We start from the raw sequence: 56,151 nt of genomic DNA on the forward strand, positions 1-56,151 counted from the left end.
GCCGGTGCTGGCCGGCAAGACCGTGCAGGTCACCGTCAAGGTCACCGAGGTCTCCGAGCCGGTCGTGCCGGCGGTCGACGAAGCCTTCATCAAGAGCTTCGGCGTGAAGGGCGGCGATGTGGAGCAGTTCCGCAGCGACATCCGCGCCAACCTGGAGCGCGAGCTGAAGGGTGCGTTGATGAACCGCCTGCGCCGTGAAGTGGGCGAGCAGCTGATCGCGGCCTACTCGTCGGTGGAAATGCCGCCGCGCCTTGTCGAGAACGAAGCCCGCGCCATGCTGGCCCAGCAGGTCGAGCAGCTGCGCCGCAACGGCCAGAACGTCGGCGAGATCCCGGCCGATGCCCACGAAGGCTTCAAGGACGCTGCCGCCAAGCGCGTGCTGGTCGGCCTGCTGGTCGGTGAAGTGGCCCGCATCAACGACCTGCGCCTGGAAGCCAAGCGCCTGAATGAAACGATGCGTCTGATCGCTTCGACCTACGAAGAGCCGGAGCAGGTCATTGAGATGTACCGCAACGACCCCCAGTTGATGTCTGGCCTGCAGAACCGTGTGATGGAAGAGCAGGTGATCGACTGGATCGCCGAGCGTGCCCAGCACACCGAAGAGAAGCTGTCGTTCCAGGACGCGATCCGCCAGTAAGCCCGGGCGGATCACCGGATGCCCCGCGCCTTTGTCGGCGCGGGGTTGTTGCCCCCCAAGATAGGTACCTCACGTAATGGACAACCGAACCAAAGCCCTGAACCTGGTTCCGATGGTGGTCGAGCAGACCAGCCGCGGCGAGCGTGCCTACGACATCTATTCGCGCCTGTTGAAGGAGCGCCTGATCTTCCTCGTGGGCCCGATCGACGATCACATGGCCAACGTGGTGGTGGCGCAGTTGCTGTTCCTGGAATCGGAAAACCCGGAGAAGGACATCAACATCTACATCAACTCGCCGGGTGGCGTGGTCACCGCCGGCATGGCGATCTACGACACCATGCAGTACATCAAGCCGAATGTGAGCACCACCTGCATCGGCCAGGCCGCCTCGATGGGCGCCCTGCTGCTGGCCGCGGGCGAAGCCGGCAAGCGCTATGCGCTGCCGAACTCGCGCGTGATGATCCATCAGCCGCTGGGTGGCTACCAGGGCCAGGCCACCGACATCGACATCCACGCGCGCGAGATCCTGACCCTGCGTTCGCGCCTGAACGAGGTGCTGGCCAAGCACACCGGCCAGTCGCTGGAGACGATCGCCCGTGACACCGAGCGCGACAACTTCAAGAGCGCCTTCGAGGCGCAGGCCTACGGTCTGGTCGACCAGGTCCTGGAGCGTCGTCCGGATGAGTCGATCCAGGCCGGTTGACCGGCCTTCACGGGGCCAGGGAGGCCTCGTTCCTGCAGGGTCGGGTGGGACTGGTGTCCCCTCGGCCCTGTGCTATTCTCGAATCGAACCCCCGTTCAGCGGGTGGGGTAACTGGGTAAGCGAAGCATGAGCGAAGACCGCCAAGGTCGTTCCACGGACACCGGCAAGATCCTCTACTGCTCTTTCTGCGGCAAGAGCCAGCATGAAGTGCGCAAGCTGATTGCGGGTCCGAGCGTGTTCATCTGCGATGAGTGCGTGGAGCTGTGCAACGACATCATCCGTGAGGAACTTGAGGAAAAGGCGCAGTCGGCGCGCAGTTCGCTGCCCAAGCCGCGCGAGATCCTCGAGGTCCTCGACCAGTACGTGATCGGCCAGAACCGTGCCAAGCGCACGCTGGCAGTGGCCGTGTACAACCACTACAAGCGCATCGAGAGCCGGCAGAAGAACGACGACGTCGAACTGGCGAAGTCGAACATCCTGCTGGTCGGCCCGACCGGTTCGGGCAAGACGCTGCTGGCCGAGACCCTGGCCCGCCTGCTCAACGTGCCGTTCACCATGGCCGACGCCACCACGCTGACCGAAGCCGGTTACGTGGGCGAGGACGTGGAGAACATCATCCAGAAGCTGCTGCAGAAGTGCGACTACGACGTCGAGAAGGCGCAGCAGGGCATCGTCTACATCGATGAAATCGACAAGATCTCGCGCAAGAGCGAGAACCCGTCGATTACCCGCGATGTGTCCGGCGAAGGCGTGCAGCAGGCCCTGCTGAAGCTGATCGAAGGTACCGTGGCCAGCGTTCCGCCGCAGGGCGGCCGCAAGCACCCGCAGCAGGAATTCCTGCAGGTGGACACCAAGAACATCCTGTTCATCTGCGGCGGCGCGTTCGCCGGGCTGGACAAGGTGATCCAGGCGCGTTCCACCGACGTCGGCAGCATCGGCTTCGGTGCCAAGGTGAAGAGCAGCGAGCGCAAGCAGGAAGTGGGCAAGGTGCTGGCGGAAGTCGAGCCGGAAGACCTGATCAAGTTCGGCCTGATTCCCGAGTTCGTCGGCCGCCTGCCGGTGGTCGCGACCCTGGAGGAGCTGGACGAGCCGGCCCTGATCAAGATCCTGACCGAGCCGAAGAACGCTATCACCAAGCAGTTCAAGAAGCTGTTCGAGATGGAAAACGTGGAGCTGGAGTTCCGTCCGGACGCGTTGTCGGCCATCGCCAGGAAGGCGCTCAAGCGCAAGACCGGCGCCCGTGGCCTGCGCACCATCGTCGAATCGGTCCTGCTGGACACCATGTACGACCTGCCGTCGCAGGAGAACGTCAGCAAGGTGGTCGTGGACGAATCGGTGATCGAGCACAAGTCCGAGCCGTACCTGATCTACCAGACCCCGGCGGCCCCTGAACAGAAGGCCGCAGGCGCCGAGTGATCCTTCCAGGTTGTTGATTGGAAAGGATTTTCAAGGAATGCCTTGCATCTGAAAGCCGATGGCCCCATAACGGGGCCATCGGCTTTTTTTGTCTCCGGAAGATGCCCTCCCGGAGGCGGTTTTCCCCCTTCCCTGGAGCCCCCATGGCCCGTTCCCCAAGTGAAACCCTCGACCTGCCGGTCCTGCCGCTGCGCGACGTAGTGGTGTTCCCGCACATGGTCATCCCGCTGTTCGTCGGCCGTGACAAGTCCATGCACGCGCTCGAACAGGCAATGGAGGCGGACAAGCGCATCCTGCTGCTGGCGCAGAAGTCGGCCGAAACCGACGACCCGCATGCGGCCGACCTCTACCAGGTCGGTACGCTGGCGCAGGTGCTGCAGCTGCTGAAGCTGCCCGACGGCACCATCAAGGTGCTGGTTGAAGGCCTGTCGCGCGTGCAGGTCACCCACGTCGACGAGCGCGACGGCTCGCTGCATGGCCAGGCCGTGGAGATCGACGCCACCGACGAGCGCGAGGCGCGCGAGGTCGAGGCGATTGCCCGCTCGCTGATGTCGCTGTTCGAGCAGTACGTGAAGACCAACCGCAAGCTGCCGCCGGAGCTGCTGCAGACGCTGTCGGGCATCGATGAGCCGGCGCGCCTGGCCGACACCATCGCTGCGCACATCAGCGTGCGCCTGGCCGACAAGCAGCGCCTGCTGGAAACGCTGGCCGTCGGTGATCGCCTGGAGATGCTGGTCGGGCTGGTCGACGGCGAGATCGACGTGCAGCAGATGGAGAAGCGCATCCGCGGCCGCGTGAAGTCGCAGATGGAGAAGAGCCAGCGCGAGTATTACCTCAACGAACAGATGAAGGCCATCCAGAAGGAACTGGGTGACCTGGACGACGCGCCGGGCGAGCTGGAAGAACTGGCCCGCAAGATTGCCGAGGCCGGCATGCCGAAGGCGGTTGAAGCCAAGGCGCGCAATGAACTGAACAAGCTCAAGCAGATGTCGCCGATGTCGGCCGAAGCCGCCGTCGTGCGCAACTACCTGGAGTGGCTGCTGGGCGTGCCGTGGAAGAAGCGCAGCAAGGTGCGCAAGGACCTGAAGGTCGCGCAGGATACGCTCGATGCCGACCACTACGGCCTGGAGAAGGTCAAGGAGCGCATTCTTGAATACCTAGCGGTGCAGTCGCGCGTGAAGCAGATGAAGGGCCCGATCCTGTGCCTGGTCGGGCCGCCGGGCGTGGGCAAGACCTCGCTGGGCCAGTCGATTGCCAAGGCCACCAACCGCAAGTTCGTGCGCATGTCGCTGGGCGGCGTGCGCGACGAGGCCGAAATCCGTGGCCACCGTCGTACCTACGTCGGTTCGATGCCGGGCCGCATCGTGCAGAACCTCAACAAGGTCGGCAGCAAGAACCCGCTGTTCGTGCTCGACGAGATCGACAAGATGTCGATGGACTTCCGTGGCGATCCGTCTTCGGCGCTGCTGGAAGTGCTCGATCCGGAGCAGAACAACGCATTCAACGACCACTACCTGGAAGTGGACCTGGACCTGTCCGAAGTGATGTTCGTGGCCACCTCGAACTCGCTCAACATTCCCGGCCCGCTGCTGGACCGCATGGAAGTGATCCGCATCCCCGGCTACACCGAGGATGAGAAGCTCAACATCGCGACCCGCTACCTGGTGCCGAAGCAGGTCAAGGCCAACGGCCTGCAGCCGGAAGAGCTGGAAATCGGCAGTGACGCCATCCAGGACATCGTGCGCTACTACACGCGCGAATCGGGCGTGCGTAACCTGGAACGCGAGATCGCCAAGATCTGCCGCAAGGTGGTGAAGGAGATCGCGCTGGCCGGCCCGCAGCCGGTGAAGGCGAAGAAGGGTGCGAAGAAGCCCAAGGCGCTGGTCAATGTGTCCAGCAAGAACCTGGACAAGTACCTGGGCGTGCGTCGCTTCGACTTCGGCCGTGCCGAGGAAGAGAATGAAATCGGCCTGGTCACCGGCCTGGCCTGGACCGAAGTCGGTGGCGACCTGCTGCAGATCGAATCGACCCTGGTGCCGGGCAAGGGCCAGCTGATCCTGACCGGCCAGCTCGGCAACGTGATGAAGGAATCGGCGTCGGCCGCGCTGTCGGTGGTGCGTTCGCGCGCCGTGGGCTTTGGCATCGACAGCGACTTCCTGCAGAAGCATGACGTGCACCTGCACGTGCCCGATGGCGCCACGCCGAAGGATGGCCCGAGTGCCGGCGCGGCGATGGTCACCTCGCTGGTGTCGATGCTGACCAAGGTGCCGGTGCGCGCCGACGTGGCGATGACCGGCGAGATCACCCTGCGCGGTCGAGTCACTGCCATCGGTGGCCTGAAGGAGAAGCTGCTGGCCGCACTGCGTGGCGGCATCCGCACGGTCATCATCCCGGAAGAGAACCGCAAGGACCTGGCCGACATCCCGGCCAACGTCACCCGCGATCTGAAGATCGTGCCGGTGAAGTACATCGAAGAAGTCCTGGACCTGGCGCTGGAGCGTCCGTTGGCACCGAAGAAGGCGCGCAAGAGTGCGCAGCGTGTCACGGTGCGCAGCAAGGCCAAACCGAGTGGAAACGCGCGCGTCAAGCATTGACGCGCGCTGTCCAATGGCCCGAAACCCGCGTCGTTGCTGGCTTTCCAGCTTGCGTGGGGGTAGGGCCACTGGTATAAAAGCAGCACTCGCGAATGAGTGGTCGCAGCCTGGTGATCGCTGGATTCGGCGAACCGTTTCCACATGGCGGCCGCATGCAGATGGCGTGCGGTTGCTTCCCTGTCGAATAAGCGGAACCCACCGCCAAAGGAGTTGTAGAGAATGAACAAGACCGAATTGATCGATGCCGTTGCTGAAGCTGCCGACCTGACCAAGGCAGAGTCCAGCCGCGCTGTCGATGCCGTCGTTGCTGCCATCACCAAGGCGCTGAAGGACGGCGATGCGGTCACTCTGGTTGGCTTCGGTACCTTCCAGGTCCGCGACCGTGCTGCCCGCACCGGCCGCAACCCGAAGACCGGCGACACCATCAAGATCGCTGCTTCGAAGAATCCGTCGTTCAAGGCTGGCAAGGCCCTGAAGGATGCTGTAAACTAAGCGGCTCGCTGGGGTGCTTAGCTCAGCGGTAGAGCGTCTCCTTTACACGGAGAGGGTCGGGGGTTCGAAACCCTCAGCACCCACCACAGCACCGCGGTAAAAGTTTGAGTGTGGAGCGGTAGTTCAGCTGGTTAGAATGCTGGCCTGTCACGCCGGAGGTCGCGGGTTCGAGTCCCGTCCGCTCCGCCATTCAACGAGGCCTCCGGCCAAAAGCTGGAGGCTTTGTTTTCTCCCCGGTCCAGGCCGGCTGAAAGCAAAAAGGTAACAACGCGGAGCGGTAGTTCAGCTGGTTAGAATGCTGGCCTGTCACGCCGGAGGTCGCGGGTTCGAGTCCCGTCCGCTCCGCCAGTACATCAAGGCCCCCGGTTCAAGGCTGGGGGCCTTGTCTTCTCACCGAGAGGTTCGGAGGAAGGCGAAAAAGTCTTTGCAAGAACGGAGCGGTAGTTCAGCTGGTTAGAATGCTGGCCTGTCACGCCGGAGGTCGCGGGTTCGAGTCCCGTCCGCTCCGCCATTGCAGACTTCTTAAGTCCCTGTGAAAAAACTTTGAAAAAAGTGTTCATCGGGCTGGGTTTCCAGAGAGTCTTCGGATATACTGGGCGCCTGCAAAGTTCAAGCGCGGAGCGGTAGTTCAGCTGGTTAGAATGCTGGCCTGTCACGCCGGAGGTCGCGGGTTCGAGTCCCGTCCGCTCCGCCAACTCTAAAAGCCCTCGGCGCAAGCCGGGGGCTTTTTCTTTGCGCCAGGATGTGGAGTTGGCCGACGCACTGGTGGTGCCTGCCTGCGCAAGTGGGCGCAGGCCGCGTCGGTGCTGCTTTTGGTCCCTGCGGCGAAGCGGGTTACACTGCCGGGCTCGCCAATCAGGCCTTGTGATTCCTCACCATGCTGCAGAAACTCCGCGACAAGACCTCAGGCTGGATCGTCACCGTGATCCTGGGGCTGCTGATGATTCCGTTCCTGTTCGTGATCGACAACAGCTACCTCGGTGGCGTTGGCGCACAGAACGTGGCCAAGGTTTCCGCGCCGCCCACCTGGTGGCGTTCGGCGCCGTCGTGGTGGCCGGTGCGCATGCTGTGGCAGCACCATGAGATCAGCTCGCAGGATTTCCGCACGCGTTTCGAGCAGGAGCGCATGCGTGAGCGCCAGCAGCAGGGCGACAACTTCGACCCGCGCGCGTTCGAGAGCACCGAGAACAAGATGGCCGTGCTCGATCAGCTGATCGACGAACAGGTCGTGCGTCTGGTCGGTGAACAGGCGGGCGTGGTGATCGGCGACGGCGCGGTGCGCGAGTACATCGCGACCATGCCGGCGTTCCTCGATTCGAACGGCAAGTTCAACGAGAACAACTACCGCCTGGCATTGGCCGGTGGCAATCCGCCGCGTACCCCGACCCAGTTCCAGGAACTGGTGCGTGAGAGCCTGCAGCAGTCGGTGATCCCATCGGGCCTGCAGAGCTCCGGCTTCGTCACCCAGGCCGAGACCGAGCGCCTGTTGAAGCTGCTGGGCGAAACCCGCGACGTCGAGCTGGCCGCGTTGCCGCCCGTACCGGCCGATACCGCGCCGGTCACCGATGATCAGATCAAGAAGTGGTACGACAGCCACGGCAAGGATTTCCGCCAGGCCGAGAGCGTGTCGCTTGAGTACGTCGAGATCAACGGTGCGAACCTGCCGGCACCGACCCCGGCCGATGAAGCGACCCTGCGCAAGCGCTATGAAGAGGAAAAGGCAAAGTTCACCTCTCCGGAGCAGCGCCAGGCCGCCCACATCCTGATTACCGGCGCCGGTGCTGAGGCCAAGGCGAACAAGCTGCTGGCCCAGGCAAAGGCGGCCGATGCCGACTTCGCAGCCCTGGCCAAGGCCAACTCCGAGGATCCAGGCTCCAAGGACCAGGGCGGTGACCTGGGCTGGGTGGAGCGTGGCGCGATGGGCAAGCCGTTTGACGATGCCCTGTTCGCGGCCAAGGCCGGCGACGTGATCGGTCCGGTCAAGACCGAGTTCGGATACCACATCATCAAAGTGGCCGCGGTACGCGGCGGCGAAGGCAAGTCGTTCGAGGAAGTGCGTGACACGCTGGCTGCCGAGCAGCTGAAGGCCGACGGCGAGCGCGGCTTCAACGAACTGGCCGGTCGCCTGGTCGATGCCATCAACAAGAGCCCGAGCGACCTGGCGGCCGCCGCCAAGGAAGTGAACCTGCCGCTGCAGACCCTGGGCCCGATCACCCGCGCGACCGCCAGCGGCATCGCCGCTGACCCGGCCGTGCTGCGTGCCGCCTTCTCCGACGTGCTGGTGCAGGACGGTACCGCCAGTGACCCGATCGCCCTGGGCGGCGCGACCAACCACAGCGTGGTCATCCGTGTGGCTGCACACACCCCGGAACAGGCCCTGCCGCTGGACAAGGCCCGCGAACAGGTGATCGCTGCGATCCGTGCTGATCGCCAGCGCCAGGCCAGCGACAAGGCCGCCGATGCCATCCTGGCCAAGCTGAAGGCGGGCGCCACCCTGCAGTCGCTGGCCGCCAGCGAGAAGCTGCAGCTGAGCCCGATGCCGGGCCTGCCGCGCAGCCAGCCGGTGCCGACCCCGGAAATCAACCGCGCGATCTTCAGTGCGCCGGTGCCGGCTGAAGGCAAGCCGAGCTATGGCAAGGTCGACGTCAATGGTCACGCGCTGCTGTTCGCGGTGAACAAGGTCAATCCGGGCGACATCAAGGAAGTGACTGCAGAGCAGCAGAAGCAGCTGAAGGAACAACTGAGCCAGATCGACGGCATGGCCGCGGCCAAGGCCTACATCGAGGCGATGCGCAAGAAGTTCATGATCCAGACCACCGAAGCGAACCTGTAAGCCTCGCGGCGAGCAGATCGAAGAAGGCCCGGCATTGCCGGGCCTTTTTTTTTGTGCGGGCGCTGCTGGAAATTGAATTGTAGAGCCGAGCCCATGCTCGGCTGGCCATGAACCCCGACAAGTCGCAGGCAAGAAAAAAGCCGAGCAGGGGCTCGGCTCTACAGGAGGGCCTGGCCTGCGCGTCAGTCTTCGACGCGCAACACGGCGCCCGGCTTCAGCACGCTGCTGCCGCTCAGGCCGTTCAGCGACAGAAGCGCCTTGACCGGCATGCCATAGCGGCGGGCGATGGTCCAGGCCGATTCACCATCACGCACGGTGTGGCGACGGCTGCGCGGACGATCGGCGATCGCGGCCACGGTCTTGGCGACCTGCGGCGTTGGCGAGGCGGCGGCAGCAGGTACGCTACTGGCCACCAGTGCGGTGGCGGTGTCCGCCACGGTCGCGCTGGCGGCCGAGACCGGCGCCAGCACGCGGGTGGTGCCGGACGAGACGCGTCCACCGCCCGCCAGGGCGGGGTTGAGACGGACGATCCTGGCCGGGTCCAGGGCGCGCTGTGCGGCCCACTGCTGGACGCTGGTGCCGGCGGGCAGGGTGTGGTCCTTCAGTACGGGTACGGTGCGGTCCAGCGAGGCCATGACACCTGGCTGGTCTTCCACGTCTTCCAGCACGCAGGCCAGGGCATGCAGCTTCTCGACGTAGGCATGGGTGACCGGCGACAGGCCGGGCAGCGCCGAGGGCTTGGCGTTCTGCGCGTTCATGCCGGCCTTGCGCATGGATTGCAGCACGCGGTACTCGCCGGCGTTGTAGGCCATGGTGGCCAGGCGCCAGTCGCCGCCGAACATGCCGTGCAGGGTTTTCAGGTAGCGCACTGCGGCCTGGGTGGAATCGACCGCCGACAGGCGGCCGTCGTAGCCGTTGGCCATGGGCACGCGGTGATTGCGCGCGGTGGTGGCGATGAACTGCCACAGGCCGGTTGGGCCGCTGCCGTTGCGGGCATTGGGCCGGTAGCCGCTTTCCACGAAGGGAATCAGTGCGAACTCGGTGGGCAGGTTGGCCTTGCGCAGTTCTTCGACCACATAGCCGAACAGCACCAGTGCATCGTCATCCTGGTTGGCCAGGCGCGACGGGGCGTGGGCGAACTGCTTCTGCCAGCGCGGGCTGGTGGCCTCGGCATTGCAGGTGGGCTCGGCCAGGCCATCGCGGAAGCTGGAGAAGATCTCCTGGCCGTTGCGGACCGACGCGGCCGGCAACGCGGCCGGATCCAGCGGCAGGGCGGCGGCGGCGGTCAGGTTCTGGCCGATGCCAGCGCCCAGCGACTGGGCGCCGGCGGTTCCGGCCAGCCCCAGGACCAGGCCCAGGGCCAGCGGCAGACTTCGGCGCATCATGCGCGGAAGCCGTCTTTCCAGTGCCGGAGACCGGCCATCACGTCGACGTCGTCAACGACGTCACGGCCCAGGTGTGCCGACACCGACGCGCGGATCGGCGCCGTGTGCACACGCAGGAACGGATTGCAGTCGAATTCGTTGGCCAGGGTTACCGGCAGGGTGGAACGGTCATCGCGGCGCATGGCCAAAGCCTCCTCTTGGCGCTGCCGCAAGGCAGCGTTGGCGGGGTCGACATGCCGCGCGAAGACGGCATTTGACACGGTGTACTCATGAGCGCAACAAAGCAGCAGTTGCGCGGGCAAGGTACCCAGCTTGCGCATCGATGCCAGCAGCTGGGACGGCGTACCTTCGAACAGGCGTCCACAGCCCAGGCTGAACAACGAATCTCCGCTGAAAAGATGTTCAGCAGTGTGAAACGCGATGTGGCTGCGGGTATGCCCGGGCACGGATAGTACGTGGAACGCCCGGCCCAGTGCCTGAACGCGTTCACCTTCGCCGACCCGTTCGGTTGCCGTGGGGATGCGCTCCTCGACGGGCGCGATCACCCGGACTCCGGGAAAACGTGCCTGCAGCACGGGCACGCCACCGATGTGGTCATCGTGATGATGGGTGAGCAGGATCGTGTCCACGCGCAGGCCCTGATCGGCGAGCGCAAGCACCGGCGCGGCATCGCCGGGATCGACGACCACGGCGGCGCCGTCGTCGTCGATCAAGGTCCAGATGTAGTTGTCCGCAAATGCGGGCAGGGCAGTCAGTCGCATAGAATTGGACCATGCCCGCGCTGCAGAGCACCCGTCAAGCGAGCCAGACCCCGTGGTTCGACAGCGAACCGGCGGAAGCCCTGCGCGTTCTGGAGCGGCAACTGCTGCTGCCGCAGCTGTCGTTGCTGCCGGTGCAGCCCTGGCTGTGGATCGCGCCGAGTGCCGCATGGCTGGACGATGCGCAGCTTGGCGGGCGCGGCCTGCGCCTGTACCGGCAGGGGCACGGCTATGCCGGCGACACCCGCTGTGCGTTGCCGCTGCCGCTGGCCAATGAAAGCGTCAATGCGGTCGTGCTGCAGCATGTCACCGCAGCCGACGCTGATCGGTTGCTCGATGAGTGCGAGCGCGTGCTGATGCCGGGTGGCCACCTGTGGCTGAGCAGCCTCAACCCGTTCAGCCCTTACCGCACGCACTGGCGCCAGCACGGGCTGGTGGTGCGCACGCCGCAGCGGATCCGCCTGCTGCTCGGCCGCCACGGGCTGGAGTGCGACGATATGCGTTTCCTCGGCCCGCTCTGGCGCGGCGCCGGCAGCCGTCGCGCGGGCGGTTGGTCGCCACTGCGCGCAGCCTGCCTGTTCCATGCTGAAAAGCGAACGCTGGCCCTGCCCGGGCCGAAACCGTTGCCGGTGCGTTGGCACGGCACCGTTGCTACCTGATCTGGAGTTGTATTGAAAACCATTGAAATCCACACCGACGGTTCCTGCCTTGGCAATCCCGGCCCCGGCGGCTGGGCTGCACTGCTGCGCTACAAGGGCCACGAGCGTGAACTGAGCGGCGGCGAAGCGCACACCACCAACAACCGGATGGAGCTGATGGCGGCCATTTCCGGCCTGGAAACGCTGACCGAGCCGTGCAACATCGTGCTCTACACCGATTCGCAGTATGTGCGGCAGGGCCTGACCCAATGGATGCCCGGCTGGATCCGCAAGAACTGGAAGACCGCCGGCGGTGACCCGGTGAAGAACCGCGAGCTGTGGGAGCGCCTGCATGCGGCCACGCTGCGGCACCAGATCGACTGGCGCTGGGTGAAGGGCCACTCCGGCGATCCGGACAATGAGCGGGTGGATACCCTGGCGCGCAACGCGGCCATCCGGATCCGCGACGCCAGCCCGGTAAACTGAGCCCATGCGTCAGATCATCCTCGATACCGAAACCACCGGCCTGGAGTGGAAGAAGGGCAACCGCATCGTCGAAATCGGCTGCGTGGAGCTGTTCAAGCGCCGCCCGACCGGCAATAACTACCACCAGTACATCAAGCCGGACTGCGAGTTCGAACAGGGCGCGCAGGAAGTCACCGGCCTGACCCTGGAGTTCCTGGCTGACAAGCCGGACTTCGCGCAGATCGCCGATGAATTCCTGGGCTTCATCGATGGCGCCGAGCTGATCATCCACAACGCGGCGTTCGACCTGGGCTTCCTCGACAACGAGCTGTCGTTGCTGGGCCCGCAGTATGGAAAGATCACCGATCGCTGCACGGTGATCGATACCCTGGTGATGGCGCGCGAGCGCTTCCCGGGCCAGCGTAATTCGCTGGATGCGCTGTGCAAGCGCCTGGGCGTGGACAATTCGCACCGTGCGCTGCATGGCGGCCTGCTCGACGCGCAGATCCTGGGCGACGTCTATATCGCGCTGACCTCGGGCCAGGAAGAGATCGGCTTCGGCCTGGGCGACGATGACGGTGGTGGCGCCGGTGCCGCGCTGCAGGCGTTCGATACCAGCAAACTGCTGCCGCGCCCACGCGTGGTGGCCACCCCGTCTGAGCTGGAAGCGCACAGCGCGCGTCTGGAACGACTGCGCAAGAAGGCCGGCTACGCCTTGTGGGATGGCCCGAAGGTGGAAGAGCCCGCCAGCGCGTAATGCCTGGCATGGGGTACTGCCGGACGCTGGCCGGCAGTGCCGTATCCACGCATGGCGTGGATCTGCCGCTTAATGGCAGCGCACCAGGATCACGCTGATGTTGTCGCGGCCACCGCCGTCGAGCGCGGCCGCGACCAGCGTGTCCACGCATTCCTGTGCGCTGGCATCGTCGAAGGCGAGGGTGCGGGCGATGCTGCGGTCGTCCACTTCCTCGGTCAGACCGTCACTGCACAGCAGCAGCTGCATGCCCGGGCGCAGCTCACCGCTGGTGGTGGCCACGTTCAGATGTGCAGGATCGGTCACGCCCAGCGCCTGGGTGACCACGTTGCGATGCGGATGCGCGCGTGCCTGCTCGGCCGTCAGGTTGCCCTGCGCGACCAGCTCCTGCACCACGCTGTGGTCCTGGCTGAGCTGCGCCAGCTGGCCATCGCGCCACAGATACGCACGGCTGTCGCCGACCCATGCCACTTCATAGCGATTGCCGTGCACGCGTGCTGCGACCACGGTGGTGCCCATCGGCAGGGTGTCGTTGCGCCGGCGCGAGGCGCGGATGATCTCTTCGTCGGCGGTGCGGATGGCGTGGACCAGCGGCGCGCCACGGCGGATCTCGCGCACGATGGTTTCGCGGGCCAGCGCGCTGGCCACCTCGCCGCAGGCGTGGCCGCCCATGCCATCGGCCACCAGCCACAGGGCCAGCTCGCTGTCACCGTAGTAGGTGTCTTCGTTGAGCTCGCGGCGCAGGCCGGGGTGGGTGAGGTGTCCGAATTCGATCATGGGGTGCGGGGGGCGGGGTATTGCTGGGGAGACACGCATCATCGGGGGGCTGCAGGCATCCGGCAAGGCATGCACTCAGGAAATTTTCACTTCGTTGACCGGAATGACTTGTCGCCGGCCTCGCTTCCTCGTATGATGCGCGTCCCCGGTCCGCCGGGGACCACCCGGAGAGGTGGCAGAGTGGTTGAATGTACCTGACTCGAAATCAGGCAGGCGTTTATAGCGCCTCGGGGGTTCGAATCCCCCCCTCTCCGCCAGACAAAGAAAAAAGCCGCCCACTGGGCGGCTTTTTTCTTGGCCAACGTTCGGGGGATGCAGGCGGTTGTTGTAGTGATCGACACCTCTGATGCGGGGGGATGAGAACCCCCGACGGGGTTCGACGGTTCTGCAGGAGCAGAACCGGACAGCCGTAGGCTGGCCCTGGAGCGCGTAGCGCGGAAGGGGCGGGTGCATGGATGCACCCGACAATCCCCCCCTCTCCGCCAGATAAAGAAAAAAGCCGCCCACTGGGCGGCTTTTTTCTTGGCCAACGTTCGGGGGATGCAGGCGGTTGTTGTAGTGATCGACACCTCTGATGCGGGGGGATGAGAACCCCCGACGGGGTTCGACGGTTCTGCAGGAGCAGAACCGGACAGCCGTAGGCTGGCCCTGGAGCGCGTAGCGCGGAAGGGGCGGGTGCATGGATGCACCCGACAATCCCCCCCTCTCCGCCAGATAAAGAAAAAGGGCTGCCGAAAGGCAGCCCTTTTTCTTTATCTGGCGCGGGACGCGACGCGCTCTGCGCGCGTCGCCCCACACGTTGCTGTGCAACGCGTGGGCCCCTCCCTTTGCCGGCCTCTCCCCGCCCCTGTCGGGGCAGCCCCTCAACAGAGGGGCTTGTTTCACCAGATGCCTCCGTGAATCCACGCCATGGATGGATGCACATCGGGATTTGCGGCGCAGTGACCATGTCCTGATCCGGCGCGGAACACGACGCGCTTTGCGCGCGTCGCCCCACACGTTGCTGTGCAACGCGTGGGCCCCTCCCTTTGCGGGCCTCTCCCCGCCCCTGTCGGGGCAGCCCCTCAACAGAGGGGCTTGTTCCACCAGATGCCTCCGTGAATCCACGCCATGCGTGGATGCACATCGGGAATTGCGGCGTAGTGACCATGTCCTGATCTGGCGCGGGACACGACGCGCTTTGCGCGCGTCGCCCCACACGTTGCTGCGCAACGTGTGGGCCCCTCCCTTTGCTGGCCTCTCCCCGCCCCTGTCGGGGCAGCCCCTCAACAGAGGGGCTTGGTCCTCCAGATGCATCACGGGAGATCCGCGCGGTGCGTGGATGCTGTTCCTGCTGGCAGGCTCATCCACGCATGGCGTGGATCTACCCGGGATATCCGTGCGGACGCTGCGGGTTACCATGTACGCATCACCTGCTGGAGCTTTTCCCGATGACCGCTGAAATCCTCGTCCCCGTTTCCTTCGGCGAGCTGCTGGACAAGATCTCGATCCTGCAGATCAAGTCCGAGCGCATCAGCGACGAGGGCAAGCTGGCCAATGTGCGCAGGGAGCTGTCGGCGCTGGAGCAGACCTGGATGGCACACCCGGCCGCGGTGAAGGACATCGCCAAGCTGCGTGCCGAGCTGAAGGCGGTCAACGAGCAGCTCTGGGACATCGAGGACGACATCCGGCTGAAGGAGAAGGCGCAGGCGTTCGACCAGGGCTTCATCGACCTGGCGCGCAGCGTCTACCTGCGCAACGACGAGCGCGCGCGCATCAAGAAGGCGATCAACCTGGCGCTGGGTTCGGCGTACGTGGAAGAGAAGTCCTATCAGGATTACGCGCAGCGCACGTGATCCCGGGCAGTCCGCCGCTTACCCCAGGTGGTCGGCGACGTAGCGTTCGAAGGCGGCGATACCGTCTTCGACGGTGATCAATTCCATTACATCGTCGAATTCGATCTTGGTGCCCCACTTCAGATCGGTGGCCTGCTTGGCCAGGTACTTGCGCGCTGCGTCGTCGTAGCGGTCCACGCAGTAGCGGCGGTCCGAGTACGGGCCACTGCGGTTCGGGTTGCTGGCCGCATGCAGTCCCAGCACCTTGGTGCCCATTGCGTTGGCGATGTGCATCGGGCCCGAGTCCGGGGTCATCACCAGGTTGGCGCGGGCCAGTAGGGCGGGCAGCTGCTTGAGCGTGTCCTTGCCGACCAGGTCCAGTGCCGGCGTCTGCAGCTGCGCCTGGATCGCATCGGCCATGTGGCGCTCCAGTTCGCTGCGGCCACCGCACAGCACCACCCGCCAACCGCGCTGGACGGAATGGTTGGCCACCGCGGCGTAGCGGTCGGCGTACCAGTTGCGGCGCACGTGGCTGGAACAGGGTGAGATCATCAGCACCGGGCGGCCATCGTCCTGCCACTGCGCGGCGGCCCACTCGAAGGCGGACGGCGGCACGGCCAGATCCCAGCTGACTTCGGTCTGGCGCAGGCCCAGCGGCTCGCAGAAGCTGCCGATGGCATCCAGCACGTGGATGCCGGGGCGATCGGGAATACGCTCGTTGATGAAGAGCCCGTGCAGGTCCTTGGAGCGGCTGCGGTCGTATCCGATGCGGCGCTCGGCCGGAATGAAGGCCGACAGCAGGTTGGCGCGGAACGCGACCTGCATCTGCAACAGCGCTTCAAAGCGCCCCGGTGGCAGTTGCCTGCGCAGTTCCTTGACCCCGGCCATGCCGCTCTTCTTGTCGTAGGCATGGAAGGTGACGCCGGGCAGGCCGTCAAGCAGCTTGTGGCCAACCTTGTCGATGATCCAGTGGATCGGCGTGTCCGGGCGCGCAGCCTGCAGGGTGCGCACCAGGGGCACCACGTGGGTGACGTCGCCGAGTGCGGACAGGCGCAGGAGGCACAAGGAGGAGGACGCTGATGCCATGTGTTGTTAGACTCAATGAAATGGTCGCATTCGACGCCAATGAAGCGCTGACGCCATGCCGCGAGGGTCGCGGCATCGGGGCCATTCTGTTCGACCGCGAGCGGCTGCGGCAAGCCGATATTGGCCTGTTCTCGCCCCAGCACTGGGGCAGCAAGGCCCGCCCGGTGGGCGAGGGCGGCCGCGGCAGCGCCTGGTTCGTCGATGCGCCGTTCGGTGCCAGCGTGCTGCGCCACTACCTGCGCGGCGGCATGGCGGCCCGGATCAGCCTCGACCAATACCTCTGGCGCGGCTCGGACCGGACCCGCAGCTTCGCCGAATTCCGCTTGATGCGCGCGCTGCGCGAGAAGAAGTTGCCGGTGCCACGGCCGATCGCCGCGTTCTACATGCGCGAAGGCCTGCGCTACCGGGCCGCGATCCTGATGGAACGGATCGAGGGCGTGCGCTCGCTGGCCGACCGCGCACTGGTTGCGGGCCGCGGCGCGCCCTGGGAGGAGGCCGGGCGGCTGATCGCCCGTTTCCACCGTGCCGGCCTGGACCATGCCGACCTCAACGCGCACAACATCCTGTTCGATGGCAGTGGCCATGGCTGGCTGATCGATTTCGACCGTGGGGTGATCCGCATCCCGGCCACCGGCTGGCGCGAACGCAACCTCAAGCGGTTGCTGCGCTCGCTGGTCAAGCTGCGCGGCGAGCGCAGCGTGGAAGACGTGCAGAAGGACTACGCACGGCTGCGCCGTGCCTATGACATGGCCTGGAACCGGGGCACCTGATGGACTGGTCGTTGCGTTTCCTCGGCGTCGGCAACGCGTCGGCGGTCGAGCTGGGATCGCCGATGTCGGTGATCGAGCGCGGTGGTCGCCCGTGGCTGACCATCGATTGCGGCGGTGAAGGCCTCACCGCGTTCAAGGCGCACTACGGGCACATGCCGCAGGCGCTGTTCGTCACCCATGTGCACCTGGACCATGTGGCCGGCTTCGAGCGCCTGTTCGTGGACACTTTCTTCAATGCGAACCGGCGCGGCAAGGTGCGCCTGTACGTGCCTGCCACGGTGGTGCCGCTGCTGCACAAGCGCATTGGTGACTATCCGAACGTGCTGGCCGAGGGCGGTGCGAATTTCTGGGATGCCTTCCACCTGATCGTGGTGGGCGAGGCGTTCTGGCATGAGGGGGTGCGCCTGGAGGTGTTTCCGGTGCGCCATCACTGGCCGGAGACGGCCTATGGCCTGCGCCTGCAGGGCGCGCTGACCTGGAGCGGCGATACCCGGCCGATTCCGGAGATGCTGGCGCGCTACGCCAACGACAACGAACTGATCGCCCACGACTGCGGCCTGCACGGCAACCCGTCACACACGGGCGTGGACGACCTGGAGCGTGAGTACAGCATCGAACTGCAGGCGCGGATGATGCTCTACCACTACGCCAGCGTGGCCGATGGCCAGGCGCTGGCCGCGCGCGGGCACCGCGTGGCGCAGCCGGGGCAGTGCGTGCCGCTGGCCGACCCGACCGCGCCGCACGTACTGGTGCAGGATCCGCCGTGAGCAGGACCGGCCAGCCCGCCGATGCGGCGCTGGCCGCCGAACTGGAGGCGCTGGAGCGCGCGCGGTAGTAGCGCGGGGCCATGCCCGGCAAAGGGCGCCAACCAGGGTTGGCATCTACCAGAGGCGAGGGCGTCGCCGGAAAAGGCGGTGGCCCCGCCGGCTGGCCTCGGCGCCCGCGTCGATCGATACCGTTGCTGCCTTCCGGCCCTGGCGGGGTTTTCGACCTAGCGTCGCGAGGGGCCGACGGGGCCACCATAGAGACGTTGGCCGCCCGGTGGGCGGCCAGTTCACGGATCAGGGGAAGCAGCGCGCGATGCGCTGGAGACCACAGCCGGACCGCACATCGGATTACCGATGGCAGGCCCTCATTCTAGCGCAGGCCGGGCCATCGACGCCAGCTTCACGCACTGAACCGGCTGTAACCCGTTCCTGGCCACGGCGGCCGGGCGTGGCCCCCGTTGCTAGAATGCCGGCCAGGAGGAACGACCTCCCCCACATCGGGAATCAAAGACCAGGACGGCCTGGCCCTACCAAGAGGAGGGCCGTCATGGCCTGGATCTATCTATTGTTTGCCGGCCTGCTGGAAATCGTCTGGGCCGTATCCATGAAGCAGTCCGAAGGCTTCACCCGGCTCACCCCCACCGTGGTCACGATCATCGGCATGATCGCCAGCTTCTGGCTGCTGGCGGTGGCCATGCGCAGCCTGCCGCTGGGCACCGCCTATACGATCTGGACCGGCATCGGCGCGGTCGGCGCGTTCGTGGTCGGCATCGTGTTCCTGGGTGAGCAGGTCAGCCCGATGCGGATCGGTGCAGCGGTGCTGATTGTTTCCGGCCTGGTGCTGATGAAACTCTCCAGTAGCTGAATTATTTACTCATGGCGGGGATGGATTCCCCGCCACATACAGCGATATGCATTTTCGGCAAAACCATTCTGTTGGCCCCTTTTATTTGACGTGCGTCATGAAAATAACGCGCGCGATTCACATGCCGCTGGCACCGCCGGTCGCACAGTGCCGCCATTCGTCGGGCGAAATCGGGGAGTTTTCGCCTTGAGGGACACGCTGACGTACCTGTCCCTGGGTGCGATCAGGTGAAGATGTGAAGATTTTCAGGAGTTAATGCCTTCAGGCCTTGTTCCCGTATCGGGAGCAGGGGTGGTCCGCATTGTCTCCAAAAAAACCTGCCAGCTGTGCCATCCGGTCTTTTCATGGAGATTTACCGATGAACCGCATTTACCGTCTGGTTTTCAATCGTGCCCTTGGGGTAATGCAGGTTGCTTCGGAGGTCGCCCTGAATCCCGGGGGGAGCGCGGTCAGCGCAGGGCGGATACCGCGATTGCGGACGCACCAGCTGGCGGCGGCATTGGCCGCCACACTGGCCAGTGGATCGGCATTCGCGGCGTGTACGGGTACCACGACCGTAAACTGCGACAGCACCACCACCATCAACAATTACTCCAACGCGACCAACGGCCTCACGCTGAACATCGCTGCGGGTGCATTGCTGCGTACGCCGCCGATCGTAGGTGGAGGCAACGCAGCAACGCTGACCGGCGACAACGTGACGGTCAACAACAATGGCACGATCGATCCGAGCTCGATCGTCCTTGCCTCGCCCGGCCTGGTCATCGGCAATGGTTCCGCCAACAACAGCGCGATCGTCGTCAACAACAACGCCAGTGGACAGATCAAGGGTGTCGTCAACATCGCAACGCTGCTGGGCTTCGGTGGACAGGCGCTGGTGGCACAGAACGTCAACGGCACCACCACCATCAACAACGCCGGCCTGATCAGCACGTCGTTGATCGGCGCAGGCAGCGTTTCCGACGCGACCACGGTGGTGACCTACGGTGGTGCGGCAGCCAATGTGACCAACACCGGCACCATCGACGGGCGTGTCGGCCTGGGCGCTTCTGGCGGTAATACGTTCCTCAATGCAGGGGCGGTCAGTGGCAGCGTTCACCTGGGTGATTCAACCGGCGGCAATACCTTCACCGCAGTGTCGGGTTCCAGCGTTGTGGCCGGCGGTGGCACCGCCCTTGCCGGCGTGATTACGGGTGTTACCGGGGTGAAGGTTGCGGCAGCGGGAACGGTCGACGCGGGTACCGGCAGCGGTGCGGGCAACAACGCGCTGGTGCTGCAGAACAGTTCCGCCGGTCCCGGGTCAGGCACCGGCGGAGCGGTGACCACACTGGGCTGGAACCAGTACCTCAACTTCCAGAAGCTCACCGTCAACAGCGGTACCTGGAACCTGCAGGGCGCATGGGGCGCATCCGGCCCGACGACGCTCAATGATGGCCTGGTCAATTTCAACAATGCCGGCTCATTCGGCACAGGGCTGTTCACGGCCAACGGCGGTGCCATCGCATCCTCCACGGCCGGTCTGAATCTGGCCAATGCGTTCAACCTCGGCGGCAATCTATCCCTGGCCGGGACCAATGCGTTCGGCTTGAATGGCGTGCTTTCAGGCGCTGGTGGGCTGACGGTGAACAACACCGGCATTGTTACTCTCGGCGGCGCAAACCTGTTCTCCGGGGGCGTCAACCTCAATGCCGGCGGCCTGCTGCTGGGCAATGCCGGTGCACTCGGCAGCGGCAACCTGACCGTCGGTGGCAGCGCCTCGCTGGATACGACGGCGGGCTTCACCCTGGGCAACAACCTGGTGGTCAGTGGCGGGGGCTCGCTGAACCTGCTGGGCAGCAATGCGCTGACATTGAGTGGCTCGATATCCGGTGCCGGCAACGTGACCAAGAACGGTGCCGGCACGCTGACCTTGAACGGTGCCAATTCGCTGAGCGGCAGCTTCAACCTGGCCGGGGGCGCGTTGGCGCTGGGCGCGGGCGGCAGCCTGTCGCCCACCGGCGCGATCACGCTGGGCGTCGGCACCAGCCTGGATCTTTCGGCGGCGGCCGACCAGACCATCGGCTCGCTGGCCGGGCTTGGCGGTTCGGTCAACCTCGGCAGTCACACCCTGACCCTGGGCGGGCTGGGCAATACCAGCTACAGCGGCACGTTCGCCGCAGGCACCGGCGGCCTGATCAAGCTCGGCACCGGTGTGCAGACCCTGTCGGGCGTCAACAGCCTCACGGGCGGTGTTGCGCTCAACGCCGGTGGCTTGTTGCTGGGCAATGCCGCCGCGCTGGGCAGCGGTACGCTCTCTGTCGGCGGCAACACCACCTTCGACGGCACCACGGCGCTGGCGCTGACCAATGCTGTCAGCCTCGGATCGGGTGCCAGCCTGAATCTGCTTGGCGGGCAGGCGCTCACTTTCAACGGGGTGATCAGCGGCGCTGGCGGCCTGATCAAGGATGGTGCATCGTCGCTGACCCTCAACGGCGCCAATACGTTCGGCGGTGGTCTGGCACTCAACGCGGGCAGCCTGGTGCTGGGCAACGGCGGTGCACTGGGAACCGGGGCACTGAACGTCGGCGGCGCGGTATCGCTCGACGCCAGCGCCGGGCTCGCCGTGGGCAATGGCATCACGCTTGGCGCCGGTGGTTCGCTCAATGTGCTGGGCTCGAATGCGCTGACGCTGGGGGGTGTCATTGGTGGGGGCGGCAGCCTGGTCAAGAACGGCGCTGCCACGCTGACGTTGGGCGGCGCGAACACGTTCACTGGTGGACTGGCGGTAAATGCCGGAACGGTGGCATTGGCCAGTGGTGGCAGCCTGGCGGCGACCGGCGCGGTCAGCCTGGCCGGCGCTGGCAGTGCACTGGATATCTCGCTGGGTGGCAACCAGACCATCGGTGCATTGTCCGGTGTGGCGGGCAGCACCCTGGCGCTGGGCAGCAGCACGCTCACCTTCGGTGATGCCACCAACCAGACCTTCGCCGGCGTGATCGGCGGCACCGGTGGGCTGATCAAGCAGGGTACCGGCGTGCAGACGCTGACCGGTGCCAATACCTTCAGCGGTGGGGTGAATCTTGCGGCCGGTGGCCTGGTGCTGGGCAACGCCGGTGCGCTGGGAAGCGGTGCGCTGACGGTCAGTGGCAACGGCTCGCTGGACGCCACTGCGGCGCTGAACCTGGGCAATGCGATCAACCTCGGCGCGGCCCTGACCCTGCCGGGCAGCCAGGACCTGACCCTGGGCGGCAATATCACTGGCACCGGCAGCCTGGTCAAGAATGGCGCGTCGACACTGACCTTGAACGGCACCAACACTTTCAGCGGTGGACTGAACGCAAACGCCGGCAGCCTGCTGCTGGGCAACAGCGGCGCGCTCGGTACTGGAGTACTGGGCATCGGCGGCAACGTCACGCTCGATGGCAGCGCCCCGTTGAGCCTGACCAACAATGTTGACCTGGGCGCGGGTGCGGCGCTGTCGTTGCCGGGCTCGCAGGCGATCACGCTGGGTGGCGTGGTGTCCGGTACCGGCAGGCTGGTGAAGAACGGTGCCAGCACGTTGACCCTCAACGGCGCCAACAGCTTCGGCGGTGGGCTCACCGTCAACGGCGGCGGTGTGTTCCTGGGGAACGCCGGCGCACTGGGCACCGGTGCACTGTCGGTGGGCGCCACTGCCACGCTGGACAGTTCAGCAGCGCTGAACCTCGCCAACAACGTCAACCTCGGGGCAGGCGCGGCGCTGGATCTGCTGGGCAGCCAGGACGTGTCACTGGGCGGTCTCATCAGTGGCACTGGCAGCCTGGTCAAGAATGGTACGGCCACGCTGGCGTTGAATGGAGCCAACACCTTCAGCGGGGGTGTCGGCCTCAACGCGGGCCTGCTGCAGCTGGGCAATGCGCAGGCACTGGGTACCGGCCAGCTGGACGTGGGCGGTAACGCTTCGCTGGATGCAACGTCTGCACTCACCGTAGGCAACCTCATCGGCCTGGCCGCCGGTGCGAATCTCTCCGTGCTGGGCGGCAATGACCTGACGCTCACCGGTCCGGTATTCGGTGCCGGTGGGCTGATCAAGGACGGCGCGGCCCGCCTCACTCTGTCCGGCGCCAACCTCTACACCGGTGGCACCACCATCAACGCCGGCACGCTGGCGCTGGGGGCGGGCGGCAGTCTTGCCGCGGCCGGCGCGGTGGATCTTGCGGGTGCCGGTGCGACGCTGGACATCTCCGCAGCCGGTGCGGCGCAGACCATCGGCGCGCTGAACGGCGTGGCAGGCAGCCAGCTGGTGCTGGGCGCGCAGTCGTTGACCTTTGGCGGCGCCAGCAGTGGCAGCTTTGCCGGCGTGATCGATGGTACCGGCGGTCTGATCAAGGCAGGCGCGGGCGTACAGACGCTGTCCGGTGCCAATACTTTCAGTGGTGGCCTTGCACTCAACGACGGTGGCCTGATTCTCGGCAACGCCAGCGCACTCGGTACCGGTGCACTGGGCATTGGTGGCACGACCACGCTGGACAGCACCGTGGCGCTGAACCTGGCCAACGCAGTGAACTTCGGTGCCGGTACGCAGCTGACGCTGGGTGGCAGCAACGATCTCACCCTCGGTGGCGTGGTGGCCGGCAATGGCAGCCTGATCAAGAACGGTGCGGGCCTGCTGACCCTCAACAACACCAATACCTTCGATGGCGGCCTGACCTTGAACGGCGGTGGCCTGGTGGTCGGTGCGAATGGTGCGCTCGGTACCGGCGCGCTGGCGGTGAATGCCAGCACCACGCTGGACGCGGGCGCGGCAGTGACACTCGGCAATGCGGTCACGCTGGGCTCGGGCGTCGTACTGACGTTGCCGGGCAGCAATGCGCTGACGCTGTCGGGCGTGGTCGGCGGCAATGGCAGCCTGGTCAAGAATGGTGCCACCACGCTTACGCTGTCCGGTGCCAACACCTACAGCGGCGGTACCACCATCAATGCCGGCACGTTGGCGCTGGGCGCGGGCGGCAGCCTTGCTGCAGCGGGTGATGTCACGTTGGGTGCAGGCGCTGGCTTTGATATTTCCGGTGCCGGCAGCAGCCAGACCATCGGCGCGCTCAACGGTGCGGGTGGCAGCACCCTGGCGTTGGGCGGCAATTCGCTCACCTTCGGTACGGCCGGCAACGCCGCGTTCGATGGCGTGATCAGTGGCGGCGGCGGTCTGATCAAGGCAGGCGCGGGCGTACAGACGCTGTCCGGTGCCAACACGTTTGGCGGCGGCGTAACGCTCAACGCGGGCGGACTGGTGCTTGGCAATGATTCGGCGTTGGGCACCGGCGCATTGACCGTTGGTGGTGCCGCCACGCTGGATACCACCGGCCTGGCAACGCTGGCCAACAACATCGCGCTCAACGCCGGGCTGACCGTGCTCGGGACCAATGCACTGACGCTCAACGGCGTCCTGTCCGGGGCCGGCAGCCTCACCAAGAATGGCAGCGCGACGCTGACCTTGAACGGCGCCAACACCTATACCGGTGGCACCAACATCAATGCCGGCACGCTGGCGCTGGGGGCCGGTGCCAGCCTGGCGGCGAGCGGTACCGTGAACCTCGCCACGGGTGCCACGCTGGATCTGTCTGCCGGCAGCGGCACGCAGCAGTTCGGCACGCTGGTCGGCAATGGTACGGTGAACCTCGGTGCCAACTCGCTCGAGGTCGGCGGCGCCACCGATGGCACCTTCAGTGGCTCGATCGCAGGCACCGGTGGCCTGACCAAGGTGGGCGCGGGCATCGAAACGCTGACCGGTGCCAACACCTACACCGGCGGCACCTTCATCAACGCTGGCACGCTGGCGATTGGTCCGGGCGGCAGCCTGGCCGCGACCGGCGCGGTGACGCTGAGCGCTGCGGGCACCGGCTTCGACATCTCCACCGCAGGTGCCAACCAGACCATCGGATCGTTGAACGGCGTGGCCGGCTCGACGGTGAGCCTGGGGGCACAGACGCTGATACTCGGTGGTGTGGGCAACAGCCTCTTCGATGGCGCGATTTCCGGCACCGGTGGCCTGGTCAAGAATGGCGCCGGCATCCTCACGCTGGGTGGCGCCAATCTGTTCAGTGGTGGCGTTGCACTGAATGGCGGTGGCCTGGTGGTCGGCAACAGCGCTGCGCTCGGCAGCGGCGCGTTGACGGTCGGAAGCAACGCAACGCTGGATGCAACGACCGGCGTCAGCCTTGCCAACAACATCGGGCTGGCAGCGGGTGCCAGCCTCGATCTGCTCGGCAGCCAGGCGCTGACGCTGGGGGGCGTGATTTCCGGCACGGGCGGACTGATCAAGGACGGTGCGGCCACCGTAACCCTGAGCGGTGCCAACACCTACACCGGGGGGACCACCATCAACAGCGGCACACTGGCAATCGGTGCCGGTGGCAGCCTCGCCGCAACCGGTGCGGTGAACCTGGCCGGTGCGGGCACGCTCGACATCTCCGCGGGTAACCAGGCCATCGGTTCGCTGGCCGGCGTTGCAGGCAGCACGGTGGCGCTGGGCGGCAGCACACTGACCCTGGGCGGCACCGTGGACAGCACCTTCAGCGGTGTGATCGGCGGCAGTGGCGGCCTGATCAAGAACGGTGCGGGCGTGCAGACGCTCAATGGCGCCAACACTTTCAGCGGTGGCGTGGCGCTCAACGCCGGTGGCCTGGTGGTCGGCAACAATGCTGCGCTGGGCACCGGTACGGTGACGGTCGGAGGCGCTGCGACGCTCGATTCGAACACTGCGGTCATCCTCGGCAACAACTTCATCCTCAGCAACGCGTTGACCGTCCTGGGCAGCAACAACCTCACCCTCAACGGCAACCTGAGTGGTACCGGCAGCCTGACCAAGGAGGGTGCCGCGACGCTGACCTTGAACGGCACCAACACCTATACCGGCGGCACCAACATCAACGCTGGTACGCTGGCACTAGGTGCGGGCGCGAGCCTGTACGCCAGTGGCATCGTCAACCTGGCCTCGGGGGCGACCTTCGATCTGTCGGCAGGCAGCGGCACGCAGCAGTTCGGTACCCTGATCGGCAACGGCACGGTGAATCTGGGCGCCAACACGCTGACGATCGGAGACGCCACCAATGGCACGTTCAGTGGTTCGGTGGCCGGCTCCGGTGGGCTGATCAAGGAAGGCTCCGGTACCCAGACGTTGACCGGCACCAACACCTTCACCGGTGGCACCACCATCAACGCCGGCACGCTGGCGATCGGCGCCGGTGGCAGCCTCGCTGCGACGGGTGCGGTGAACCTGGCCAAAGCCGGTACCACCTTCGACATCAGTGCGGGGGGCGCGCAGGCGATCGGTTCGCTGGCAGGCGTGGCAGGCTCTTCAGTGGCGTTGGGTGGCAGCACGCTGACCCTCAATGGCGTGGGCAATACCACGTTCGCCGGCACCATCGGAGGTGCAGGGGGGCTGGTAAAGAACGGCGCAGGCATCCAGGGCTTGACTGGCGTCAACGTCTTCACGGGCGGCGTGACCCTCAATGCCGGTGGCCTGCTACTGGGCAACGACGGTTCGCTGGGAACCGGTGCGCTGACCGTAGGCGGCAACGCCAGCCTGGATGGCACCAGCGCGCTGACGCTGGCCAACACCGTGCAGCTGGCCAGCGGCACGCTGACTCTGGGCGGCAGCAACGCACTGACCTTGAACGGCCCGATCAGTGGTGCCGGTGGCCTGCTGAAGGATGGCGCGGCGACAGTCACCCTGGGCGGTGCCAGCAGCTATACCGGCACCACCACCATCAACAGCGGCACGCTGGCAGTTGCGGCCGGCGGCAGCCTGTCCGGTGCCAGCACGGTCAACCTGGCCGGTGCCGGTACGCTGGATATCAGCGCCGGTGGCAGCCAGAGCATCGGAGGCCTCGCTGGCGTGACCGGTTCCAGCGTGGTGCTGGGCGGTGCAACCCTGACCACCGGCGGCAACAACGGCAGCACGACCTTCGCCGGCGTGCTCAGTGGTACCGGCGGCCTGGTGCAGAGCGGTACCGGCACGCTGACCCTGAGTGGCGACAACACCTATACCGGAGGCACCACCATCAACGGTGGCAGTACGCTGCAGATCGGCAACGGCGGCAGCACCGGTTCGGTGCTGGGCGACATCACCAACAACGGCAGCCTGGTCTACAACCTGGGTACGACGGCCACCGTGGGCGCGGTGGTCAGCGGCAGCGGCGGCTTGACCCAGGCCGGCAGTGGCACGCTGGTGCTGACCGGCAACAACAGCTACACCGGTGGAACCACGATCAATGCCGGTGGCACATTGCAGATCGGCAACGGCGGTGCGACCGGCGCGATCGTCGGCGACATCACCAACAACGGTGCGCTGGTATCCAACGTGGCCGGCAACACCACGCTCGGTGGCACCATCAGCGGCAGTGGCGGCCTGACCCAGGCCGGCAGCGGCACGCTGACCCTGACCGGCAACAACACCTATACCGGCGGCACCACCATCAGTGCCGGCGGCACGCTGCAGGTGGGCAATGGCGGTGCGACCGGCGCGATCACCGGCAACGTTGCCAACAACGGCAGCCTGGTGTTCGACGTTGCGGGCAACACCACGGTCGGCGGTGCGATCAGCGGCAGTGGTGGCCTGACCCAGGCGGGCAGCGGTGTGCTGACCCTGGTGGGCAACAACACCTACACCGGTGGGACCACCATCAATACCGGCGGCACGCTGCAGGTGGGCAACGGCGGCGCGACCGGCGCCATCGCTGGCGACATCACCAACAATGGCGCGTTGATTTCCAACGTGGCCGGCAACACCGCGCTGGGCGGCACCCTCAGTGGCAGCGGCGGCCTGATCCAGGCCGGCAGCGGTACGCTGCTGCTGACCGGGACCAACACCTATACCGGCGGCACGACCATCAACGCCGGCAGTACGCTGCAGCTGGGCAATGGCGGGGCAACGGGCTCAATCGTCGGTGATGTCACCAACAACGGCACGCTGGTGTCCAGCGTGGCGGGCAATACCACGCTGGGCGGCACCATCAGCGGCAGTGGCGGCCTCACCCAGGCCGGCAGCGGTACGCTGACCTTGACCGGCAACAACACCTATACCGGCCCGACCACGATCAACGCGGGTGGCACGCTGCAGGTAGGCAATGGCGGTGCGACCGGTGCCATCGGCGGCAGCGTCACCAACAACGGCAGCCTGGTGTTCAACGTGGGCGGCACCACCACCGTCGGCGGTGCCATCAGTGGTAGCGGTGGTCTGACCCAGGCGGGCACCGGTACCGTGATCCTGGCCGGCAACAACACCTATACCGGCGGCACCACCATCAACACCGGCGGCACACTGCAGGTCGGCAATGGCGGCGCCAGCGGTGCGATCACCGGTAATGTCAGCAACAACGGCAGCCTGGTGTTCAACGTCGGCGGCAACACCACGGTGGGCGGTACCATCAGCGGCAGTGGCGGCCTGACCCAGGCCGGTACCGGCACCGTGACCCTGACCGGCAACAACACCTATACCGGCGGCACCACCATCAACGCTGGCGGCACCGTGCAGGTCGGCAATGGTGGGGCCAGTGGCTCGATCACCGGCAACATCACCAACAACGGCGGCCTGGTCATCAACACTGGTGGCACCACCACGCTTGGCGGCAGCATCACCGGCGGCGGCAGCATCGTGCAGGCCGGCCCGGGCACGCTGAATCTGGGCGGCAACAGTGGTGGCTTCAGCGGCACCGGCCAGGTCACCGGCGGCGGTTTGAATGTCACCGGCACGATCGGCGGCCAGTGGACCATCGGCAGTGGTACGACCCTGTCCGGCACCGGCACCATCGGTGGTACCGGCGGTGGCGTGACGGTGTCCAGCGGCGGCGTGCTGTCGCCGGGCAATGGCGCGGGCAATGGCAGTGGTGCAGGCAATGGCACCGGCACGATCACGGTGGGCGGCAATCTGAACCTGTCACCGGGCAGCACGCTGGGCATCGACCTGGGCGCCACCGGCAGCGACACGGTGCAGGTGGGCGGCAGCGCGAATGTGGGCGGCAGCACCGTGCGGGTGAATACCATTTCGCCGAGCACCAGCTACCAGCAGGGCCAGCAGTACACGGTGGTCAATGCGGGCGGTGGCGTGAGTGGGCAGTTCGCCTCGGCAACCTCGCCGTCGGCCTTCCTGACCATCACCCCGGTCTACACCGCCAACACGGCCAACCTGCAGATCGACGTGGCACAGACCGCAGCGTTCACCACCGTGACCAACACGCGCAACCAGTACAACACCGCCGCGGCGCTGGACAGCCTGCCGCAGAGTGGCGCGGCTCTGGGCCTGTACAACACGGTGCTGATGTATGACGCCGGCACTGCGCGCAGCGCATTCGAACAGCTCTCCGGTGAAGTGCACGCGGCCAGCCGCGCGGTGCTGCTGTACGACAACTACCTGGAAGAAGGCATCCGCCAGCGACTCGGCAGCGAGTTGCCGACCGTGCGTGGCGAGCGCGCTTCGGCCTGGTTGGCCGGCAGCGGCAAGGTGTTCAGGCAGGACGGCGACGGCAATGGCGATGAGATCCGCGCCAATCGCAATGCGTTGATGGCCGGTGTCGACTGGCAGCTGGGCGAGCATGTGGTGCTGGGTGCAGCGGCCGGCAATGAGCGGCTGGATACGCGGCTGTATGATCGCAGCTCGCGGGCCCGCCTGCGTGGCCACACGTTCGGCCTGTATGCACAGGGACAGTGGAACAACGGCTTCGCGGTGGGGGGCAGCGTGTCGCGCGGTGACTACCGGACGCGCACCACGCGTGAAGTGCCGTTGTTGGGCCAGACCCTGTACAGCCGCCAGGATTCGGATGTGACCATCGCCCAGGTGGAAGGCAGCTGGACATGGACCCATGGCAGGACCCAGCTGCAGCCCTATGTGCAGTTCACCAAGCACTGGGTCGACAGCGATCGTGCGGTGGAGCAGGGCGGCAGCGCGGCACTGGTGCTGGAAGGCGGCAAGGACACGCTCAATGTCAGCACCGTGGGCGTGCGTGGGCGTTGGGACGTGGGCAGCGGCGAGCGCTTCCCGGCGCAGCTCACGGTCGGCCTGGGCTGGCAGCACGCCTCGGGTGACACCGATGTGGCCAGCCGCAACCGCTTCGCGGTGGGCGGCGACGCCTTCGATGTCTACAGCGCGGTGATGGCACGCAATGCCCTGGTCAGCCAGGTGGGTGTGGCGGTCGGCCTCGGCCGCAACAGCCAGCTGTCGATGTTCGTGCAGGGCCAGCATGGCGATGGCCGCCGCGATGTCGGCGGGCAGATCAACCTGCGCGTCGGGTTCTGAGGGAGCAGGCGGGCGGTAGAACCACGCCCTGCGCGGATGGCACCGGGGCGGGAGCGCTAGAGCTCCCGCTCCATTTCAACGGCGTCGATCCCGGCGCCATGCCCATCGGGCACGATGCGCGCCACCTGGAAACCCAGGCCGGCATAGAAGCCCTGGGTGTGCTGGCTGGTGCTGAGCGCGATGCGCTTGATCGAGGGATCCGCTTCGGCCTGGCGCAGGCGCGCGAGTGCCAGTGTGCGGCCCAGCCCCTGGCGGTGCAGCGCGCGCTGCACCATGCCCCAGCAGAAGCCGGCGCTGCCGTCGCCACGGCGCGAGAGGCCACCACAGGCGACGACGTTTCCATCGCGCTCGATCACCTGGAATGCACAGCCCGTGGCCTGCTCGCGCAGGAAGCGTTCGAAGTCGCTGCGCTCTTCGGGCGCGAAGTAGGTGGGTACGTTGCTGTCGAAGATCGACAGGCAGGCGCGTGCGTCGGCGGGTTGGTAGACACGAAGGCTCATGCAGCCACCATAGCGTGCGGAGGGGGCTGGGTGGCCTCTGGGTTATGCTGTCGGGCAACGGGAGTGACCGCGCGGCAGGATCCGCCGGCCCCATTCGTCTTCCCGCCTGCAACGGAGCTGCCCAGCGATGCCCGACCCTTCTTTTTTCCGGACTGCCCAGCTGATGCGCGGTCTGCTGTTTGGCGTGGTGGGTCTGTTGATCCTTGCCGTGGCCGCCTTCGAGGTTACACATCGTCTTGAGTTCCTGGAGGTCGCGCAGGCCGTTGATGGCCAGGTTGAGCGCCTGAACGCCGGCGGATCGCATCCGCAGGTCGCGTTCACCACCGCGACCGGCCAACGCGTCTCGTACCCGCAGGGCGGCATGATCTTCGGCTATGAGCCTGGGCAGCCGGTACGCGTGCTTTACGACCCGGCGCAACCGCGGCTGGAGCCGGTCCTGGATACGTTCGGTGCGCTGTGGGGAATGACGGTCGTGTGGGTGCTGCTGGGGCTGGCGTTCGTCGGCGCCTGCGTGCGGAGACTGCTCCGGCGCAGATGACCTGCGGCGGATCGCGCGCCGTCGGCGGGCGGGCCGTTGGACCGGCCACGACGGCAAGACCTGTTCAGTCCGGTAGTAGCTGCGGCGATTCCCGCCAGCCAAATAAAAAAGCCGCCCACTGGGCGGCTTCTTCATTTATCTGGCGGAGAGAGGGGGATTCGAACCCCCGAAGCGCGGTTTAGACGCTTACACACTTTCCAGGCGTGCTCCTTCAACCACTCGGACACCTCTCCGGATCCCTGTCATCGGCAAACGCCTCAGCAGGGGCGCAGATTCTAGCGGGCGGCGCGGCCGGACACAAGCGCCCAGATCAGGGACGCATCCGGGGGCATTGTTGGCGAAGGGGCTGGACAGGCATGGCACAATGGAACTTCCGATGGAAAACGGTGGCCTGATGTCCTATCTCGTCCTTGCCCGCAAGTGGCGTCCGAAGCGTTTTGCCGAGCTGGTGGGCCAGGAGCATGTGGTCCGTGCGCTCAGCAATGCGCTGGACAGCGGCCGGGTCCACCACGCGTTCCTGTTCACCGGTACCCGTGGCGTGGGCAAGACCACCATCGCGCGCATCTTCGCCAAGTCGCTCAACTGCGAGCAGGGCACCAGTGCCGACCCGTGCGGCCAGTGCGCCGCCTGCCTGGACATCGACGCCGGTCGCTACATCGACCTGCTGGAAATCGACGCCGCGTCCAACACCGGCGTGGACGACGTGCGCGAGGTGATCGAGAACGCGCAGTACATGCCTTCGCGCGGCAAGTACAAGGTCTACCTGATCGACGAAGTGCACATGCTGTCCAAGGCGGCGTTCAACGCACTGCTGAAGACGCTGGAAGAGCCGCCGGAGCACGTGAAGTTCCTGCTGGCCACCACCGATCCGCAGAAGCTGCCGGTCACCGTGCTCAGCCGCTGCCTGCAGTTCAATCTCAAGCGCCTGGACGAAGACCAGATCCAGGGCCAGATGACCCGCATCCTGGCGGCGGAAGAGATCGAGGCCGACGGCAGCGCCATCGTGCAGTTGGCCAAGGCCGCTGACGGCAGCCTGCGTGACGGCCTGTCACTGCTGGACCAGGCGATCGCCTATGCCGGCGGCGCGCTGCGCGAGGATGTGGTGCGCACCATGCTGGGCACTGTGGATCGCACCCAGGTGGCAGCGATGCTCGATGCGCTGGCCGAGGGCGATGGCCCGCGCCTGCTGCAGGTGGTGGCCGCGTTGGCCGAATTCTCGCCGGACTGGAGTGGCGTGCTGGAAGCGCTGGCCGAAGGCCTGCATCGCATCCAGGTGCAGCAGCTGGTGCCGGGCGCCGCCGTGGCGGAAGGCCTGGATGTGGCGGCATTCGCCGAGCGCCTGCGCCCGGAAGTGGTGCAGCTCTGGTACCAGATGGCCTTGAATGGCCGTCGCGACCTGCCACTGGCACCGAGCCCGCGCGCGGGCTTTGAAATGGCGGTGCTGCGCATGCTGGCGTTCCGTCCGGCCGCAGCGGTACCGCCGGTGCCGAAGGCCGTCGACGGTGCGGTGGGAGGCACGCCGGGTGGCAACGCTGCCGGTGGTGGCGCCCATGCCGGAAGCCATGAAGCGACGCCGGCTGCTGCCGTCGCTTCGGCCAGCCCGGCCGTGGCGGCGCAGGTGGCCGCTCCGGCGGCTGCACCGCGCGAACCTGAACCCGAACCCGAGCCGGCCCCGCAACCGGAGCCGGATCCGACGCCTGAACCCGAGCCGGTTCCGGTGGAAGAGCCCGTGTCACCGCCGCCGGTGAAGGCCGAGGCGCTGGCGCCTGCCATCGCTGCAGAGGCAAGCGATGACCTGCCGCCGTGGGCCACCGACGAAGCCGAGGCGCGGGATGGGGCTCTGGCGGCCGAGATGGCCGGCCCGGATGCCGCCATGGTCGCGCCCTGGCATGAACCGCCGGCTCCCGCCGCGGATCTAGGCGAGCCTGCGCCGCCGGAGCGTTCGTTCCGCGCCGAAGGTATTGCCATTGCGCCGGCCGAATCGGCTCCGGCGCGTGAGGCCGCACCGCAGGAAGGTGTCAGCGAGCTGGCCACTGCCGAAGACTGGCTGGACCTGGTCGCCAACAGCGGTCTCAGCGGCCCCTCGCGGCAGCTGGCTGCCAACGCCGCCTTCATCAGCTGCCAGCACGGGACCTTGAAACTGGGCCTTTCGCCCGGATTTGAGTACCTGCGCTCGGAGCGCGCGCTGGCTGCCCTGGGCGAGATGCTGGAGAAGGCCCTTGGCCAGGCGCCGAAGATCGTGGTCGAGACCGTGGAAACCGAACACGTTCCGGCCGAGACCCTGCATCAGCGTGCCGACCGCCAGCGTGGCGAGCGGCAGCGGGTGGCAGAGGCCGTTTTCATGGACGACCCGGAAGTGCAGGTGCTGATCCAACAGCACGGTGCCCGGGTTGTTTCCGATTCCATCCGTTCTTTTGACGAGTAAGACACTATGCGCGGCAATATCGCCCAACTGATGCAGCAGGCCCAGAAGATGCAGGAAAACCTGCAGAAGGCCCAGGAAGAAATCGCCAGGATCGAAGTGACCGGCAGTGCCGGCGGCGGCATGGTCAGCGTGACCCTGACCGGCGCCAAGGAATGCCGCAAGGTGCGCATCGACCCGTCGCTGACCAGCGACCCGGAGATGCTGGAAGACCTGATCGCCGCCGCCTTCAATGATGCCTCGAACAAGATCGATGCCGAGTCGAAGTCGAAGATGGGTTCGGCCACCGCCGGCATGCAGCTGCCGCCGGGCATGAAGCTGCCGTTCTGATTGCCAGCGTGGCATCCGTGCAAGCGGGTGCCACAGAATCTGTAGCCGTCGAGCTCGCTCGGCGCCATCAAAGCATGCCGCCGTGTCCGCACCCCTGCTTGAACAACTGATCGACGCACTGCGGGTGCTGCCTGGCGTAGGCCAGAAGACGGCGCAGCGCATGGCCTACCACCTGCTCGAGCGCGAGCGCGAAGGCGGCCAGCGCCTGGCCGAAACGCTGGCCTTGGCGGTGGAGCGTATCGGCCACTGCGCGCAGTGCCGCGACTTCAGCGAAACCGAGCTGTGCCCGACCTGTGCCAACAGCAGCCGCGAGCGCAGCCAGCTGTGCGTGGTCGAATCGCCGGCCGATCGTCTCGCGATCGAGAACGCGACGGGTTTTCGCGGTGTCTACTTCGTGCTGCAGGGCCGGCTGTCGCCGCTCGATGGCGTCGGCCCGCGCGAGCTGGGCCTGGAGCAGCTGGAGCAGCGGCTGGCCGAAGGTGAGGTACAGGAGCTGATCATCGCCACCAGTGCCACCGTCGAAGGCGAAGCCACCGCGCATTACCTTGCGCAGCTGGCGCGCGCGCGCAAGGTGCAGCCCAGCCGGCTGGCACAGGGCCTGCCGCTTGGCGGCGAGCTTGAATACGTTGACCGCGGCACGCTGTCGCACGCGTTCGGGACGCGCAGCGAATTCCGCGATTGAGTACCACCCGGGCATCACCCGGCGCGGCCGGCCTACAATGCGGAAGACACTCCCGCCGAGGCCGACCATGAGCAACGAAACCCTCTTCAGCAAGATCATCCGTCGCGAGATCCCGGCCACCATCGTCTATGAGGATGACGAGGTGCTGGGCTTCAAGGACATCGCACCGCAGGCGCCGGTGCACGTACTGTTCATTCCGAAGAACGAGATCATCCCGACCCTGGACGACCTGCAGCCGTCGCAGGCGCACCTGGTCGGCAAGCTGGCCCTGGCCGCTGCCGAATACGCGCGCCGCGAGGGTTTCGCGCAGGACGGCTACCGCATTGTGATGAACTGCCGCGAACATGCCGGGCAGACCGTGTTCCACATCCACATGCACCTGCTGGCCGGCGCGCCGCTGGGGCATTTCGGTACGCCGGGGCGCTGAAGCCCTGTCCACGCATGCGTGGATGAAAAAGGCCGCCCGAAGGCGGCCTTTTCCGATCATGCGGGCTGGGGGGCGATCACCACCAGCCCCAACGGCCGTAGCCACCCCAGTACGGGCCCCACGGACCCGGACCCCACGGACCATAGGGGTAGGGCACCACATCGACCTGGCGCTGTTCCGGCCACAGGTAGATCACATCGGCCGACAGCTTCGGCAGGCGGTAGTCGTAGTCCCCGATGCGGGTGTTCTGGTAGCCGTCGATCTTGCCGATGAAGGTCACGTCACGCCCGGCTTCAAACACGGCCGGGTCGTAGAAACCGGCGCGGCAGGCAATGAAGCGGCCGTCGCTGGCGTCGGACGAGGTGGTGTTCGGGCGGCCACTGGCGTTGAGCGGGCGCGAGATCATCTGGAAGCAGGTCTCGCCCTGGCCGGGCTTGGTCTCGATGATGCGGCCGCCCCATCGGACCGGCGTGCCGACCTGCTGGGTGGCGACCGAGTCGCGCGGGGAAACCAGGCTGAACTGTCCCTGCAGCGGCTTGGGGGCCGTGGCGCAGGCCGACAGGGCCAGCGTGGCCACAGCGGTGAGGAGGAACTTGGTGTTCATGGGGAGGCTCCGGAAGTCGGGCGATGCCTGCGCAGGTCCCGCAATAATGAAGCGAGGTCGGTGCAAGTTCCAGCGTAGCGCGCGTCGGCGAAACGCTGGCTGAGCGCGAGCAGGGTCGGGTCGGGTCGCTGCCGGTGAACCCGCTGTGCCCAGTCCTGTGCGGTTTCGTGCGGTTCGCGGGCCAGGCCAAGGCGCGCATACCGCCGCCCGAGCCGGTGCCAGGCGCGCAGCAGCGGGTCGCGCTCGCGCTCGCCGCGGGCCAGCAGCCAGGCCATCCACGCCAGTGCCAGCAGGGCGGCGACCACGAATCCGGTCACCAGCTGCGCCGGCCCGAGGTCATCCAGCCCGAACGGCTTGAGCAGTTGCTGCTGGCGGCGTGCATCGAAGGACAGCACCAGGTCGTTCCAGCCGCGGCGCAGCCAGTCACCCATCTGCCCCAGCTGCAGCCAGCGCTGTTGCAGTGGGGTATCGGTGCCGGCCTGCAGGCGGTCGTCCAGGGTGTCCAGGATGCGTTCGGGTGCCACGGCGGCAGTCGGGTCGACCCGCACCCAGCCGCGTTGCGGCAGCCAGACTTCGGCCCAGGCGTGGGCATCCATGCGACGCACCACCCAGTAGTCGCCGATGCGGTTGCGGGTACCGCCTGCGAAGCCGGTCACCACCCGGGCCGGAATGCCGGCATTGCGCATCAGCACTACGAAGGCCGAACTGAAGTGCTGGCAGAAGCCGGCCTTGTAGTTGAACAGGAAATCGTCGACCGGATCGCGCCCCGCCACCGGTGTATCCAGCGTGTAGGAGAAGTCGCGGGTGATCCATTGCAGCGCACGGCGGACGATGGCCTCGTCATCGCTGCCGGCCTCCTGCCGCCATTGCCGCGCGAGCTGGGCGGTGCGCGGATTGAAGCCCGGCGGAAGCTGCAGCGCCGCGCGGCGCAGGTAGGGCGACAGATCGGTGTCGAACCGTTGCGGCGGCGCCGAATGCAACCGCCAGCGGCTGAGCGCGGACAGCGTGCGGTCGCTGCGCAGGCTCATGTCGGCATCGAAGCTGCTGCCCTCCGGTGCGCGGCTGGGCAGGTCCAGTGCCACCAGCAGGCGACGGTCGGTGGGCTCGTAGTCGATCTGGTAGTCCCAACCCTGTGCGGCGGTTTCGACTACCGGTGCGGGGCGCCCGGCCGTCGCGCGATCGCGGCTCCAGCGGTGGCCGTCGAACGACGTCAGCACCGGGCCGCGCCAATAGCGCTGCGCAGGCTCGGGCACCGCGCCGAAAAACTGCACGCGCAACGCCGGGGTGTCGTCGGCCATCAGGTCCAGCCACTGGTCCGGCGCCATGCTGTCAGCCAGGCCCGGTGTGCCCACCGCTCGCTCGGGTACGCCCCACAGCGGCGTGGACAAGCGCGGGAACAGCCAGAAGCAGGCCAGCGCGAGTGGCAGGCCGATCCCCAGCAGGCGGCCGACGCCACGCAGTTGTCCGCGCAGCGGCAGGCGAGGGCTGTGGCCCTCGTCCAGGGCCAGGCGTTGCAGGGCCAGCAGTGCGGCAACTGCGGCCAGCGCTGCCAGCCCGGTGGTCAGCGGCCCCTGGTCGAGCAGGAAGGCCGCGAACGGCGAGAACAACGCGAAGCCCAGCAGGCTGCGCGCATCGCGCAGGTTGCGCAGCTCGCTGGACTTGATCGCCAGCATCGCTGCCAGCAATGCGCAGCCGGTATCGCGGCCCGGCCGCACCATGCCCATCTGCCAGACGATGGCGGCAAGCATGGCCAGCACCAGCAACAGGCGGACCGGCATCGGCAGCAGCCGCCGCCATGAAAGCGCAGCGGTCAGCACGGCGGCGATCGCGATCACGCTGGCCAGCACCGGCGGCAGCTGCAGCAGCAGTGGCAGCAGCGCCAGCGCTGCGCTGGCCAGGGTCCAGCTGCGGGCGTTGCGGTCGAGCAGGACGGCAGGCTCAGTCATGGGGCATCAATGCCAGTGCGCGCAGGCACAGGTGGTGGTGGCTGGCACCCTGGCCGGGCCCCAACGGCGGATGGGCCGGAAGCAGCAGCGTATAGCGACGGCCTTCGCGTTCGGCCATGTCGACCCAGCGTGCCAGGCGTGCGATGCGCGCTTCATGGCCCAGCGCTGCCAGCGTGCGCCAATCCAGCACCACTTCGATGCCGATCGGCTTCTCGTACTCGCGTACCAGCAGGCTGTCGCGGCGCGCCGAGTGTTTCCAGGCAATGCTGCGCGGAGCATCGCCGGCACGATAGGGGCGCAGCTGATGCAGCTCTTCGCCCGTGGCGTGGGCGCGGGTGTGCAGGGGATCGCTGCCACTTTCAGGGAGGGGCGGTGCCTGGGCCTCGGCCAGCGGGTAGACCAGCAGCGGTTGCTCCGGCCACACCCACGACCATGCCCGCACCAGTCCCAGCGGCTGCGTGCTCGACAGGCGGATGCGGGGCAGTTCCAGCCAGCCGCGGCGCTCGCTGGGAACATCCAGCTCCACTTCGCCGCGACCGTGTGCAGGCAGTGCGACCCAGGCCTCGCTTGCGCCCAGCTGCAGGTGCAGCCCGTGGCGCGCGCGCGGGTCGCGCAACGAAAGGTCCACGCGCAGGCGCAGGGGATGCCCGGCCGGTACTGGTTCGGCGGAGATTGCATCGATCTGTATGCCGGACAGTTGCAGGTGCGCGGCGATGGCGCTGGCGATCGCTGCCGCGGCCAGCAGCAGCGCCAGCAGCAGGGCCGGGTTGTTGTTGTAGTTCAATGCGCCCAGCAGCATCGCCGACAGCAGGGTGGCGACGAACAGGCCGAAGCGTGTCGGTAGCACGTAGATGCGATGACGGTCCAGTCGCTGCGGCAGGGCTTCGGGCCTGCGGGGGCGTGCCAGCAGCTGCATGCGTGCCCAGCGTGTGGCCACCTTCAGTCCACCGCGACGGTCTGCAGGATCGCCCGCGCCAGCGCCGGCCCGGAGCTGGATTCGGCTTCGGCCACCAGGCGATGGCCGGCCACCGCCACGAACAGGGTCTGCACGTCTTCGGGCATCACATGCCCGCGGCCGAGCAGCAGCGCATGTGCCCTGGCGGCACGCAGCAGGGCCAGTCCCGCGCGCGGTGACAGGCCTACGCGCACGCCGGCATGGTGTCGGCTGCGGGTCAGCAGCGCCTGCACATAGTCGATCAGCGCGTCGCTGGCATGCACCTGGCCAACCGCTTCACGCAATGCACGCACCTGGGTGTCGTCCAGCTTTGGCACCGCGCGTGCGATCAGGTCGCGGCGATCACTGCCGCGCAGCAGCTCGCGCTCGGCCTGCGCGCTGGGGTAGCCCATCGCCAGCCGCAGCAGGAAACGATCCAGCTGCGAATCCGGCAACGGGAAGGTGCCGGACAGGTCGACCGGGTTCTGCGTGGCGATCACGAAGAACGGGTCGGGCAGTGGATGTGTCTGTCCATCCAGTGTGACCTGCTGCTCGGCCATCGCTTCCAGCAGCGCACTCTGTGTCCGCGGCGGTGCACGGTTGATCTCATCGGCCAGCAGCACGTGGGTGAACACTGGGCCGGGATGGAACTGGAACTGGCGGCTGCCGGCCTCGTACACCGAAACGCCAAGTACGTCCGCCGGCAACAGGTCGGAGGTGAACTGCACGCGCTGGAAGCTGAGACCGAGGCTGCTGGCCAATGCGTGCGCCAACGTGGTCTTGCCCAGCCCGGGCAGATCCTCGATGAGCAGGTGGCCGCCAGAAAGCAGGGCGACAAAGGCCAGCCTGACTTCCGGCACCTTGCCCAGCACCAGTGCGTTCACCTGATCCTGTGCCTCCCGCAGGGCCTGGCGCAGTTGATCGGTTAGCATGCTGGGATTGGGGGACGAGGCTGGCATGATCGTCTCAGGTCTGGAATCCATTCGATTATCCATAGAGCAATGCAAGGCGAACAGCGCGCGCGGGCGATTTTTCTCTGGTTGTGGACGCTGATCACAGCGGCCAAGCTGGTGGTGGCCGCGCGCCTGCCGCTGTTCGTCGATGAGGCGTTCTATTGGCAGGAAGGCCAGCACCTGGCCGCTGCCTATTCCGACCTGCCGGGGCTGACCGCCTGGCTTGCACGCCTGGGCGTGGAGATCGGTGGCCATCACGTACTCGCATTGCGCCTGCCGTTCCTGGCCATCGGCGCGCTGCTGCCGATGCTGGTGGTGCGCATCGCCACGCGCTGGTTTGGCAACGTGGCCGGGTGGCAGGCGGGCAGCCTGACCCTGCTGATGCCGTTGTCGGCCACGCTGGGCCTGCTGGCCGTGCCGGACGTACCGATGGCGCTGGCGGCGGTGATCTGCCTGCACGCCGGCGCGCGCCTGCTGCACAGCGTGGATGCGTCCTCGGCGATGAAGCTGGCGCTGGGCCTGCTGATCGGTGCGCTCAGCCACTACCGTTTCATTGGTGTCATCGGTGTCGGCTTCATTGCGCTGCTGGCGTTGCCGCAGGGCCGTCGCATGCTGGCCGATCCGCGCGTATGGGTGGCGCTGGCGGTGGGCGTGCTGGCCTGGCTGCCGTTGCTGGCGTGGAATGCCGACAACCACGATGCCGGCCTGAAGTTCCAGGTGGTCGAGCGCCACCCGTGGGCGTTCGAGTGGGAGGGGCTGTGGTTCCTGGTGATCCAGCCGATGCTGGTGACGCCGATCCTGTGCATCGCGATGTGGAAGGTCGCCCTGGCGGGTACCCGCAGTGGCGGTGGGGCGCGGGTGCAGTGGCGCTATTTCGGCCTGGTGGGCGGGGTGTCGACGCTGGGCATCTTCCTGCTGGGCTTCTTCACCGATGTCGAGCGGATCAGTTTCCACTGGCCCTTGCCAGGCTACCTGGCGTTGCTGGTGGCCGTGCCGGTGGTCCTCAACGGTTGGCCGCGCTGGTTGCGCCGTACCGGCTGGTGGCTGGCCGCTGCAGGTACCGTGCTGGCGTTCGGCTACTACCTGATGGCGTCCACGCCGGCACTGCGCGAGCAGATGGCCGGCAGCAAGTACTACCCGCGCAACTTTGCCGGCTGGCAGCCGCTGGCCGTGGCGGTGCGTGACGAACTGCGGCAGATGCCACCGGGTACGCGTGTCCTGGCGGGCAACTTCAAGGTCGGTGCCGAACTGGGCTTCCAGCTGGGCAATGGCGATATCGAGGTGTTGCCACATCCGCTCAACGACAAGCATGGGCGCACCGCACAGCTGGCGCAGTGGGACCTGCTGCACGAAGGCCCGCGCAGTGTGCCGATGCTGCTGGTGCTGTCACCCAGTGACCAGCGCTACCGCGATCTGCTGGCGCGCTATCACACCCTCTGCGAGCAGGTGGGGCCGCTGCCTGCGCCGCGGGTGGTCAGCAGCGATCATGGCTTCCAGCGGTTCCTGCTGTTCCGGCTGCCGGCCAAGCGTGCACAGGGGCCTTGCATAACACCCGCGATGGCCTGGCTGGATGCGCCGTCCAACGGTGAGAAGGTCTCCGGAACGCTCGCCATCAAGGGCTGGGCATTCAAGGATGGGGTCGGGCTGGCGCGGGTTGAAGTGCTGGTTGATGGCCGCTCGATCGGTGACGCGCGTTACGGGCGCGTGTTCGACGTTCGCCCCGCCTGGCCGGACAGTACCGATCCGCAGCATCCGGCGGTGGGCTTCGACGCGTCGCTGGACACCACCACGCTGGCGCCGGGCCGGCACTGGCTCGGCCTGCGCCTGCACGGGCGCGATGGCAGCGTGGAGGCGTGGCAGGAGCAACCGTTCGAGGTTCGTTGAGGTCCTCTGGTCCTGTGGAGCCGAGCCGATGCTCGGCTGCTTCCGAGTCAGATGGCAGGCAGCCTCGAAAAAAGCAGCCGAGCATGGGCTCGGCTCTACCGTTCACGGCACCGCAAATCCGGCCCTGCGCAGCAGGCCGCACAGCGCGATCAGTGGCAGGCCGACCAGCGCGGTCGGGTCGCGGTTGTCGATCGCCTCGAACAGGCTGATGCCCAGGCCCTCGCACTTGAAGCTGCCGGCGCAGTCCAGGGGTTGCTCGGTGGCGACGTAGCGGGCGATCTCCTGCGAATCCAGCGCGCGGAAGCGTACTTCGGTCAGATCCAGGGCGGCGAGGGATTCTCCATCCCGCCTGAGACTGATTGCCGTGTGAAAGCGTACCGTCTGCCCGGACATCGCCACCAGCTGCGCACAGGCCGCCTCGACCGTGCCCGGCTTGCCCAGCGGCTGGCCGTTCAGGTCGGCGACCTGGTCCGAGCCGATCACCCAGGCACCCGGATGGCGCGTGGCGACATCGGCCGCCTTGGCGGCGGCCAGGCGCGTGGCCAGGGCCATCGGGCCCTCGCCGTTCAACGGTGTTTCATCCACCTCCGGGCGTGCGCAGTCGAAGGGCAGGCCCAGCCGTTGCAGCAGTTCGCGACGGTAGCGGGAGGTGGAGGCCAGGACCAGTGACATGCGAGAATACCGAGGCAGGGCGCGGCAGTCTGGCCCGCCGGCAACGCCAGCAGCAAGTCCTGTATGGCGGGCATTTGACAGCGGGCGGTGCGATCCTTAGTATTCAGCGGCTTATGTCCGCGAACGTGCCCGAAACGCTGGATGCCTGGCGGATGGTTGTAGCGCGAAGGCGCTTCGACGGTCAGGTCTCCCTGGCTGAATTGACCCGCCTGCAGGGGTTGGTCGCAGATACCGACGGCGAGTGTGTCTACTCGCTTGAATTCGGTCGCGACGACGTCTTGCGGGTATCCTATGTGGAACTGACCATCGACACCGCGTTGCCGCTGACCTGTCAGCGCAGCATGCAGCGATTCCTGTTGCCGGTGAAGGTGACCCAGAGGCTTGGTCTGATCCGCGACGAGGACGAGGAATCGTCCCTGCCGGAGGAATACGAGGCGTTGCTGGTGCCGGAAGACGGCCAGCTGCGTCCGCTGGACCTGGTCGAGGACGAGCTGGTGCTGGCGGTGCCTGTGGTGCCGCTGTCGCCCGACGGTGAAGCAGTCGACAAGGACTGGGCACCGAGCGAAGAAGAAACAAAGAAGGCCAACCCGTTTGCGGCGTTGGCGGCATTGAAGAAACAATAGCAGCCGGTTGTCGTCGGCGGCTGCGGCGAAAGCGAAAAGTGTGCTGGGCGCTGGCGTCCTGTGCGACGAAACGACGAAGCAAAACGAACCGAGTTTGGAGCAATCCCATGGCTGTCCAGAAATCCCGTGTTACCCCGTCCCGCCGCGGCCAGCGCCGTTCGCATGACGCCCTGAGCGCCAAGCAGCTGTCGACCGACCCGACCACCGGCGAAGTGCACCTGCGTCACCACATCACTGCTGACGGTTTCTACCGCGGCAAGAAGGTCATCCAGACCAAGACCTCGGCCGTCGAAGAAGATTGATGTGCCGGGAAGGCCGCTGCCTCCGGGCAGCGGCCTTTGCCTTCTTTCCCGGGCGTGCCGGTGATCGGCGGCCCGCGCAACAGGAAACATGATGAGCAAGCGGATCTATTCGAGGATCGCGGGCACCGGTAGCTATTTGCCGGAGAAAGTCCTGACCAACGCCGACCTGGAAAAAATGGTCGAAACCTCGGATGAGTGGATCCAGTCGCGCACCGGAATTCGTGAACGGCACATCGCGGCCGAAGGCGAGACCACCAGCGACCTTGGCTACAACGCCGCCCTGCGCGCGCTTGAAGCCGCAGGCATCGATGCCTCGCAGCTCGACATGATCGTGGTCGGCACGACCACGCCTGACCTTATTTTCCCGTCCACCGCGTGCCTGATCCAGGCCAAGCTCGGTGTGGCCGGGTGCCCCGCCTTCGACGTCAACGCAGCCTGTTCCGGCTTCGTGTTCGCGCTGGGCGTGGCCGACAAATTCATCCGCTCCGGCGACTGCAAGCACGTGCTGGTGATCGGCACCGAAACGTTGACCCGCATGGTCGACTGGAACGATCGCACCACCTGCGTGCTGTTCGGTGATGGCGCCGGCGCCGTCGTGCTCAGGGCCGACGAAGAGACCGGCATCCTCAGCACCCACCTGCATGCCGATGGCAGCAAGAAGGAACTGCTGTGGAACCCGGTCGGCGTTTCGACCGGCTTCAAGGATGGCGCCAATGGTGGCGGCACCATCAACATGAAGGGCAACGACGTGTTCAAGTACGCCGTCAAGGCGCTGGACTCGGTCGTGGACGAGACCCTGGCCGCCAACGGCCTGGACAAGTCCGACCTGGATTGGCTGATCCCGCACCAGGCCAACCTGCGCATCATCGAAGCCACCGCCAAGCGCCTGGACATGTCGATGGACCAGGTCGTGGTGACCGTCGACAAGCACGGCAACACCTCGTCCGGTTCGGTGCCGCTGGCGCTGGACGCCGCCGTGCGTTCGGGCAGGGTCGAGCGCGGCCAGCTGCTGCTGCTGGAAGCCTTTGGTGGCGGCTTCACCTGGGGTTCGGCCCTGCTGCGCTATTGATAGTGCAAGTTACGACAATGTGAAGTCTTGTCGTTACGGCCCTTCGGGGCCGTAACGCGTTTAAGGAGGACCTGTCATGGTTGAGCCCATCGTCATCGAAGGGCAACGTGCCTGGCTGAAGCAGTACGGCAAGGGAAGCCGGGCGCTGGCCCTGGGCCTGCTCAATTTTGTTGCCCGTCGTTTCCATCTCGACGCCCTTCGTCCTCCTCCGCACCGTGGCGGCGACGCCGCGCGCGAAACCGAGGCCCGCCGCCTTGCAGAGCTGCAGGCCCAAGGCGTGAACGTGCCGAACGTGCTGGGCACCGGCCATGCCGCGCTGGTAATCGGCGACAACGGCAGCTCGTTCAATACCTGCCTGCGCGAAGCCGACGAAGCAGGTCGTGATCGGCTGGTGATGGCGGCGATGCAGGCCATTGCCCAAGCGCATGCGCGCGGCGCCTATTTTGGCCAGCCGCTGCCGCGCAATCTCACCTGGGATGGGCAGCAGGTCGGCTTCATCGATTTCGAGGAAGATCCGCTGGAAGTGATGGACCTGTCCGAAGCGCAGGCCCGCGACTGGCTGATGTTCGGCTATGGCGTGGCCAAGTACTACGCTGATCGCCCCGAACATCTGCAGGCGATGATGGCCGAGGCGATGGGCGAGGCCCAGGCGCCGGTGCGCGAGCACGTGCATGCGGTCAGTGGCCGCCTGCGCAGCCTGGCCAGGGTCTGCATGAAGCTGGGCCGCTCAGCGCGCGCGCTGGCCCATTCGATCTTCATCACCCACGGTGCCAGCACTGCTGGCGTGCTGATGCTGGTGGGCCTGTGCGTGGATTTCCTCGCCGACGGCGATCTGGACGTGCTGCAGCTGTTCTGCTGATCGTTGGCCGGGGTCAGATCCCATTTCCCGTGGAAAAGGGATCTGACCCTGTCATTGCTCCATACGCCTGCATACGCGCACGTACAGACGACACAGCGGATTCCCCCTTATCATGGCCCGCTTCGATTGCAACAAGCGGATGACCGCGTGACCGTATCCACCCTCGCTTTTGTCTTCCCCGGCCAGGGCTCGCAGTCTGTGGGCATGGTGGCCGAGCTGGCCGAACTGCATCCGCAGGTGCGTGAAGCCTTCACCGAGGCATCCGATGGTGCCGGCGTCGACCTGTGGGCGCTGTCCCAGGGCGGCCCGGAGGAAATGCTCAACCGTACCGAATACACCCAGCCGGCCCTGCTGGCCGCGAGTATCGGCGTGTGGCGTGCCTGGAACGCCGTGGGCGGTCCGCGCCCGTCGGTGCTGTCCGGCCACAGCCTGGGCGAGTACACCGCCCTGGTTGCCGCCGGCGCGCTGAGCCTGCATGACGGTGCGCACCTGGTGCGCCTGCGTGGCCAGCTGATGCAGGAAGCGGCGCCGGCCGGTGTCGGCGCCATGGCCGCCGTGCTCGGTGCCGAAGACCAGCTGGTGCTGGATGTCTGCGCCGAAGCCGCAGGCAGCCAGGTAGTGGTGCCGGCCAACTTCAATTCGCCGGGCCAGATCGTGATCGGTGGCGACGCCGATGCGGTCGACCGTGCGCTGGCATTGCTGGCCGAGAAGGGCGTGCGCAAGGCGGTCAAGCTGGCCGTCAGCGTGCCCTCGCACACCCCGTTGATGCGCGAAGCCGCCAACCGCCTGGCCGAAGTGATGGCCGGCCTGTCCTGGCAGGCGCCGCAGCTGCCGGTTGTGCAGAACGTCGATGCCCAGGTGCACGACGGCGTGGACGCCATCCGCACTGCGCTGGTCCAGCAGCTGTACCAGCCGGTGCAGTGGACCGGTTGCGTGCAGGCGTTGGCCGCCCGCGGCATCACCCAGATCGCCGAGTGCGGCCCAGGCAAGGTGCTGACCGGCCTGGTCAAGCGCATCGACAAGGCCATCGACGGCCGTCCGTTGGCCACGCCGGGCGACTTCGAAGCCGCCCGCGAGGCATGGTCGGCCTGACCTTCCCTGTTCCTGCCGACCGTACCGGTGGCCGCTGCAAGCGGCACGGTGCGGCGGCCGCTCCCGTCTGAGGAAAACATCATGAGCAAGCCCCTGCAGGGTGAAATCGCACTGGTCACCGGTGCCAGCCGTGGCATTGGCGCCGCCATCGCCGATCTGCTGGCCGCCCAGGGCGCCACCGTCATCGGCACCGCCACCACCGAATCCGGCGCCGCCGCGATCGGTGAGCGCCTGGCCGCCCACGGCGGTCACGGCCGCGCGCTGAACGTCACCGACGCCGCCGCGCTGGACAGCGTGCTCGATGGCATCGCCAAGGAATTCGGCCCGATCTCGATCCTGGTCAACAATGCCGGCATCACCCGCGACAACCTGCTGATGCGCATGAAGGACGAGGACTGGGCGTCGATCATCGACACCAACCTGACCAGCGTGTTCCGTACCAGCAAGGCGGTGATGCGCGGCATGATGAAGGCGCGCAAGGGCCGCATCATCAACATCGCATCGGTGGTGGGCGTGACCGGCAATGCCGGGCAGGCCAACTACGCGGCCGCCAAGGCCGGCATCATCGGCTTCAGCAAGTCGCTGGCCAAGGAAATCGGCTCGCGCGGCGTCACCGTCAATGTTGTCGCACCCGGCTTCATCGACACCGACATGACCAAGGCGTTGCCGGAAGAAGCGCGTACCGCGCTGATCAACGACATCGCCCTCGAACGCCTGGGTTCGCCGGAGGACATCGCCCATGCGGTGGCGTTCCTGGCCAGCCCGGCTGCCGGTTACATCACCGGCGAAACCCTCCATGTGAACGGCGGCATGTACATGCCGTAAGCAAGGGGCGCAGGGATTGCGCCGCAAGTGGTTGATCTGCGGAGGTTTTTGCTGCAATGCAAGGCCGCGCCGGTTTCCACTACACTATCCCACGGCCATCGCCCTTGATGGCGACCACTTTTGAACCACAACTCCATCTGGAGCGAGATCCCATGAGCACCATCGAAGAACGCGTCAAGAAAATCGTCGTCGAACAGCTTGGCGTCAAGGAAGATGAAGTCACCAACAGCGCATCGTTCGTCGATGACCTGGGCGCTGACTCGCTGGACACCGTCGAGCTGGTGATGGCCCTGGAAGAAGAATTCGAGTGCGAGATCCCGGACGAAGAAGCCGAGAAGATCAGCACCGTGCAGGCCGCCATCGACTACATCACGGCCCACGTCAAGGCCTGATGTCAGACGGCAGTGCGCGCGGGTCTCCGCTCGCCGCGCACCGCACCCCATGGGGCCGCAGTTGCGGCCCCGTGTGTTTGAGCATCACACCGAAGCAAACCGTGTTACCCGATTGAACCTTCGGGTCAGGAGAATCAGCAATGAAGCGTCGCGTCGTCGTAACCGGCCTGGGTATCGTCTCGCCGTTGGGCAATGATCTGGCCAGCAGCTGGGAAGGCATCACCCAGGGTCGTTCGGGCATCGGTCCGCTGACCAACGTTTCTGATGCCTACCTGGACCGGTTCACCACCAAGATTGCAGGTGAGGTCAAGGGCTTTGACATCACCGCCGACAACGAACTGTTCGGCAAGTACCGGGTCAGCGGCAAGGATGCCAAGAAGATGGACCCGTTCATCCATTATGGCCTCGGTGCCTCGTTCATGGCCCTGCACGACTCGGGCCTGGAGATCACCGACGCCAATGCCGAGCGCATCGGCGCCATTGTCGGCGCCGGCATTGGCGGCCTGCTCGGTATCGAAGAGCAGACCATCGAGTTCCATGAGGGCAAGAAGATCTCGCCCTTCTACGTGCCCAAGACCATCATCAACATGCTGCCGGGCCAGCTGAGCATCATCGCCGGCCTGAAGGGGCCGTCGTTCTCGGCGGTGTCGGCGTGCGCGACCTCGAACCATTCGATCGGCACCGCGATGCGTATGATCCAGTACGGCGACGCCGACGTGATGGTGGTGGGTGGTGCCGAACGTGGCTCGTCGCCGACCGCCGTGGGTGGCTTCTGCGCGATGAAGGCGATGAGCACCCGCAACGACGCCCCGGAACAGGCCTCGCGCCCGTGGGACAAGGACCGTGACGGCTTCGTGCTGGGCGACGGCGCCGGCATCCTGATCCTGGAAGAGTACGAGCACGCCAAGGCCCGTGGCGCGAAGATCTACTGCGAACTGGCCGGCTTCGGCGCCAGCTCCGACGCGTACCACATGACTGCGCCGAGCGAGAACGGCGAAGGTGCCGCGCGCTGCATGGTCATGGCGATGAAGGACGCCGGCGTGACCCCCGAACAGGTGGGTTACCTCAACGCGCATGGCACGTCCACGCCGCTGGGTGACCTGGGCGAGACCATGGCGATGAAGACCGCTTTCGGCGACCACGCCTACAAGATGATGGTCAGCTCCACCAAGTCGATGACCGGCCACCTGCTGGGCGCGGCCGGCGGCGTGGAAGCGATCTTCTCGGTGATGGCGCTGCAGGACAACGTCATTCCGCCGACCATCAACCTGCAGCAGCCGGGCGAAGGCTGCGACCTGGACTACGTGCCCAACGAAGCACGCCAGGCCAAGGTTGACGTGGTGATGTCCAATGGCTTCGGCTTCGGCGGCACCAACGGCACGCTGATCTTCAAGCGCGTCTGACCGGGTTGTAGCGTCGGGCCATGCTCGACTGAACGTGCATTACGCACGAGGAGGCCGCCGCAAGGCGGCTTCCGTGCATCTGAATCCCTGAACTGGCCATCATGACCCACGCACCGCTGATCCACCCGCTGCCGCACCCGATCGATCTGCTGGCCCTGCAGCAGCACGACCCGGCACGCTTCCCGCTGCTGATGGAATCCACCGCCTCGGGCACCGCCCAGGGCCGCTGGAGCCTGCTGCTGGCCGCGCAGGGCGATTGCCTGCGGCTGGATGCCGACGGCCAGGTGCGCGACCTGCAGGGTGCCGTGCAGCCCGGCACGTTCCTGCAGGCGCTGGATCGCGCCTGGCAGCACGAACGCCTGCCGCACGACGGCAGCCACAGCCTGCCGTTCCGCGGCGGCTGGGCGTTGATGCTGGACTACGAAGTGGCCAGCCAGATCGAACCGGTGCTGCCGGCGCGCGCGCGCGAGGACGGCCGCTCGACCGCGCTGGCGCTGCGCTGCCCGGCCGCCGTGCTGCATGACCATCACAACGACGCCAGTTTCATCATCGCCGAAGCCGGTGAGCAGGCCCTGCTGGAGGCGCTGGTGACCTTGGCGTCGCAGGCGCTGCCGGAGGCCGGGCAGGGCTGGCAGCCGCCGCAGTCGGTGGGCGAGGATGCGCCGCAGCGCTTCACCGACGGCGTGCGCCGGGTGATCGACTACCTGCGTGCCGGCGATGTGTTCCAGGTGAACCTGTCGCGGCGCTGGAGCGCGCAGTTCGCTGCGCCGGTCAGCCCGCAGGCGCTGTACGCGCAGCTGCGCCGTGCCAACCCGGCACCGTTCGCCGGCTTGTTCAGCGCGCACGGCCGCCACGTGGTCAGCTCCTCGCCGGAGCGGCTGGTGTCGGTGCATGCCGGCCACGCGCAGACGCGTCCGATTGCCGGCACGCGTCCGCGCTTCGAGGGCGACGATGATGCCGCGCGCATCCAGGAGCTGGTCGGCCACCCGAAGGAGCGTGCCGAGCACGTGATGCTGATCGACCTGGAACGCAATGACCTGGGCCGCATCTGCCTGCCCGGTACCGTGGTGGTCGATGAGCTGATGACCGTGGAGAGCTACGCGCATGTGCACCACATCGTCAGCAACGTCAGCGGCCACCTGCGTCCGGAGGTCACGCCCGGCGAGGTGATCGCCGCCACGTTCCCGGGCGGCACCATCACCGGCTGCCCCAAGGTGCGCTGCATGCAGATCATCAGCGAGCTGGAGCAGGTGCCGCGCGGTGCCTACACCGGCGCGTTCGGCTGGCTGAACCGCGATGGCGACCTGGACCTGAACATCCTGATCCGTACCGCCGAAGTGGATGGCCACGAGGTGAGCTTCCGCACCGGTGCCGGCATCGTGGTTGATTCGGACCCGGACAAGGAACTGGACGAGACCCGCGCGAAGGCCCGCGGCCTGCTGCGCGCGCTCGGCCAGCAGGGGTAGTGCCGGGCGCTGGCCGGCAACGCCATTCCCCCACGGTGGGTGCCGACCGTTGGTCGGCACGGAGTCCTCCATGGCCATTCATCCACGCATGGCGTGGATCTACTGATCGCCGCGCCAGGCATGGATTGTGGTGGGTGCCGACCGTTGGTCGGCACGGCGACGCCACCCCGGTCATGACCCCAATCCACCGGCACGGTATCCTGCACGACGGAATCGAGTTCAGAGGTAGTCCATGGCGGGAGCCAAGCGCGGGTGTCTGTTCGTGGTAACGCTGGTGGTGGTGCTGGCCGCCGTCGTGGCCGGCGCGGGCGCGTGGTTCTTCTACCAGCAGGCCCGCTTCGCCGATGCCCCGATCACCCCGTCCGCCGAGAGCGTGGTCATCGCCAGCGGCGATGGCATGAACAGCGTGCTGCGCAAGCTGCGCGATGCCGGCGTGGACGAGGGCCAGGACGCCCAGTGGCAGCTGCTGGCGCGCCAGCTCGATGCCGCCGGCAAGCTGAAGGTGGGCGAGTATGCGCTCAGTGGCGAGCTGACCCCGCGCGAGCTGCTGCTGCGCATGCGCGCCGGCAAGGTGCTGCAGCACCGCGTCACGATTGTCGAGGGCTGGAACATCCGCCAGCTGCGTGCCGCACTCAAGCGCGCCGAACCGCTGCTGCACACCACCGACACGCTTGATGACGCCGCGCTGATGCAGCGCCTCGGCTTCGGTGGCCAGCATCCGGAAGGCCGCTTCCTGCCGGAGACCTACGTCTACCAGCGCGGCGACAGCGATCTGGACGTGCTCAAGCGCGCCCACGCCGCAATGGAAAAGGCGCTGGACGAGGCCTGGGAAAGCCGCGCGCCGGACCTGCCGATCAACACGCCCTACGAACTGCTGACGCTGGCCTCGATCATCGAAAAGGAAACCGCGCTGGCCAGCGAGCGCCCGCAGATTGCCGGGGTGTTCATGCGCCGCCTGAAGATCGGCATGCGCCTGCAGACCGACCCGACCGTGATCTACGGCCTCGGTGCTGCGTATGACGGCAACATCCGCCGTCGCGACCTGACCACCGACACCCCCTACAACACCTACACCCGTGCCGGCCTGACCCCGACCCCGATCGCCATGCCCAGCCGTGACGCGCTGATGGCGGCCGCACAGCCGGCGCCGGGCGACGCGCTGTACTTCGTCGCCGTGGGCGATGGCAGCGGCGCGCACGTGTTCTCGCCCAGCCTGGACCAGCACAACGCCGCCGTGGCGCGCTACCTGCAGCAGCTGCGCCAGCAACGTACCCAGGAGACCCCGGCGCAATGAGTCCCGCGCTGCTTCGCCACCCGCGTTTCGTCAGCCTGGAAGGCGGCGAGGGCGCGGGCAAGACCACCGCCATCAATGCCATCCGTGAGTGCCTGCGCGGCCACGGCCACGAGGTGGTGCTGACCCGTGAACCCGGCGGCACGCCACTGGCCGAGCGCATCCGCGGCCTGGTGCTGAAACCCGATGCCGAGATCGCCGCCGAACCGCTCAGCGCCGAAGCCGAGCTGCTGCTGGTATTCGCCGCGCGCGCGCAGCACGTGCGCCAGGTGATCCAGCCAGCACTGCAGCGCGGCGCCTATGTGCTGAGCGATCGTTTCACCGATTCCAGCTATGCCTACCAGGGCGGTGGCCGTGGCCTGGATCCGCAGTGGATTGCCGATCTGGAGCGTCGCGCGGTCGGCCTGTTGCCGGGGCTGACCCTGCTGCTGGACGTGGACGTGGCCATAGGCCGCGCGCGCGCCAACGGCCGTGACCTGTGGCCGGACCGCATCGAGAGCGAGCAGGACGATTTCTTCCAGCGCGTGCGCGAAGTGTTCCGCAGCCGCGCACAGCAGGACCCGCAGCGCTTTGCGTTGATCGACGCCGGCCAGGTGCAGGAACGCGTGGCCGCCGACGTGGTTGCGCGTGTCGAGCGCTGGCTGCAGGGCGGGGAGGGCGCATGAGTACCTTTTCACCGTGGCAGCAGCGCGCGTTCGAGCAGACGGTGGCCGCGCTCGACGCCGGTCGCCTCGGTCATGGCCTGCTGATCTGCGGTCCGGCCGGGCTGGGCAAGCACGAGGTGGCGCTGGCGCTGGCCGACCACGTGCTGGCGCAGGGCGATGCAGCCCACGCCACGCGCACGCGCCAGCTGATCGCAGCGGGTACACACCCGGACCTGCAGCTGGTCAGCTTCATTCCGAACAAGAGCGGCGACAAGCTGCGCACCGAGATCGTGATCGAGCAGGTGCGCGAGATCACCGACAAGCTGGCGCTGACCCCACAGTACGGCGTGGCGCAGGTGGTGATCGTCGACCCGGCCGATGCGATCAACCGCTCGGCGGCCAACGCACTGCTGAAGACGCTGGAAGAGCCGCAGCCCGGCCGCTACCTGTGGCTGATCAGCAGCGACCCGGCACGCTTGCCGCAGACCATCCGCAGCCGTTGCCAGCGCCTGGAGTTCAAGCTGCCGCCGCAGCACGAAGCGCTGGCCTGGCTGCAGCAGCAGGGCCATAGCGAGGCATCCGCGCGCGAAGCGCTGGACGCGGCGCGCGGCCACCCCGGCCAGGCCGACAACTGGCTGCGCGAAGACGGCCTGAGCCTGCGCCGCGAAGTCGGTCGAGATCTGGAACAGCTGGCGGCCGGCAAGACCGGCGCGGTGGAGCTGGCGCAGAAGTGGTGCGGTGACGACAACGCGGCGCTGCGCCTGCGCTTTGCCGCCGACCTGGCGCTGGCCCAGGCCAGCACCGATGCCTTGACCACGCCGGAGCGATTGCACAAGCTTGCAGCCTGGTTCGATGCGGCCAACCGCACCCGCGACCTGCTGCGCACCACGGTGCGTGCAGACCTTGCGGTGGTCGAGTTGCTGCTGGCCTGGAACAAGGTGAACGAGCGGCCTGCCGCAAGGGGAAATCGATGAGTGCCAGCAACGCCCGCCAGGGCATCCTGTCCCTGGCCGTGAAGGACAAAGCCGCGCTGTACAGCGCGTACATGCCGTTCGTGAAGAATGGCGGCATCTTCGTGCCCACGCCCAAGCGCTACTTCCTGGGCGACGAGGTGTTCCTGCTGCTGACCCTGCCCGATTCCAGCGAGCGCCTGCCGGTGGCCGGCAAGGTGATCTGGGTGACCCCGGCAGGCGCGCAGGGCAACCGCACCGCCGGCATCGGCGTGCAGCTGGCCGATGGTGCCGAAGGCGAGGGCGTGCGCCACAAGATCGAGACCCTGCTGGCCGGGCTTACCGGCTCGGACAAGCCGACCCATACGATGTGATTCCGGTAGCGCCGGGCCATGCTCGGCGGAACCACCGAAACACGCGTACCCCGCTGTTCTGTAGAGCCGAGCCATGCTCGGCTGCACATCCCGAGACACCCGTGAACACGAATGTGAAAAAGTGTTGACGGCCTCTGAAAAGCCCCTATAATGAGCGGCTCAGCAACACACCGGGCGGTTAGCTCAGCGGTAGAGCATTGCCTTCACACGGCAAGGGTCACAGGTTCGATCCCTGTACCGCCCACCATGTTGCAGAACGAAAGAAGCCTCCAGAAATGGGGGCTTTTTTGTTACCAGCGATCCAGCAGGATCAGCTGGAAGCACACGCCCTTTCAGCCGTGCCGCTCCAGCAGCTCGCGCGCGATCATCGCCGTGGCATCCAGCAGGTCATGGCCGCTACCCGCCTGCACCACCACCGCCAATAGGCTACGGCCCACCTCGGCATTGCCGCTGGTCAGTTCCATCTCGCCCTCAAAGCACAGATCGGCCAACCATTCATGGGCCTGCTGCAGCCCGCGCTTGCGGACGCGGCGGAACTCCGCGAGCAGCTTCGCCTGGCCGGCCTCCTGCTCACCGTCGGCCAGCAGGCCGATGGCACCGCCGTGCGCCGCGCGCCAGAGGGCCGGTAGCGGGCGACCGTTCGCGTCCACCACGTCCGGCGAGAACTGCGCGCAGTACATTTCGTAGCGCTTGCCCGCTGTGCTGCGGGGCACGATGCCGGCTTCGGCCAGCAGGCGTTCGGCTTCATCCAGTGTGCTGAACTTCAAGCGCAGCAGTGCAGGGCGGCTCAGCTGTTGTGCCAGCGCGTGCTGGTTGGCGGCGAACCAGACGTTCCAGCCCACGGTTGCGCGGCCTTCCAGTGCGGCCTTGAAGTATTCCAGGTGTTCGGCGTCCATTGCGGTCTCCTGCGCTCACTGCGCGATTGTAGCGGGAGCGTATCCGGGCCGGTCAGGCGTCGCCGCCGGAGAGGCAATGATGTGCCTCGCGCACCAGTTGTCGGGCGGCCACGATCAGTCCGTCGATATGGAAGGCGCCCAACTGTTCGTCCGGGCCACCTTCGTTGCGCGCATGGTCGGCGGCCTGCAGCAGGTCGAGCAATGCGCCGAGCCCAGATAGCGAGCGGCGCAACGAAGCGTGATTGCTGGCGCCGAGGGTGAGGCTGATGCACGGCTGTCCGTCATCACCGTCGGCCTGGTTGATCGCATTGAGTCGGGCGAAGAACGTGGCCGACTGCGTCGGCAGGTTCTGTTCGTTCAGGGCGCACTCGATCTCGCGTGCGAGGTCCCCGGGCACGTCGGCTGCGACGTCGCCGATAAGCGCGTGCAGGCGGGGATGGACGGCGGTGCGGTTGGTCATGGCGAAACCCTCAGTGGCGTAAGGCCACCTTCCGGAGTGAAGGTGGCGGACGGTGCGGGTTGGCGTACCAAGGCAAACGAACTCCCATCGAGAAGAAGGCCTGGCGGATCTGTCGATCCCCACGCACCGGCCGCCATTGAAGGCAATCGGTGCATTCTCTCTGCTGCGACGTAAACCGCAGCGATGGGTGTTCATTCGTTTATTCGAGACGCCAATCCCGGCCAAGGCGTCTTGCCTCGGCGCGGGGATCTTCAAGCCGGGCAATCACATCGGTCTGTAAGGAAAATTCTCAACTGTCCCTAGGCAGGCCAGACGTTCTCCGATGTGTGTCGTTCGACACGCGCGAGTAGTGCGGCCCATCACTGATGGCGCGCATCGCCGCCCCTACCGACCGTGCACAAGACGACTCCAGAGCGGCGCCGCCATGGCAATCGCGTCACCCCGCGCGGCGGAGGCGGGAACATGCCACGCATGGAGCCAGAGGGTTCCATCCCTGCGCTGTCCCGCGGCCCCGGGCAGGCGTAGTCTCAGCCTGTCGTCGTACCCATCCACTCTGGAGTGCCACCATGCCGCTTGCCCGCATCGATCTCCGCAAAGGTAAATCCGCCGACTACCTGCAACGCGTCGGCGAAACCATCTACCAGGCCATGCGCGCGGTGGGCGTTCCGGAAAACGACCGCTTCCAGATCTTCCAGGAACACGCGTCCGGCACGCTGATCTACGACCCCGGCTACTTGGGCGTGGATCGCACCGACGACTTCATCTGCATCCAGATCACCTGGAACGAAGGGCGCACGCTCGAGCAGAAAAAGGCGTTGTACGCCGGCATCGCCGATGGACTGCATGCGGCGGTGGGCATCCGCCGCGAGGATGTGTTCATCAATCTGGTGGAAGTGAAGAAGGAGAACTGGTCGTTCGGGAACGGTCAGGCGCAGTACGTGAGTTGATGCAGGAACGGTATCAGCGCCTGATGCGGCTGGGTCAGGCCATGCGCGGCGACGCCTGCTGTTGTGCCTGTTGCTCGTCCTGCGCCAGCCGGCTTGCGTCGCGGGATTGCTGCTGCACATTGGCCTGCTGATACAGCGTATCCGCGTCGCCCTGCTGCGTATCGAGCAGGGACAGGCGCTGGCGATTGGCGGCAGGGTCCGGCGAGGCGGTGTCGCCGCTGCGATGCAGGAATACGTAGCCGGGTGCCTCGGCGGTGCTGTTTGAACTGAATGCCACCTGCAGCGTGTCCTTTTCGCTGAAGCCGGCCTGCACCGCCGCGTGGGTCAGATGGCCGGCCAGTCGTTCGTGCTCCTGGCCGGGGGGCAGTCCCTGCTGTTCGCTGGCCTGGGCGAGTGCGGTACGCACTTTCTGGTCCAAGGCATGAAGGCTGTGCCCCGGTGCGCGCGCGTCCGCAGCCAGACGCTCGCCCAAGGGGCCATCAATGCCATCGGTTTCGCTGAGCAGACGCTGCTTCAAGCTGCGCTCGGGCAGGGGATGAGTGGTGGTGCGGTTGAGTTCGCTGTTGGGGAAAGGGGGCTCAATGCTGTCCACGCCATGCATGTTGCGCAGCGGACGATAGCCGTCCTTGCCCTGTGACTGGACGCCCAGCGGAATGCGGACATC

General features: G+C 66.6%; 47 protein-coding genes, 8 tRNA genes and 1 other RNA gene (2 of these 56 only partly in view). 41 read left to right on the plus strand and 15 right to left on the minus strand.

The window, feature by feature from the left end; translation table 11 throughout:
• From tig to ACSDHM_RS02990, 11 genes are all read left to right on the plus strand, one after another.
• Positions 1-637: the end of a trigger factor gene (tig, locus tag ACSDHM_RS02940; protein WP_069138945.1), read on the plus strand. Its footprint begins 659 nt before the window's first position; 637 of the gene's 1,296 nt are visible here — the last part of the coding sequence; its start codon lies beyond the left edge, outside the window; it ends in the stop codon at positions 635-637.
• Positions 638-713: 76 nt separating this feature from the next.
• Positions 714-1,340, plus strand: a complete 627-nt coding sequence (gene clpP / locus ACSDHM_RS02945; protein WP_004146318.1) for an ATP-dependent Clp endopeptidase proteolytic subunit ClpP — start codon at positions 714-716, stop codon at positions 1,338-1,340.
• Between the two features lie 126 nt (positions 1,341-1,466).
• A complete protein-coding gene (gene clpX / locus ACSDHM_RS02950; RefSeq protein ID WP_004154600.1) occupies positions 1,467-2,756 on the plus strand; it encodes an ATP-dependent Clp protease ATP-binding subunit ClpX in 1,290 nt (429 codons plus the stop codon).
• Positions 2,757-2,899: 143 nt separating this feature from the next.
• The gene (lon, locus tag ACSDHM_RS02955) at positions 2,900-5,350 is read left to right on the plus strand and encodes an endopeptidase La (RefSeq protein ID WP_072168264.1); all 2,451 of its coding nucleotides are present in this window, start codon (positions 2,900-2,902) and stop codon (positions 5,348-5,350) included.
• Positions 5,351-5,569: 219 nt separating this feature from the next.
• Positions 5,570-5,842: an HU family DNA-binding protein gene (locus tag ACSDHM_RS02960; RefSeq protein ID WP_005408270.1), complete on the plus strand. Its 273-nt coding sequence runs from the start codon at positions 5,570-5,572 to the stop codon at positions 5,840-5,842.
• 11 nt (positions 5,843-5,853) lie between these two features.
• Positions 5,854-5,928: transfer RNA gene (locus ACSDHM_RS02965), tRNA-Val, on the plus strand.
• Positions 5,929-5,954: 26 nt separating this feature from the next.
• Positions 5,955-6,031, plus strand: a tRNA-Asp gene (locus ACSDHM_RS02970).
• Between the two features lie 82 nt (positions 6,032-6,113).
• A tRNA-Asp gene (locus ACSDHM_RS02975) sits at positions 6,114-6,190 on the plus strand.
• A gap of 86 nt (positions 6,191-6,276) precedes the next feature.
• Positions 6,277-6,353: transfer RNA gene (locus tag ACSDHM_RS02980), tRNA-Asp, on the plus strand.
• 106 nt (positions 6,354-6,459) lie between these two features.
• A tRNA-Asp gene (locus tag ACSDHM_RS02985) sits at positions 6,460-6,536 on the plus strand.
• A gap of 183 nt (positions 6,537-6,719) precedes the next feature.
• Positions 6,720-8,675, plus strand: a complete 1,956-nt coding sequence (locus ACSDHM_RS02990; protein WP_439426644.1) for a peptidyl-prolyl cis-trans isomerase — start codon at positions 6,720-6,722, stop codon at positions 8,673-8,675.
• 182 nt (positions 8,676-8,857) lie between these two features.
• On the opposite strand, the gene ACSDHM_RS02995 is transcribed toward ACSDHM_RS02990, so the two are convergent.
• Together ACSDHM_RS02995 and gloB are read right to left on the minus strand one after the other, a co-directional pair.
• On the minus strand, positions 8,858-10,060 hold the full coding sequence (locus ACSDHM_RS02995) for a lytic transglycosylase domain-containing protein (protein WP_072168262.1): 1,203 nt from the start codon (positions 10,058-10,060) through the stop codon (positions 8,858-8,860).
• Positions 10,057-10,821: a hydroxyacylglutathione hydrolase gene (gene gloB / locus ACSDHM_RS03000; protein ID WP_180869541.1), complete on the minus strand. Its 765-nt coding sequence runs from the start codon at positions 10,819-10,821 to the stop codon at positions 10,057-10,059. The genes ACSDHM_RS02995 and gloB overlap by 4 nt, the downstream gene beginning before the upstream one ends.
• Positions 10,822-10,832: 11 nt before the next feature.
• Here gloB and ACSDHM_RS03005 point away from each other — a divergent pair, with 11 nt between their 5' ends.
• The 3 genes from ACSDHM_RS03005 to dnaQ are packed head-to-tail and all read left to right on the plus strand — an operon-like array spanning position 10,833 to position 12,678.
• Complete coding sequence (locus tag ACSDHM_RS03005; RefSeq protein ID WP_061479955.1) at positions 10,833-11,477, plus strand: methyltransferase domain-containing protein; 645 nt, start codon at positions 10,833-10,835, stop codon at positions 11,475-11,477.
• 12 nt (positions 11,478-11,489) lie between these two features.
• Positions 11,490-11,942: a ribonuclease HI gene (gene rnhA, locus ACSDHM_RS03010; RefSeq protein ID WP_088496270.1), complete on the plus strand. Its 453-nt coding sequence runs from the start codon at positions 11,490-11,492 to the stop codon at positions 11,940-11,942.
• Between the two features lie 4 nt (positions 11,943-11,946).
• Positions 11,947-12,678 (plus strand): DNA polymerase III subunit epsilon, encoded by a 732-nt coding sequence (gene dnaQ / locus ACSDHM_RS03015; RefSeq protein ID WP_439426645.1) that lies wholly within the window; start codon positions 11,947-11,949, stop codon positions 12,676-12,678.
• A gap of 69 nt (positions 12,679-12,747) precedes the next feature.
• On the opposite strand, the gene ACSDHM_RS03020 is transcribed toward dnaQ, so the two are convergent.
• Positions 12,748-13,452 (minus strand): PP2C family protein-serine/threonine phosphatase, encoded by a 705-nt coding sequence (locus ACSDHM_RS03020; protein ID WP_072168259.1) that lies wholly within the window; start codon positions 13,450-13,452, stop codon positions 12,748-12,750.
• Between the two features lie 166 nt (positions 13,453-13,618).
• Here ACSDHM_RS03020 and ACSDHM_RS03025 point away from each other — a divergent pair.
• A tRNA-Ser gene (locus tag ACSDHM_RS03025) sits at positions 13,619-13,709 on the plus strand.
• A gap of 1,173 nt (positions 13,710-14,882) precedes the next feature.
• Positions 14,883-15,287 (plus strand): DUF6165 family protein, encoded by a 405-nt coding sequence (locus ACSDHM_RS03030; RefSeq protein ID WP_005415482.1) that lies wholly within the window; start codon positions 14,883-14,885, stop codon positions 15,285-15,287.
• An 18-nt stretch (positions 15,288-15,305) separates the two neighbouring features.
• Here ACSDHM_RS03030 and ACSDHM_RS03035 read toward each other — a convergent pair whose 3' ends face one another.
• Positions 15,306-16,352 (minus strand): glycosyltransferase family 9 protein, encoded by a 1,047-nt coding sequence (locus ACSDHM_RS03035; protein WP_088497821.1) that lies wholly within the window; start codon positions 16,350-16,352, stop codon positions 15,306-15,308.
• Positions 16,353-16,372: 20 nt separating this feature from the next.
• On the opposite strand from ACSDHM_RS03035, the gene ACSDHM_RS03040 reads away from it, so the two are divergent.
• Both ACSDHM_RS03040 and ACSDHM_RS03045 read left to right on the plus strand, forming a co-directional pair.
• Complete coding sequence (locus ACSDHM_RS03040) at positions 16,373-17,122, plus strand: 3-deoxy-D-manno-octulosonic acid kinase (protein ID WP_072168257.1); 750 nt, start codon at positions 16,373-16,375, stop codon at positions 17,120-17,122.
• Positions 17,122-17,889: an MBL fold metallo-hydrolase gene (locus ACSDHM_RS03045; RefSeq protein WP_072168256.1), complete on the plus strand. Its 768-nt coding sequence runs from the start codon at positions 17,122-17,124 to the stop codon at positions 17,887-17,889. Before ACSDHM_RS03040 ends, ACSDHM_RS03045 begins: the two co-directional genes overlap by 1 nt.
• 156 nt (positions 17,890-18,045) lie before the next feature.
• Here the strand turns inward: ACSDHM_RS03045 and ffs are convergent.
• Positions 18,046-18,136: signal recognition particle sRNA small type (gene ffs / locus ACSDHM_RS03050), an RNA gene on the minus strand.
• A gap of 300 nt (positions 18,137-18,436) precedes the next feature.
• On the opposite strand from ffs, the gene ACSDHM_RS03055 reads away from it, so the two are divergent.
• A complete protein-coding gene (locus ACSDHM_RS03055) occupies positions 18,437-18,754 on the plus strand; it encodes a DMT family transporter (protein WP_005415486.1) in 318 nt (105 codons plus the stop codon).
• Positions 18,755-19,112: 358 nt separating this feature from the next.
• The gene (locus ACSDHM_RS03060; protein ID WP_439426646.1) at positions 19,113-30,002 is read left to right on the plus strand and encodes an autotransporter-associated beta strand repeat-containing protein; all 10,890 of its coding nucleotides are present in this window, start codon (positions 19,113-19,115) and stop codon (positions 30,000-30,002) included.
• A 56-nt stretch (positions 30,003-30,058) separates the two neighbouring features.
• Here the strand turns inward: ACSDHM_RS03060 and ACSDHM_RS03065 are convergent, their stop codons facing one another.
• Entirely contained in the window at positions 30,059-30,502 is a 444-nt protein-coding gene (locus ACSDHM_RS03065) for a GNAT family N-acetyltransferase (protein WP_072168253.1), read from the minus strand.
• Positions 30,503-30,629: 127 nt separating this feature from the next.
• Between ACSDHM_RS03065 and ACSDHM_RS03070 the strand changes: the two genes are divergently transcribed.
• On the plus strand, positions 30,630-31,040 hold the full coding sequence (locus ACSDHM_RS03070) for a DUF3592 domain-containing protein (protein ID WP_269777698.1): 411 nt from the start codon (positions 30,630-30,632) through the stop codon (positions 31,038-31,040).
• Positions 31,041-31,180: 140 nt separating this feature from the next.
• On the opposite strand, the gene ACSDHM_RS03075 is transcribed toward ACSDHM_RS03070, so the two are convergent.
• Positions 31,181-31,273, minus strand: a tRNA-Ser gene (locus ACSDHM_RS03075).
• A 161-nt stretch (positions 31,274-31,434) separates the two neighbouring features.
• Between ACSDHM_RS03075 and dnaX the strand changes: the two genes are divergently transcribed.
• The 4 genes from dnaX (at position 31,435) to ACSDHM_RS03095 (ending at position 34,901) form a co-directional block, all read left to right on the plus strand.
• The gene (gene dnaX / locus ACSDHM_RS03080) at positions 31,435-33,465 is read left to right on the plus strand and encodes a DNA polymerase III subunit gamma/tau (RefSeq protein ID WP_072168274.1); all 2,031 of its coding nucleotides are present in this window, start codon (positions 31,435-31,437) and stop codon (positions 33,463-33,465) included.
• A gap of 6 nt (positions 33,466-33,471) precedes the next feature.
• Entirely contained in the window at positions 33,472-33,792 is a 321-nt protein-coding gene (locus ACSDHM_RS03085; protein WP_019659509.1) for a YbaB/EbfC family nucleoid-associated protein, read from the plus strand.
• Between the two features lie 82 nt (positions 33,793-33,874).
• A complete protein-coding gene (gene recR / locus ACSDHM_RS03090) occupies positions 33,875-34,474 on the plus strand; it encodes a recombination mediator RecR (RefSeq protein ID WP_005415496.1) in 600 nt (199 codons plus the stop codon).
• 67 nt (positions 34,475-34,541) lie between these two features.
• A complete protein-coding gene (locus tag ACSDHM_RS03095) occupies positions 34,542-34,901 on the plus strand; it encodes a histidine triad nucleotide-binding protein (protein ID WP_005415497.1) in 360 nt (119 codons plus the stop codon).
• Between the two features lie 76 nt (positions 34,902-34,977).
• Here the strand turns inward: ACSDHM_RS03095 and ACSDHM_RS03100 are convergent, their stop codons facing one another.
• The 4 genes from ACSDHM_RS03100 to ACSDHM_RS03115 are packed head-to-tail and all read right to left on the minus strand — an operon-like array spanning position 34,978 to position 39,344.
• The gene (locus tag ACSDHM_RS03100) at positions 34,978-35,505 is read right to left on the minus strand and encodes a Slp family lipoprotein (RefSeq protein ID WP_005415498.1); all 528 of its coding nucleotides are present in this window, start codon (positions 35,503-35,505) and stop codon (positions 34,978-34,980) included.
• A complete protein-coding gene (locus ACSDHM_RS03105) occupies positions 35,502-37,451 on the minus strand; it encodes a transglutaminase TgpA family protein (protein WP_353761530.1) in 1,950 nt (649 codons plus the stop codon). The genes ACSDHM_RS03100 and ACSDHM_RS03105 overlap by 4 nt, the downstream gene beginning before the upstream one ends.
• On the minus strand, positions 37,444-38,367 hold the full coding sequence (locus ACSDHM_RS03110; RefSeq protein WP_061480523.1) for a DUF58 domain-containing protein: 924 nt from the start codon (positions 38,365-38,367) through the stop codon (positions 37,444-37,446). Before ACSDHM_RS03110 ends, ACSDHM_RS03105 begins: the two co-directional genes overlap by 8 nt.
• A gap of 23 nt (positions 38,368-38,390) precedes the next feature.
• On the minus strand, positions 38,391-39,344 hold the full coding sequence (locus ACSDHM_RS03115; protein ID WP_072168236.1) for an AAA family ATPase: 954 nt from the start codon (positions 39,342-39,344) through the stop codon (positions 38,391-38,393).
• Between the two features lie 42 nt (positions 39,345-39,386).
• On the opposite strand from ACSDHM_RS03115, the gene ACSDHM_RS03120 reads away from it, so the two are divergent.
• Positions 39,387-41,222: a glycosyltransferase family 39 protein gene (locus ACSDHM_RS03120; RefSeq protein WP_072168235.1), complete on the plus strand. Its 1,836-nt coding sequence runs from the start codon at positions 39,387-39,389 to the stop codon at positions 41,220-41,222.
• 102 nt (positions 41,223-41,324) lie between these two features.
• Here ACSDHM_RS03120 and ACSDHM_RS03125 read toward each other — a convergent pair whose 3' ends face one another.
• A complete protein-coding gene (locus tag ACSDHM_RS03125; protein WP_072168234.1) occupies positions 41,325-41,894 on the minus strand; it encodes a Maf family protein in 570 nt (189 codons plus the stop codon).
• Positions 41,895-42,007: 113 nt separating this feature from the next.
• Here ACSDHM_RS03125 and ACSDHM_RS03130 point away from each other — a divergent pair, with 113 nt between their 5' ends.
• From ACSDHM_RS03130 to ACSDHM_RS03195, 14 genes are all read left to right on the plus strand, one after another.
• Positions 42,008-42,517 carry a YceD family protein gene (locus ACSDHM_RS03130; RefSeq protein WP_049404889.1) on the plus strand — a complete coding sequence of 170 codons (510 nt, stop codon included), beginning with the start codon at positions 42,008-42,010 and terminating at the stop codon, positions 42,515-42,517.
• 107 nt (positions 42,518-42,624) lie between these two features.
• A complete protein-coding gene (rpmF, locus tag ACSDHM_RS03135; RefSeq protein ID WP_005408308.1) occupies positions 42,625-42,819 on the plus strand; it encodes a 50S ribosomal protein L32 in 195 nt (64 codons plus the stop codon).
• A 91-nt stretch (positions 42,820-42,910) separates the two neighbouring features.
• On the plus strand, positions 42,911-43,888 hold the full coding sequence (locus ACSDHM_RS03140; protein ID WP_439426647.1) for a beta-ketoacyl-ACP synthase III: 978 nt from the start codon (positions 42,911-42,913) through the stop codon (positions 43,886-43,888).
• Between the two features lie 76 nt (positions 43,889-43,964).
• The gene (locus ACSDHM_RS03145) at positions 43,965-44,747 is read left to right on the plus strand and encodes a serine/threonine protein phosphatase (RefSeq protein ID WP_072168233.1); all 783 of its coding nucleotides are present in this window, start codon (positions 43,965-43,967) and stop codon (positions 44,745-44,747) included.
• Positions 44,748-44,894: 147 nt separating this feature from the next.
• Entirely contained in the window at positions 44,895-45,839 is a 945-nt protein-coding gene (gene fabD, locus ACSDHM_RS03150; RefSeq protein ID WP_005415507.1) for an ACP S-malonyltransferase, read from the plus strand.
• An 81-nt stretch (positions 45,840-45,920) separates the two neighbouring features.
• Positions 45,921-46,664 carry a 3-oxoacyl-ACP reductase FabG gene (gene fabG, locus ACSDHM_RS03155; protein WP_005408312.1) on the plus strand — a complete coding sequence of 248 codons (744 nt, stop codon included), beginning with the start codon at positions 45,921-45,923 and terminating at the stop codon, positions 46,662-46,664.
• Between the two features lie 152 nt (positions 46,665-46,816).
• Positions 46,817-47,056 (plus strand): acyl carrier protein, encoded by a 240-nt coding sequence (acpP, locus tag ACSDHM_RS03160; RefSeq protein ID WP_061480516.1) that lies wholly within the window; start codon positions 46,817-46,819, stop codon positions 47,054-47,056.
• Positions 47,057-47,196: 140 nt separating this feature from the next.
• Positions 47,197-48,459, plus strand: a complete 1,263-nt coding sequence (fabF, locus tag ACSDHM_RS03165; protein ID WP_061480515.1) for a beta-ketoacyl-ACP synthase II — start codon at positions 47,197-47,199, stop codon at positions 48,457-48,459.
• A gap of 101 nt (positions 48,460-48,560) precedes the next feature.
• Positions 48,561-49,925 (plus strand): aminodeoxychorismate synthase component I, encoded by a 1,365-nt coding sequence (locus ACSDHM_RS03170; protein WP_072168231.1) that lies wholly within the window; start codon positions 48,561-48,563, stop codon positions 49,923-49,925.
• Between the two features lie 232 nt (positions 49,926-50,157).
• On the plus strand, positions 50,158-51,219 hold the full coding sequence (gene mltG, locus ACSDHM_RS03175) for an endolytic transglycosylase MltG (protein WP_353761519.1): 1,062 nt from the start codon (positions 50,158-50,160) through the stop codon (positions 51,217-51,219).
• Positions 51,216-51,881 (plus strand): dTMP kinase, encoded by a 666-nt coding sequence (gene tmk / locus ACSDHM_RS03180; protein ID WP_072168229.1) that lies wholly within the window; start codon positions 51,216-51,218, stop codon positions 51,879-51,881. Before mltG ends, tmk begins: the two co-directional genes overlap by 4 nt.
• A complete protein-coding gene (locus ACSDHM_RS03185; RefSeq protein ID WP_065177972.1) occupies positions 51,878-52,834 on the plus strand; it encodes a DNA polymerase III subunit delta' in 957 nt (318 codons plus the stop codon). Before tmk ends, ACSDHM_RS03185 begins: the two co-directional genes overlap by 4 nt.
• Positions 52,831-53,184: a PilZ domain-containing protein gene (locus tag ACSDHM_RS03190; protein ID WP_005412452.1), complete on the plus strand. Its 354-nt coding sequence runs from the start codon at positions 52,831-52,833 to the stop codon at positions 53,182-53,184. The genes ACSDHM_RS03185 and ACSDHM_RS03190 overlap by 4 nt, the downstream gene beginning before the upstream one ends.
• A 172-nt stretch (positions 53,185-53,356) precedes the next feature.
• Positions 53,357-53,431, plus strand: a tRNA-Val gene (locus tag ACSDHM_RS03195).
• Between the two features lie 85 nt (positions 53,432-53,516).
• Here ACSDHM_RS03195 and ACSDHM_RS03200 read toward each other — a convergent pair.
• Complete coding sequence (locus tag ACSDHM_RS03200) at positions 53,517-54,080, minus strand: hypothetical protein (protein WP_005415515.1); 564 nt, start codon at positions 54,078-54,080, stop codon at positions 53,517-53,519.
• A gap of 52 nt (positions 54,081-54,132) precedes the next feature.
• Positions 54,133-54,540, minus strand: a complete 408-nt coding sequence (locus tag ACSDHM_RS03205) for a hypothetical protein (RefSeq protein WP_072168227.1) — start codon at positions 54,538-54,540, stop codon at positions 54,133-54,135.
• Between the two features lie 566 nt (positions 54,541-55,106).
• Here ACSDHM_RS03205 and ACSDHM_RS03210 point away from each other — a divergent pair.
• The gene (locus ACSDHM_RS03210; protein WP_439426648.1) at positions 55,107-55,487 is read left to right on the plus strand and encodes a tautomerase family protein; all 381 of its coding nucleotides are present in this window, start codon (positions 55,107-55,109) and stop codon (positions 55,485-55,487) included.
• A 34-nt stretch (positions 55,488-55,521) separates the two neighbouring features.
• On the opposite strand, the gene ACSDHM_RS03215 is transcribed toward ACSDHM_RS03210, so the two are convergent.
• Positions 55,522-56,151 carry the 3' portion of an XVIPCD domain-containing protein gene (locus ACSDHM_RS03215; RefSeq protein ID WP_439426649.1) on the minus strand. Its footprint extends 270 nt past the window's final position, so the window shows 630 of its 900 coding nt (coding positions 271-900); its start codon lies beyond the right edge, outside the window; it ends in the stop codon at positions 55,522-55,524.

This window comes from Stenotrophomonas sp. T8, assembly GCF_051853085.1.
Lineage (GTDB): Bacteria > Pseudomonadota > Gammaproteobacteria > Xanthomonadales > Xanthomonadaceae > Stenotrophomonas > Stenotrophomonas sepilia.

Bases quoted from the DNA above. Each gene is read 5' to 3' on its own strand.
- clpP (WP_004146318.1), top strand. From the start codon at position 714: ATGGACAACCGAACCAAAGCCCTGAACCTGGTTCCGATGGTGGTCGAG.
- clpX (WP_004154600.1), top strand. From the start codon at position 1,467: ATGAGCGAAGACCGCCAAGGTCGTTCCACGGACACCGGCAAGATCCTC.
- lon (WP_072168264.1), top strand. From the start codon at position 2,900: ATGGCCCGTTCCCCAAGTGAAACCCTCGACCTGCCGGTCCTGCCGCTG.
- ACSDHM_RS02960 (WP_005408270.1), top strand. From the start codon at position 5,570: ATGAACAAGACCGAATTGATCGATGCCGTTGCTGAAGCTGCCGACCTG.
- ACSDHM_RS02990 (WP_439426644.1), top strand. From the start codon at position 6,720: ATGCTGCAGAAACTCCGCGACAAGACCTCAGGCTGGATCGTCACCGTG.
- ACSDHM_RS02995 (WP_072168262.1), bottom strand. From the start codon at position 10,060: ATGATGCGCCGAAGTCTGCCGCTGGCCCTGGGCCTGGTCCTGGGGCTG.
- gloB (WP_180869541.1), bottom strand. From the start codon at position 10,821: ATGCGACTGACTGCCCTGCCCGCATTTGCGGACAACTACATCTGGACC.
- ACSDHM_RS03005 (WP_061479955.1), top strand. From the start codon at position 10,833: ATGCCCGCGCTGCAGAGCACCCGTCAAGCGAGCCAGACCCCGTGGTTC.
- dnaQ (WP_439426645.1), top strand. From the start codon at position 11,947: ATGCGTCAGATCATCCTCGATACCGAAACCACCGGCCTGGAGTGGAAG.
- ACSDHM_RS03020 (WP_072168259.1), bottom strand. From the start codon at position 13,452: ATGATCGAATTCGGACACCTCACCCACCCCGGCCTGCGCCGCGAGCTC.
- ACSDHM_RS03030 (WP_005415482.1), top strand. From the start codon at position 14,883: ATGACCGCTGAAATCCTCGTCCCCGTTTCCTTCGGCGAGCTGCTGGAC.
- ACSDHM_RS03035 (WP_088497821.1), bottom strand. From the start codon at position 16,352: ATGGCATCAGCGTCCTCCTCCTTGTGCCTCCTGCGCCTGTCCGCACTC.
- ACSDHM_RS03040 (WP_072168257.1), top strand. From the start codon at position 16,373: ATGGTCGCATTCGACGCCAATGAAGCGCTGACGCCATGCCGCGAGGGT.
- ACSDHM_RS03045 (WP_072168256.1), top strand. From the start codon at position 17,122: ATGGACTGGTCGTTGCGTTTCCTCGGCGTCGGCAACGCGTCGGCGGTC.
- ACSDHM_RS03055 (WP_005415486.1), top strand. From the start codon at position 18,437: ATGGCCTGGATCTATCTATTGTTTGCCGGCCTGCTGGAAATCGTCTGG.
- ACSDHM_RS03060 (WP_439426646.1), top strand. From the start codon at position 19,113: ATGAACCGCATTTACCGTCTGGTTTTCAATCGTGCCCTTGGGGTAATG.
- ACSDHM_RS03065 (WP_072168253.1), bottom strand. From the start codon at position 30,502: ATGAGCCTTCGTGTCTACCAACCCGCCGACGCACGCGCCTGCCTGTCG.
- ACSDHM_RS03070 (WP_269777698.1), top strand. From the start codon at position 30,630: ATGCCCGACCCTTCTTTTTTCCGGACTGCCCAGCTGATGCGCGGTCTG.
- dnaX (WP_072168274.1), top strand. From the start codon at position 31,435: ATGTCCTATCTCGTCCTTGCCCGCAAGTGGCGTCCGAAGCGTTTTGCC.
- ACSDHM_RS03085 (WP_019659509.1), top strand. From the start codon at position 33,472: ATGCGCGGCAATATCGCCCAACTGATGCAGCAGGCCCAGAAGATGCAG.
- ACSDHM_RS03095 (WP_005415497.1), top strand. From the start codon at position 34,542: ATGAGCAACGAAACCCTCTTCAGCAAGATCATCCGTCGCGAGATCCCG.
- ACSDHM_RS03100 (WP_005415498.1), bottom strand. From the start codon at position 35,505: ATGAACACCAAGTTCCTCCTCACCGCTGTGGCCACGCTGGCCCTGTCG.
- ACSDHM_RS03105 (WP_353761530.1), bottom strand. From the start codon at position 37,451: ATGACTGAGCCTGCCGTCCTGCTCGACCGCAACGCCCGCAGCTGGACC.
- ACSDHM_RS03110 (WP_061480523.1), bottom strand. From the start codon at position 38,367: ATGCAGCTGCTGGCACGCCCCCGCAGGCCCGAAGCCCTGCCGCAGCGA.
- ACSDHM_RS03115 (WP_072168236.1), bottom strand. From the start codon at position 39,344: ATGCCAGCCTCGTCCCCCAATCCCAGCATGCTAACCGATCAACTGCGC.
- ACSDHM_RS03120 (WP_072168235.1), top strand. From the start codon at position 39,387: ATGCAAGGCGAACAGCGCGCGCGGGCGATTTTTCTCTGGTTGTGGACG.
- ACSDHM_RS03125 (WP_072168234.1), bottom strand. From the start codon at position 41,894: ATGTCACTGGTCCTGGCCTCCACCTCCCGCTACCGTCGCGAACTGCTG.
- ACSDHM_RS03130 (WP_049404889.1), top strand. From the start codon at position 42,008: ATGTCCGCGAACGTGCCCGAAACGCTGGATGCCTGGCGGATGGTTGTA.
- rpmF (WP_005408308.1), top strand. From the start codon at position 42,625: ATGGCTGTCCAGAAATCCCGTGTTACCCCGTCCCGCCGCGGCCAGCGC.
- ACSDHM_RS03140 (WP_439426647.1), top strand. From the start codon at position 42,911: ATGAGCAAGCGGATCTATTCGAGGATCGCGGGCACCGGTAGCTATTTG.
- ACSDHM_RS03145 (WP_072168233.1), top strand. From the start codon at position 43,965: ATGGTTGAGCCCATCGTCATCGAAGGGCAACGTGCCTGGCTGAAGCAG.
- fabG (WP_005408312.1), top strand. From the start codon at position 45,921: ATGAGCAAGCCCCTGCAGGGTGAAATCGCACTGGTCACCGGTGCCAGC.
- acpP (WP_061480516.1), top strand. From the start codon at position 46,817: ATGAGCACCATCGAAGAACGCGTCAAGAAAATCGTCGTCGAACAGCTT.
- fabF (WP_061480515.1), top strand. From the start codon at position 47,197: ATGAAGCGTCGCGTCGTCGTAACCGGCCTGGGTATCGTCTCGCCGTTG.
- ACSDHM_RS03170 (WP_072168231.1), top strand. From the start codon at position 48,561: ATGACCCACGCACCGCTGATCCACCCGCTGCCGCACCCGATCGATCTG.
- mltG (WP_353761519.1), top strand. From the start codon at position 50,158: ATGGCGGGAGCCAAGCGCGGGTGTCTGTTCGTGGTAACGCTGGTGGTG.
- tmk (WP_072168229.1), top strand. From the start codon at position 51,216: ATGAGTCCCGCGCTGCTTCGCCACCCGCGTTTCGTCAGCCTGGAAGGC.
- ACSDHM_RS03185 (WP_065177972.1), top strand. From the start codon at position 51,878: ATGAGTACCTTTTCACCGTGGCAGCAGCGCGCGTTCGAGCAGACGGTG.
- ACSDHM_RS03190 (WP_005412452.1), top strand. From the start codon at position 52,831: ATGAGTGCCAGCAACGCCCGCCAGGGCATCCTGTCCCTGGCCGTGAAG.
- ACSDHM_RS03200 (WP_005415515.1), bottom strand. From the start codon at position 54,080: ATGGACGCCGAACACCTGGAATACTTCAAGGCCGCACTGGAAGGCCGC.
- ACSDHM_RS03205 (WP_072168227.1), bottom strand. From the start codon at position 54,540: ATGACCAACCGCACCGCCGTCCATCCCCGCCTGCACGCGCTTATCGGC.
- ACSDHM_RS03210 (WP_439426648.1), top strand. From the start codon at position 55,107: ATGCCGCTTGCCCGCATCGATCTCCGCAAAGGTAAATCCGCCGACTAC.